Raw genomic sequence first — 54,093 nt, forward strand, 5'->3', positions numbered from 1 at the left:
GCGCAGCCAGTCGAGCGGCTCGGGAACGTCGCGGCCGACCGATTGCAGCCGGTCGGGCATGCGCCGCAAATCGGTGAGGGCGCGATAGAACCGGCCGATGGCCTCGGTCACGCCGGGATAATTTTCCGCCACCTCCAGCATTTCGTCGCGGGCAATGCCGATGTCGCGGACCAGCGCGTCGGACAGGATCTCGATCAGTTCGCTCGCCGCCCCCTGCCCGCCGCCGGCCACGAAATCGCGAATGTCGATGTCATAGGTGTTGGCGAGGCGCAGCAGCATTTGCGCGGTCAGCGGGCGCTGGTTGCGCTCGAGATGGTTGAGATAGCTGGGCGACACCCCCAGTTCTTCGGCCATGCGCGTCTGGTTGATGCCCAGTTCCCGGCGCAGCACGCGCAGGCGCGGGCCGAGATAGAGTTTGCGGTCGGTCGGATCTGCCATATGGTCATAATGTCATAAAATGACAGTCTGAACAATTTCAAACATGACTTGCGGCCACTCATCGCCCTTCCGCGCACCGGCGGCAAAGGCCATAGGGGGTGCATCAACGAATTGGAGGATGCCCCCGATGACCGACACCGGAACCATGACGCCCCAGCCCGCGCGGTCGCGCGCGGTCTTTTCCCAGGAGGATTTCAGCCTGATCCGCACCGCCATCGCCCATTATCTGCGCGAGGTGCAGGACAAGCCGGAATCGGTCAAATACGCCAATCTCTTTCACCGGCTCGGCCGCGTCGCCTGAACCGGCGAACAGGACGACAATGAAAGGGCGCTCCCCAACAAGGGGCGCCCTATTTTGCGTCAGAACAGGCGGGTGAGGCCATAGAAGAGCGCGCCGATGGCGGCGGCGGCGGGCAATGTCACCACCCAGGCGACGACGATGCTCGACGCGACGTTCCAGCGCACGGCCGACAGGCGGCGCGACGCGCCCACGCCGACGATAGCGCCGGTGATCGTATGGGTCGTAGACACCGGCACGCCCAGATGCGTCGCCAGGAACAGCGTGATCGCGCCCCCGGTTTCCGCGCAGAAACCCTGCGCCGGGGTCAGCCGGGTGATCTTTGACCCCATGGTGTGCACGATTTTCCACCCGCCCAATAAGGTGCCGATGCCCATCGCCGCCTGACAGGAAATGACGACCCAGAAGGGGACATGAAATGACCCGCCCAGCATCCTTTGCGAAAAGAGCAGCACGGCGATGATGCCCATGGTCTTTTGCGCGTCATTGCCGCCGTGGCCGAGCGAATAGAGCGAGGCTGAAACCAGTTGGAGCCGCCGGAAAATGCGGTCGGCCGACTGGGGCGTCGACCGGGCGAAAGCCCAGGAGACGACCAGCACCAGGAACAGCGCCAGCACCAGCCCGATGGCGGGCGACAATATGATGGCGGCGCTGGTCTTGAACACGCCGCTCCACACCACGGCCGACAGTCCCGCCTTGGCCGTGCCCGCGCCCAGCAGGCCGCCGATCAGCGCATGGCTGCTGGACGAGGGAATGCCCAGCGCCCAGGTGATGAGATTCCAACTGATCGCCCCCATCAGCGCGCCGAAAATCACCGCCGGGTCGATGATGTTGGCGTCGACAATCCCCTTCCCCACCGTTTCCGCGACGTGCAGCCCGAAGAAGAGAAAGGCGATGAAATTGAAGAAGGCGGCCCATGCCACCGCATATTGGGGCTTGAGCACGCGGGTTGACACGATGGTCGCGATGGAATTGGCGGCGTCGTGCAGGCCGTTGAGAAAATCAAAGGCCAGCGCGACCGCGATCAATGCGATCAGCAGCGGAAAGGCGATGGGTTCCATGGGTCAGGCGTGATCGATGACGAGGCCCGAAATCTCGTTCGCGACATCCTCGAACCGGTCGGTCACCTTTTCCAGATGCCCGTAAATGGCGTTGCCGACGACGAAATCCATGGGATTGCCCTGGCGCGCGCGCTGATAGAGCGCCTTGAGGCCCGCTTCGTGCAATATGTCGGCATGGCCCTCCAGCTTCACCAGACGTTCGGTCAGGTCATGGAGCCGCGCACCGTTGAGGCTGAGCGAGCGCAGCAGGGGCATCGCCTCCGCCGTGATCCGCGCGCATTCGACGATCAGCGCGCTCATATCCTGCATCTGGCTGTCGAACTGCGTGACTTCGAAAAGCTGGATCGCCTTGGCGGTCTGATTCATCTGGTCGATGGCGTCGTCCATCGCGCCAATCAGGCCGGTGATGGCGCTGCGGTCAAAGGGGGTGATGAAGATGCGGCGAACGTCGAGCAGCACGTCGCGGATGATGTCGTCCGCCTCATGTTCGCGGTCCGAAATCTCCCTGATGTCGGCGGCCATGTCCGGCCCGCCCTTCAGCAGCCGGGCCAGCGCGTTGGCGCCCGCGACCAGATTGTCGGCATGGTCCTCAAACTGTTCGAAGAAACGCCCCTGCTTGGGCATCAGCGCGTGAAACCAGCGCAATGGCGCAATCCTTTCGCTTCTTTTATCCTGTAACCACAGCAATATCCGGCCGAAATGCCCCGGATCGCGGGGCGGACGGCGGAAACCCGCGATCAGCCCGCGCAGGTCCGGCTCGTCGACTGCGCCAGCCGCCTCGTCGATCGAAAACCAGCGCAGTTCGCGCTGCCCCTGTTCTGGCCATTGCGCCAGTTGACCGGTTACGGCGAGCGGGAACACGTCAACCGTCGCCTCGCGCGCGCCGCCTTTCCGCCGCCTTTTGTCATAGCGATAATGGCCGAGCGGCGCGGGACAGGCGATGCCGTGAATGCCCGCCTCCTCGAACGCTTCGAGTTCAGCGGCGCGATGGCCCGACAGCCCCTTGATCCGGTTGCCCTTGGGAATGACCCAGCGCCGGGTATCGCGCGAGGTGATCAGCAGCACGCGCATCGCCCCGTCGGCATCGGTCATATAGGGAAGGGCGGCGATCTGACGCATGGCGCGCTTGTAACAAAAACGTCACAAAGCGCAATCGGCGCAGCGAGCGCCCTATTTGACGAAGGTCAGCGACAGATTTTCGGCATTTTTCGGAATGTCGATGCGGCTTTCGTTGATGCTGGCTTCCTCGCCGGGCTTGAGACGCGCCTTGTCCGCCTTCGTGGTCCAACTGAACACCAGCCGGTTCTGCCTGTCGCGCAACTGAACCAGCACCGGCGGCACCGGCAATGTCTGCTGCCCGCTGTTCATGATGCGCGCGCCGAAGGCGAAATATTCCTCGCCGGTGGGCAATTTCCGCCGCTCGGCCGGCTTGGAGAGATAGAAAAGCAGGTCCGGATCGCCTTCATCGGGCACCAGCCCCATGCTGACCGCCCAGGCCGGCGGCCCGAAATAATAGAGCGCCCCAGCCGCAGCGCCGACGACGAGGCAAAAGATGATCGCGGCATAGGTCCACAGCCGCGCCGGGTTGCGCCGTATCTTTTCGGGCGGCGCATAGGGATCGGCCAGCGCCTCCTCCCCCGGCCCGACATAGCCGGTGTCGTCCGACGCCAGATCGCTGAAATAGGCCGCGGCAGGCGCAGGCGCTTCGACCTGCGGCTCCGCCGGCTGCGCGGGAACCGCGACGGGCGCGGGCGTGGCGGTTGGCCCGGCCGGTTCCATCCGTTCAACATGCGGGGGGACCACCGGCGCCGGGTGTGGGGCGGCCTCTGGCGCAGCGACCGGCTCCGGGGCATGGGCAGCGACCATCGCCGCCTCCTGAAACCAGCTATGCTTGCAGGCGGCGCACCGCACCTGCCTGCCGGTCGGCCCCACGGCCGTATCGGGAACGATGTAGCGCGTCGCGCAATTGGGGCACACCAGGATCATGTCGCATCCTTGTCACGCCATGGACTCAAGGGCAAGAGAGCGCGCGGGCTTTACGCCTGCCCGCCCGCTGTGCCATGGCCTTGCGCAGCTTATTTCCAAGGAGCGCCGACGCCCCCGCCATGGCCACCATCGTCCAGTTCGAGAATGTCGGTCTGCGATATGGGCTGGACAGCGAAACGCTGTCCGACGTCAGCTTTTCCCTGCATGGCGGCGGCTTTTATTTCCTGACCGGCGCGTCGGGCGCGGGCAAGACGTCGCTGCTGAAATTGCTGTATCTGGCGCAGCGGCCCAGCCGGGGCGTCATCCGCCTGTTCGGCGAGGATGTGGTGACGCTTCCACGAAAGAGATTGCCCGGCTTTCGCCGCCGCATCGGCGTGGTCTTTCAGGATTTCCGGCTGGTCCCGCATCTGTCCGCCTATGACAATATCGCCCTGCCGCTGCGCCTGTCGGGCATGGCGGAGGCCGATGTCGACGCGCCGGTCAGCGAAATGCTGAACTGGGTGGGGCTGGCCGACCGGGCGCAGGCGCGGCCCGCCACCTTGTCGGGCGGGGAGCAGCAGCGCGTCGCCATCGCCCGCGCCGTGATCGCGCGGCCCGAAATACTGGTCGCCGACGAGCCCACCGGCAACGTCGACGCTGATATGGCGCAGCGGCTGATGACCCTGTTCGAGGCGCTCAATCGGCTGGGCACGACCATCGTCGTCGCCACCCACGACCTGCCGTTGATCAGCCAGGTGGCGGGCGCGCAGATGATGCGGCTGGACAAGGGACGGCTGGCCGACCCGACCGGATCGCTGCGCTATCCGCCCCGTTCGCAGGATATGGGTTGATGGCCGGGGCGGATCGCCGGGCCGCGCGGGAAGCGCGCCAGCGGTTGTTGCCGCAGGGGCGGCTGGCGGGGCCGATGCCCTGGGTCATCGCCATCATGATGTTCCTGACCGTGCTCACCGCCGCTGCGGGCCTCGCGCTCGGCGCGGCGGTGCGGTCGATGGGCGCGGACCTGGCCGGGCGGGCGACGGTGCAGATTGTCGAGGCCGACGCGGAAAAGCGCGCGGCGCTGACGCAGAAGATCGCCGCCAGCCTGCGCGCCAGTTCCGATGTGATCGCGGTGCGCCCCGTCGCTGCGGAAAAGCTGGCGGAGCAGCTTGCGCCATGGCTGGGCGCGGACGCCGCCGACGCCGACCTGCCCATCCCGGCCCTGATCGACGTGGATGTCGCGCCGGGCGATCAGGCCGCGCGGATCGCGCGCATCCGGCAGAGCCTGACCGCGCTGGACAAGGCTATACGGGTCGATGGCCATGCCGCCTATCTGGAGCCGCTGACGGCGCTGCTGGCGGGGTTGGGCTGGCTGGCGGCGGGGCTGGTCGCCTTGATGGCCATTGCGACAGCGGCGATTGTCGTGCTGGCGGCGCGCGGCGCGCATGACAGCCATCGCCCGACCATAGAGGTGCTGCACCTGATGGGCGCGACCGATGTGCAGATCGCCCGCCTGTTCCAGCGGCGCATCGCTCTCGACGCGGCCTTTGGCGGGGCGCTGGGCTTTGCTGGCGCAGCCGCCGTGCTGGCGGCGCTGGGCGGGCGGCTGATGGCGACCGGCAGCGATCTTCTGACCGCCATCGGCCTGCCCTGGGCGGCATGGCTGGCGCTGTTGGCGCTGCCGGTCGGCGGTGTCTTGCTGGCCACGCTGGCGGCGCGCTGGACAGTGCTGCGGGCACTGGGCCGGGCGTTATGATCGTCCGCGCCCTCGCCCTTTTGCTGCTCGGCTGGATGCTGGGCTTCGCCTGGTTCGCCATATTGCTGCCGCAGCCGCTGGACGGGCGGCAGACCGACGCCATCGTCGTGCTGACCGGCGGGGCGGGCCGGATCGACCGGGGGCTGGCGTTGCTGAAGGACGGCGCGGCGTGGCGGATGCTGATTTCCGGGGTCGACCGGTCGGTGCGCCCGGCCGAACTGGCGGCCGAATATGGCGCCGACATGAAGCTCTTCACCTGCTGCATCACGCTGGGTCGCGAAGCGATCGACACCAGGTCCAACGCCATCGAAACCGCGCGCTGGCTGGAAAAGCGCCACTATGCGACGGTGCGCCTGATCACCACCGATTGGCACATGCGCCGCGCCGCGCTGGAATTGCGGCAGGCCTTGCCTTCATCGACGGTCATCATCTACGACGCGGTGGCGAGCCGCCCCAGCCTGTCGGTGCTGGTGCGCGAATATAATAAATATCTGCTGCGGCGTGTCGCCGCCCTCATCGGCATCTGATCCATGATCACCTTCCTGCGCTCCCTGCTCTTCGCCATTTTCTTCTATGGACTGACGGTGCCCCTGCTTGCCTTCGGCCTGGTCGCCAGTGTTATCGGCTGGCCCCCGGTGACCAGCATTGCGGCGGCGTGGTCGCGGCTGCACCGGCTGTGCGCGCGCTGGCTGCTGGGTCAGAAAATCCGGATCGAAGGGACGTTGCCCGACGGCCCCTATCTCTACATCTTCAAGCATGAATCGATGTTCGAGACGATCGACCTGCCCACCTTGCTCAGTTCCCCCGCCATCTTCGCCAAGCGCGAACTGCTGGACATTCCGGTCTGGGGCCGACTGGGGCGGCGCTATGGCATATTGCCGGTGGAGCGCACCGCCGGGGCCAGCGCCATGCGGGCGATGCGCAGAGCCGGGCGCGAAATGGCCGCCAAGGGGCGCGGCATATGCCTGTTCGCCGAAGGGACGCGCGTGCCCCATGGATCGCGCCCGCCCTTGCAGGCGGGCTTTGCCGGGCTCTATTCGCTGCTGGGCCTGCCGGTGGTGCCGGTCGCGGTGAACAGCGGGCTTTTTTCGCCGCGCGCCAGCTTCATCAAGCGGGCGGGCACCATCACCTATCGTGTGGGCGAAACGATCCCGCCGGGGCTGGACCGCAAGGAGGCCGAGGCCCGCGTCCACGCCGCGATCAACGCGCTCAATAGCTGAGCCGCCTGAGCGTCAGTCGTGGCGGCGGCCGAAGTCCGGCGCCGGATCATCCTGCCCCTGTTCGACGATCGACCGGCGGATGGCGCGGGTGCGGGTGAAGAGGTTGAACAAGGCGTCGCCATCATTCCAGCGGATCGCCCGTTGCAGGGCGGACAAGTCCTCCGAAAAGCGTTGCAGCATTTCGAGCACGGCGTCTTTGTTCGCCAGGAACACGTCGCGCCACATGGTCGGGTCCGACGCGGCGATGCGGGTAAAGTCGCGAAAGCCGCCGGCCGAATATTTGATGACTTCCGACCGGGTGACGCCTTCCAGATCGCTGGCCGTGCCGACGATGGTGTAGGCGATGAGGTGCGGCAGGTGGCTGGTGACGGCCAGCACCAGATCATGGTGCTGCGGGTCCATCATCTCGACGTCGGCGCCCACGCGCCGCCACAGTTCCGCCACACGCTCCACCGCCGCCGGATCCGCGCCCGCTGGCGGGGTGACGATGCACCAGCGTCGGCGGAAAAGCCTGGCGAAGCCCGCTTCCGGCCCGCTATTTTCGGTGCCCGCGACCGGATGCGCCGGAATGATGCGATGGTCGGGCAGCACGGCGGTGAGCTGCGCCAGGACATCGGCCTTGCACGACCCCACATCGCTGATGACCGCCTCGTCGGGCAGGTCGACCGCGATTTCGGCGGCGGCCGCGCCCATCGCCCGCACCGGAACGCACAGCACGACCAGTTCCGCATCGGTGACGCAAGCGCCGGCCGTATCGGTCACATCGTCGCACAGGTCGATGGCGCGGGCGACGGCGCGCACGTCCGGGTCGGCGTCATAGCCGGTGACGCGCACCGTGGGCATGGCTTCGCGGATGGCGCGGGCCAGCGAGGAGCCAATGAGGCCAAGGCCGATGATGGCGACGCGCGCGAAAGGCAGCATGGCGTTCAGGCGGCTTCCGCCATGGCGCGCAGTTTCGCGGCGACGGCGCGCATCTGCGCCTCCGTCCCGATGGTGATGCGCAGGCCGTTGGGCAGCCCCTGCCCCGGCAGCCAGCGGGTGGCGAAGCCTTCGTCCCACAGGCCCTTCATCGCCGCCTCGGCGGTCAGAGCGCCGTCGAACAGAACCAGCAGGAAATTGGCCTTGCTCGGCACCGCGCGCAGGCCGTGGTTGGCAAGCGCGGCGATTTCACTCGCCAGCCATTCGCGCCACTGGCGATTATGGACGCGGCTCTGTTCCACCCATTCGCTGTCGGCCGTGGCGGCGATGGCCGCCGCCTGGCCCACGGTGGTGACGTTGAACGGCGCGCGGATGCGGTGCAGCGCGTCGATCACCTCGGCGCTGGCATAGCCCCAACCGATGCGTTCGGCGGCAAGGCCGAAAATCTTGGAGAAAGTGCGGGTCACGAGCACATTGGGCGCGCTGCGGGCAAGCTCCAGCCCGCCATCATCCTCGCCCGCATCCAGATATTCGGCATAAGCCTGATCCAGCACGAACAAAATGTCGGGGCGCAGGCCCGCATGGAGCCGGGCGATATCTTCCCGCGACGTCATCGTGCCGGTGGGATTATTGGGATTGGCGAGGAAGACGACCTTCGTCCGCTCGGTCACGCAGGCGAGCAGCGCGTCCACATCGGTCGCAAAATCGGCGTCGGGCGCGATCACCGGGGTGGCCCCCACGCGTCGCGCGGCGATGTCGTAGACGGCAAAGCCATAACGGACATAGAGAATCTCGTCCCCCGGCCCGGCATAGGCGCTCGCCGCAATGTGCAGCAATTCGTCCGACCCGGTGCCATAGATGACGCGCGCGGGATCGAGATCATGCGCGGCCGCGATCGCTTTGCGCAGGGCGGTGGCCGACGGGTCGGGATAGGTGGCGAGGTCGGCGGCCGCCGCCACGAAGGCCGCGCGCGCCAGCGGGCTGGAGCCCAGCGGATTTTCATTGGCGGACAGCTTGACGAGCGGGCGGCCGTCATCGGCGGCGGACTTGCCGGGGACATAGGGCGAAATGCCCAATATCCAATCCTTGGGAACGGGTCTGGTCATCCCCGCGCTTTAGCGGCCTCCCGCGCCGAAGGCAAAGGGCATGGCGGCGATTGACAGGGATAATACAGGAGCCTAGCGCCGCCAGCATCATGGCGAGCGTTCCGATGAGCGATGACAGCCGTTTCGGCCTCCGCCGACAGGTCCGCCTGTCCGGCCCGCTGGCGCTGGATGGCGGCGCGGCGCTGGGGCCGGTCGACATCGCCTATGAAACCTATGGCGCGATGAACGCCGACGGCTCCAACGTCATCCTGATCTGCCATGCGCTGACCGGCGACCAATATGTCGCGTCGGACCATCCGTCGACCGGCAAGCCCGGCTGGTGGTGGCGCATGGTGGGACCAGGCAAGCCGGTCGACCCGGCCGACTATTTCATCATCTGTTCCAATGTCATCGGCAGTTGCATGGGATCGAGCGGCCCGGCCAGCGTCGATCCGGCGACGGGCGAGCCCCATGCCATGCGCTTTCCGGTCATCACCATCGCCGACATGGTGCGGGCGCAGGCGTTGCTGCTCGACCATCTGGGCGTCGATCGTCTGTGCGCGGTGATCGGCGGGTCGATGGGGGGTATGCAGGCGCTGACCTGGCCCACATTGTTCCCCGACCGGGTCGAAAACTGCATCGTCATCGCGTCGACCGCGCGGCACAGCGCGCAGAACATCGCCTTTCACGAAGTCGGGCGGCAGGCGATCATGGCCGACCCGAACTGGCGCGGCGGCGATTATTATGCCGACGGGCGGGTCCCGAGCGCGGGGCTTTCCGTGGCGCGCATGGCGGCGCACATCACTTACCTGTCCGAAGCCGGGCTGACCGAGAAATTCGGCCGCCGTTTGCAGGCGCGCGCGACCAAAACCTTTGGCTTCGACGCCGATTTCCAGGTGGAAAGCTATTTGCGGCATCAGGGGCTGAGCTTTGTCGAGCGGTTCGACGCCAACTCCTATCTCTTCATCACCCGCGCCATGGACTATTACGACATCGCCGAGGATCATGGCGGATCGCTGGCCCGCGCCTTCACCGCCACGAAAGCGCGCTTCTGCCTCGTCAGCTTCGACACCGACTGGCTTTATCCCACGACCGAGTCCCGCATCATCGTCCACGCGCTGCACGCGGCGGGCGCGCCGGCGAGCTTCGTCGAACTCTCCAGCCCGTTCGGCCATGACGCCTTCCTGCTGGAATGCCCGGAGTTGAACCGCGTGGTCGACGGGTTCCTGAAGGGCGGACGGGCGTGAGCGACCTGTTGCGGCCCGACCTGGCGCTGATCGCGCGGACGGTGACGCCAGGCGCGCGGGTGCTGGACGTGGGTTGCGGCGACGGCGCGCTGATGGCGGCGCTGCGCGACGACAAGGGCGTCGACGCGCGCGGGCTGGAACTGGACGGCGCCAATGTCGCGGGCGCGGTGGGGCGTGGGCTCTCCGTGGTGCAGGGCGACGCCGACACCGACCTTGCCTATTATCCCGACGCCAGTTTCGATTATGCGATATTGAGCCAGACGTTGCAGACGACCCGGCGGCCGGACAAGGTGGTCGAGGAATTGCTGCGCATCGGCGCGCAGGCCTTCGTCAGCTTCCCCAATTTCGCCCATTGGCGCGGCCGCCTGTCGCTATTGTGGGGCGGGCGGATGCCGGTGACGCGGCTGTTGCCCGATACATGGTATGACACGCTCAACATCCACCACCTGACCATCGACGATTTCCGCGCGCTGGTGAAGGAGCGGGGCTGGCATATCGATGGCCAGTGGTTCCTGAAAGGGGACAGGGAAACTACCCATGCGAACGCCAATCTGTTCGCCGAACATGCGGTGTTTTTGTTGAGGAAATAGGGTGGGCGCGCTTATCTGAGCTGCCGCTTTTCCAGTTTCCGGGCCAATGTGCGACGGTGCATCCCCAGACGGCGGGCGGCTTCCGAAATGTTGAAATCGCATTCGGCGAGCGTTGAATGGATATATTCCCATTCCACCGTCTTGATCGAGCTTTTGCGGCTGTCGAGCGGCACATTGGGGTCGCCCCGGTCGCGGCCGAAGGCTTCCTCGATGTCGTCGCTATTGGCGGGCTTGGCGAGATAATGGGCGGCGCCCAGCTTGATCGCCTCGACCGCCGTCGCGATACTGGCGAAGCCGGTGAGCACCACGATCTTCATCGCCGGATCATGGGCATGGAGCATCTGGACGCAGGTGAGGCCCGACGCCTTGCCCAGTTTCAGGTCGACGACCGCATAATCGAAGCCCGTCTGCTGCAACAGCATCGCCAGTTCTTCGGGGCTGGCGGCATGGCGCACGGCATAGTCGCGTCGCTCGAACGACCGCTGGAGCGTGCGGGCGAAGGCGGGATCATCCTCGACAATGACGAGGGTGGGACGGGCTTCATTCATCGGCGTCGCTTTCCATCATAGGCGAGCGCGCGCATGGGGATGACCAGGCGAACGAGCGCCCCGCCCTCCAGCGGATTGCCCACCTCCACCCGGCCACCCAGTTTGCGCACGACATTGACCACCAGGAAGAGGCCCAGGCCACCGCCCGCCCGGCCCTTAGTGGAATGATAGGGGCGGCCGAAGGTTTCGAGCATGTCGGGCGAAAAGCCGGGGCCGCGATCGGTAAAGTCGAGGATGAGGTCGCCCTCCGCCACCCGCGCCACCATGCCGACGAAGCCGGGCGACACTTCCAGCCCGTTGTCGATGATGTTGCCGATCACCTGGCGCAGGGCGGGGTCGGACACGATGGGCCGGTCCTGTTCGATGAGGTTGGTCATATAGACCGCGCCGCCGCTGCGGTCGGACCATTCGCCCGCGATTGCGCCCAGAAAGCTGTTGAGATTGGTGACGGATGGATTTTCGCCCCGCGCCTCCCCCGCCGACAGCAATATGCCCGACAGGATGGCCTTGCACCGTTGCAATTCGGTCTGCATTTCATCGAGTTCGCCCGACAGGTCGCGATTGCCCGCAATGGCCGGGTGCGACCGCCAGTCGCCCAGGATGACCGACATCGTGGCCATGGGCGTGCCCAGTTCATGCGCGGCGCCCGACGCCAGCAGGCCCATGCGCACGATATGATGTTCCTCCGCCGCCTGTTGCCGCAGGGCGGCGAGCGCGGCGTCGCTGCTGCGCCGGTTGCGGTCGATGCGGATGACGAAGAAGACCAGCAGCGCCGCGATCAGCAGGAAACAGATGAGGCTGCCCCACAGATAGATGCGCATCGGCTGGCCCGCATGGTGCGGCGGCAGGCCGAGCGGTTCATAGGCGAAGGAGAGAAAGGCGACGGCCAGCGCGGCGACGGCGGCGACGATCCAGCTCCAGCTGGGCGGCAGCAGGACGGCGCCGATCACGATCTGAAGCAGGAACAGAAAGGTGAAGGGATTGGTCGTGCCGCCGCTGAAATAAAGCTGCCAGCCGAGCGCCAGCACGTCGAGCATCAGCGCGCCGAGCAATTCCATATAGGAATAGCCCTCCCGCTCGCGCCCCATGACCATGGTCGACAGGTTGATGAAGGCGAGCAGCACGGGCGCCGCGACCAGTTGCGGCAGGGGCAGCTCGACGCCCAGCCAGTGGTCCGCGATCCAGATGGTCAGCAACTGGCCGATCACCGCCGTCCAGCGCAATTGCACCAGCAACGCCATGTTGCGGGCGCTGGCGAGCGGATAGGACATCTGGGCGAGGGACGCTCTCATGGTCCCTTGCGCCATAGCACAACCATGGCCCCGACCGACAGCAGAGCAAGGGCAAACCAGGTCAGCGCATAGACGAGGTGGTTATTGGCGAAACGGATGACGGTGAGGCCGGGGACGGGGGCGTTCGCGCTGCGGGGGCTTTCTTCGCGGGCGTCGACGAAGAAGCCGTGCTGCGCCCTGACGCGGCCCTGCGCGGCGATGGCGGCGATGTCGCGGGAATACCAGCGCCCCTCCGCAGGCCGATTGGCGCGCAGCCATGCGCCGCCCGGTTCGGACAGGCGCAGCAGGCCGGTGACGCTGACCGGTCCGGTGGGCAGGGCGCGGCGCGCTTCATCCGCCTTCGATCCCACCGGCAGGAAGCCGCGATTGACATAGACGAGGCGACCGTCCGCCAGCCGCAGGGGGGCGAGCACCCAGTAACCGCTGCCCAGATCGGACGCGCCGGCGACCAGAGCGAGCCCGGCGGGATCGTAGACGCCCCGCAGTTGGACGGCGCGATATTCCAACGCCCTTGCGCTGGCCGGCGGAATGGCGGCGGCGTCGACCGGCGGCGCCTTCGTCCCCGCGTCGACCCGCGCGATCAGCGCCTCTTTCCAGGCCAGGCGGCGCACCTGCCACACGCCCAGCGCGACGAAGCCCAGAGCCAGCGCGAACAGCAGGATGATCGGCCCGAACCGACGCCCCCCGGCCGGAGGGGCGGGGGTCAAGGAACGGCGTCCATCTGATGCGATGTCGGCATCATATTGTGGTTGAGGTGGTACATGACCCACAGCGATCCCGTCAGCACGATCACCACCAGAATGATGGTGAACATCAGCGCCAGCAGGTTCCAGCCGCCCTCCGATTTCGCGTTCATGTGCAGGAAGAAGATCATGTGCACCACGATCTGCACCGCCGCGAACCCGGCGATGACCAGCGCGGTGACGTTCTTGTCGGCGATCGGCCCGGCCATCACCAGCCAGAAGGGGATGGCCGTCAGGACGACCGACAGGATGAAGCCCAGAACATAGTCGCGCATCGACCCATGGGCTTCATCATGGACGTCGTGGCCATGGCTTTCGTGCGCGGCGCTCATCGCAGCATCCCCATCAGATAGACAAAGGTGAAGACGCCGATCCACACGACGTCGAGGAAGTGCCAGAACAGGCTGAGGCACATCAGCCGGCGGCGATTGGCGGGAATAAGGCCCCGCTGCCCCACCTGCACCACCAGCACGAACAGCCAGACGAGGCCGAAAGTGACGTGCAGGCCGTGGGTGCCGACCAGGGTGAAGAAGGCCGACAGGAAGGCGCTGCGCTGGGGCGTGGCGCCTTCGTGGATCATGTGGGCGAACTCATAGAGCTCGATCGACAGGAAGGCCGCGCCGAACAGCGCCGTCACCAGCAGCCAGCCCTGAACCTGCGCCTTCGCGCCGCGCTGCATCGCCAGCATGGCGAAGCCATAGGTGATGGAGGAGAAGAGCAGCATCGAGGTGTTGAGCGCCACCAGCGGCAGGTCGAACAGATCCTTCGGTCCCGGCCCCGCCGCCAGATTGCCGCCCAGAACGCCAAAGGCGGCGAACAGCATGGCGAAGATCAGGCAATCGCTCATCAGGTAGATCCAGAAGCCCAGCATGGTGCTGCCGCCTTCGGGATGGTCATGTTCGTGAAGGTCGTAGAAGCGCCCGGTCAGGGTCGCCGCGCTGTTGGCCTCGCTCATGCGGCGGCTCCCTGAAGGCTGGCAAGCTGGCGCGTGCGCGCCGATTCGGTTTCCTCGACGGTTTCGACCGGGATGTGGAAATCGCGGCGGTAGTTGAACGTGTGGGCGATGGCGGCGACGAGCAGCGCGGCGAAGCTGGCCAGGGCGAGCCACCATATGTGCCAGATCAGCGCGAAGCCGCAGACCGTGGCGATGCCCGCCAGGATGATCCCCGCGCCGGTGTTGCGCGGCATGTGGATCGGGCAGAAGCCGTCGACCGGCCGGGGGACGCCCATCCGCTTCATGTCGGCCCAGGCGTCGAGATCGTGGACGACCGGCGTGAAGGCGAAATTATAGGCGGGCGGCGGCGAGCTGGTCGACCATTCGAGGGTGCGGCCATTCCAGGGATCGCCGCTTTCGTCGCGCAACTTGTCGCGGTTGATGATCGACACCGCATATTGGATCAGCATGGCGGCGATGCCGATGGCGATCAGGCCCGCGCCGATGGCGGCGATGACGAACCAGATTTGCAGGGACGGATCGTCGAACACGCGCATCCGGCGGGTGACGCCCATCAGGCCCATGACATAGAGCGGGGTGAAGGCCAGCCAGAAGCCGACGACCCAGCACCAGAAGCTGACCTTGCCCCAGAACGGCTCCAGACGGAAACCGAAGGCCTTGGGCCACCAGTAGTTGATCGCCGCGAACACGCCGAACACCACGCCGCCGATGATGACGTTATGGAAATGGGCGATCAGGAACAGCGAATTGTGCAGCACGAAATCGGCCGGGGGCACCGCCAGCAGCACGCCGGTCATGCCGCCGATGACGAAGGTCAGCATGAAGGCGACCGTCCACATCATCGGCAGGTCGAACCGGATGCGCGCCCGGTACATGGTGAACAGCCAGTTGAAAAGCTTGGCCCCCGTCGGGATCGAAATCACCATGGTGGTGATGCCGAAAAAGCTGTTGACGCTGGCGCCCGACCCCATGGTGAAGAAATGGTGCAGCCACACGACATAGGACAGGATGGTGATGACCACCGTCGCATAGACCATCGACGTATAGCCAAAGAGCCGCTTGCCGCAGAAGGTGGAGGTGACTTCGGAAAAGACGCCGAACACCGGCAGCACCAGGATGTAGACTTCCGGATGGCCCCAGATCCAGATCAGGTTCACATACATCATCGGCGAACCGCCGAAGTCGTTGGTGAAGAAATTGGTGCCGATATAGCGGTCGGCAGTCAGCAGCGCGAGCACGGCGGTCAGCACCGGAAAGGAGGCGACGATCAGCACGTTGGTGCACAGCGACGTCCAGGTGAAGACCGGCATCTTCATCAGGTTCATGCCCGGCGCGCGCATCTTCACGATGGTCGCGATCAGGTTGATGCCCGATAATGTCGTGCCCACGCCCGCTATCTGGAGCGCCCAGATATAGTAATCGACGCCGACGCTGGGGCTGTAGGCGATGCCCGACAGCGGCGGATAGGCGAGCCAGCCGGTCTGGGCGAATTCGCCGATGAACAGCGACGCCATGACCAGCGCGGCGCCCGACGCCGTCATCCAGAAGCTGAAATTGTTGAGGAAGGGAAAGCTGACGTCGCGCGCGCCGATCTGAAGCGGGACGACATAGTTCATCAGGCCGGTGACGAAGGGCATCGCCACGAAGAAGATCATGATCACGCCATGGGCGGTGAAAATCTGGTCATAATGGTGGGCGTTGAGATAGCCTTCCGACCCGTTGAACGCCATCGCCTGTTGCAGGCGCATCATTACCGCATCGGCAAAGCCGCGCAGGAACATGATGAGGCCGAGCACCATGTACATGATGCCGATCTTCTTGTGGTCCACGCTGGTGAACCATTCCTTCCACAAATAGCCCCAGAGCCTGAAATAAGTGAGCGCGCCGACCAGCGCGACGCCGCCCAGCATCACCGCGACAAAGGTCGCGACGACAATGGGTTCATGCAGCGGCAGCGAATCGAGCGTCAGGCGGCCGAACAGGAACGACCAGCTTTGGTCAGGGGAGGTCATGGGGCTATCGTCCGCAAATCAGGAGAGGGGAGACTTCGCCGCGCGGTCAAGGGCCGCAGGAGCGAGGCTGAGAGTATCGGTGGGGCGCGACTGGGCGGGCCGGGCGATGCCCGCGCCGCGCAGCGGCGACACGCTGGCGGGGGCCCGCCATTCCTGCGACAGGGCGGCGGTGGGGCTGTTGTCGGCGCACATCGCCTTCACCCATTTTTCGGCGGCCAGCAATGCGCCCGGCGCGACATTGGCCACATGTTCGCGGCCGAACTTGTCATAGGTGAGCGCGGCGGTGTTGAACCCGCCCGCCTTGCCCGTGCCGCCGCGCGCGTCGAGCGCCATCATCTGGCTCATGCACATCTTGCCGGGGCGCACGCACAGGTTGACGACCGCGTCGAACAGGTCGGGGGCGACGGCGGCATAATGGCGCACGGCTTCCTGCTCGCTGGGCTTTTCAAGCTCCAGATAGGCGGCGCGATCGAGCAGGCCGCTTTCAGCCCTGACGCCGGCGGCCCACTGGTCGAAACCCTGCGCCGACAAGCCCCTCATCGCGAAGCGCATGTGCGAGAAGCCGGCGCCGCTATAATTGGCGGAGAAGCCCGCATAGAGGCCTTCGCGGTTGAGGACGGCGTGCAGCTTCGTTTCCATGCCCGGCATGGCGTAGATCTGTCCCGCGAGCGCGGGCGCGTAAAAGCTGTTCATCACCGAGGAGGAGGTGATGCGGAACTTGATCGGCCGGTCGGTCGGCAGCACCAGTTCGTTGACGGTCGCGATCTTCTGCTCCGGATAGATGAACAGCCATTTCCAGTCGAGCGCGACGACATTCACCTCCAGCGGCTTTACCGTCGCCGACACAGCCTTGCCCGCGTCGATGCGGCCGATGGTGCGATAGGGATCGAGCAAATGGGTGCCCGCCCAGGTGACCGCGCCCAGCGCGATGATGATGAGCAGCGGGGCCGACCAGATCACCAGTTCCAACTGGGTCGAATGGTGCCAGTCGGGTTCGTAGCGCGCGTCCTGATTGGCGGCGCGATAATGCCAGGCGAACCAGATGGTCAGCGCCATGACGGGCACGATGATGAGCAGCATCAGCACTGTGGCGACGATCACCAGATCGGCCTGTTGCCGGGCGACATCGCCGGCCGGGTTCATCACCACCCAGTCGCAGCCGCCCAGCAGCGCCAGCGGGGAAAGGGCCAGGGCAGAGCGCAGCGCGCGCGCCGGATTCGAAAGGATCGCTACCATGCGTGCCGGTTAGAAGCGGCCGTTCGCAGTTGCGATAGGACATTTTGTCCAATCCCTTTGATCTACATCAAGGACAATAGGGCGATGCGTTGAACGTCCCCACAGCGGGGGCGACCCATATTGATTCCCGCGCAGGGACCGGAGAAGCACAACCCATGTCCGCCGCCGCCATCGACGCCCCCGAACTGGCTCATGACCATGGCCCGGTTTCGCCCGGCGAAATCGCCATCGGCGTCATCATTGGCCGCACGTCGGAATTTTTCGACTTCTTCGTCTATGCCATCGCGTCTGTGCTGGTCTTCCCCGGTTTCTTCTTTCCCTTTGTCGATCCGCTGACGGGCACGCTCTGGTCCTTCGCCATTTTCGCGCTGGCCTTCATCGCGCGGCCGGTCGGCTCCATCCTGTTCATGGCGATCGACCGCGCCTATGGCCGGGGCTTCAAGCTGACCGCCGCTCTGTTCCTGCTGGGCGGATCGACCGCCGCCATCGCCTTCCTGCCCGGTTACGAGACGCTGGGCATGGGCGCGATCTGGCTTCTGGCGCTGTTCCGCATGGGCCAGGGCGTCGCGCTGGGCGGCACATGGGATGGGCTTGCATCGCTGCTGGCGCTGAACGCCCCGCCCGAAAAGCGCGGCTGGTATGCGATGATCCCGCAACTGGGCGCGCCGCTCGGCCTGATCGTGGCGAGCCTGCTCTTCGCCTATTTCACCGCCATCCTGCCGGGCGCGGACTTTCTGGAATGGGGCTGGCGCTTTCCCTTCTTCGTCGCCTTCGCGATCAACGTCGTCGCGCTGTTCGCGCGGCTGCGCATCGTGGTGACGCCGGAGTTCCAGCATCTGTTCGAAACCCGCGACCTTCAGCCCGAACGCGCGCTGGTGACGCTGAGCACCGAATGGCGGACCATCGTCATCGGCGCCTTTGCCCCGCTGGCGAGCTTTGCCCTGTTTCACATGGTGACGGTGTTCCCATTGTCCTGGGTGTTCCTGTTCACCACCGAGGCGCCGACCACTTTCCTGCTGATCGAGGCGGCGGCCGCAGCGTTGGGCGTCATCGCCATCGTGGTTTCGGGCAAGCTCGCCGACCGGATCGGGCGGCGGCGCCTGCTCGGCTATACCGCCGCCGCCATCGCCGCGTTCAGCGGTTTCGCGCCGCAGCTCCTCGACCTGGGCGAAGGCGGCGAAATCGCCTTCATGGGTCTGGGCTTCATCCTGCTGGGCCTCGCCTTCGGCCAGTCGTCGGGCGCGGTGTCGGCCAATTTCGCCACCCGCCACCGCTATACCGGATCGGCGTTGACCAGCGATCTCGCCTGGCTGTTCGGCGCGGGCTTCGCGCCGCTGGTCGCGCTGTGGCTATCGGCCCATTATGGCCTGCTGGCGTCGGGCGCTTACCTGTTGTCGGGCGCGGTGGCGACGCTGGTGGCGCTGTGGCTGAACAGCGAACTGGGCAAGGCGCGCTGAACGGGCGTCAGCGCCGCCAGCGCGCCCAGATGGCGGTGGGCAGCAACAGGCCGCGCGATTCCTCCCGCACGACGAGCTCGCCCGCCTCGACCGTGCCGGGCAGGTCGGCGAACGCCTGTTTCAGCAATTCGCCGATGGCCAGCGCCGACATGCGCACGGCATAGACGGTCAGGAACAGGAAACGGCTGTCGGCGTCGAGCAACTGGCGGCAGTTGGCGATGAGGCCGGGCAGATCCTCCTCCAGCCGCCAGACCTCGCCATCGGGGCCACGGCCATATTTGGGCGGATCGAGCAAGATGCCGTCATAACGGCGGCCGCGCCGCACTTCACGCGCGACGAATTTGGCGGCGTCGTCGACGATCCAGCGGACGGGGCGGTCGTCCAGTCCGGATAGGGTCGCGTTGGCGCGGGCCTGCGCCACCGATTTCTTCGACGCGTCGACATGGACCATGCGCGCGCCGCCGGCCGCCATGGCGAGCGTGCCGACGCCGGTGTAGCCGAAGAGGTTCATCACGTCGGCTTCCGCCTTGTCGGCGGTGCGTTCGCGCATCCACTCCCACACCGGCACCATGTCGGGGAAGAAGCCGAGATGGCGAAAGGGGGTGCAGCTCGACTGGAAGGTCACCTCGTTCCAGGAAAGCGGCCAGCCTTCGGCCGGAACGGGACGCTCATAATACCAGCGGCCGCCGCCATCCTCATCCGATCCGGGGATGAATTCGCCGTCGGCGCGCCAGTCGCCGGTCGCAGGCGCCCACATCGCCTGCGGTTCGGGACGGATGAAGCGGAAGCGGCCATAGCGTTCGAGCTTGCGGCCATGGCCCGAATCGATGAGGCCATAATCGGCCCAGGGTTCGCCGATGAGGGTCTTGAGTTCCACTTTTCAACAACCTCCGTTCGCCCTGAGTAGCCGCTGAGCGAAGTCGAAGCGGCATATCGAAGGGTGAGTAGCGCGCTTATGCTTCGATACGGGCCTTCGACAAGCTCAGTCCCTACTCAGCACGAACGGTAAAATATATGCCGATCAGCTGCGCGGGGTCGCGCGTTCGGCGACATAGGCGGTCACCGCCTCGAACGTCGCGGGCAGCTTCGCAAAGGATTCCTCCCGCGCGAACAGGTCGCCCACGCGCGCGGGCAGCGGCGGGCGGGTGCCGGTGGCGCGTTCCACCGCGTCGCGGAACTTGGCGGCATGGGCGGTGGCGAGGGTAACCACCGGAATGGCGGGGTCCAGCGCCAGATCGCGCGCGGCGGCGAGGCCGATGGCGCTGTGCGGGTCAATCACCTGCCCGGCGGCGTCATAAGCCCAGCGCATCGCCATGGTCATGCTGTCAGGGTCGATCCGGGCGGAGGTGAAGATGTGCGCCGCGCCTTCGCGCTGGGCGTTGGTCAGGCGCATCGCCTTGCTCGCCTCGAAACCGCGCATCTGTTCCGCCAGCGCCAGTCCGTCGCGGCCGCCCGCGTCGAACAGCAGCCGTTCGAAATTGGAGCTGACCTGAATGTCCATGCTGGGCGTCGCGGTCGGCACCACCTGCCCCTGGCTGTAATCGCCCTGGGAAAGGGCGCGGTGGAGGATATCGTTGACATTGGTCGCGACCACCAGCTTCGCCACCGGCAGACCCATTTGCGCGGCGACATAGCCCGCGAACACGTCGCCGAAATTGCCGGTCGGGACCGAGAAGGCGACCGGCCGTTCGGGCGCGCCCAGACGCACGGCGGCGTAGAAATAATAGACGACCTGCGCCATCAGCCGCGCCCAGTTGATGCTGTTGACCGCCGACAGGTTGAAGCGGGCGGAAAAATCCGGGTCGTTGAACATGCGCTTCACCAGCGCCTGCGCATCGTCGAAGCTGCCGTCGATGGCGATGTTGTAGACATTGGGCGCCAGCACCGTCGTCATCTGCCGCCGCTGCACATCGGACACGCGGCCATCGGGGTGGAGCATGAAAATGTCGATCTTCTCCCGCCCCGCGACCGCGTCGATCGCCGCCGATCCGGTGTCGCCCGACGTCGCGCCGACGATGGTGAGATGATCGTCGCGGCGCGACAGGAAGCGTTCGAACAACTGCCCCAGCAATTGCAGGGCGACATCCTTGAACGCCAGCGTCGGGCCGTGGAACAGCTCCAGCAGCCAGTGGCGATGGTCGAGCTGCACCAGCGGGGTCACCGCATCATGGCTGAACCGGCCATAGGCGGCGGCGCACAGGTCGCGCAGTTCGTCTTCGCTGAGCGACCCGGCGACGAAGGGCGCCATGACGCGCACCGCCGTTTCGACATAGGACAGGCCAGCCAGAGCGCGGATCATGTCGGGCGAAAATTGCGGCCATTGGCTGGGCAGATAAAGGCCGCCGTCCGACGCCAGCCCCGCCAGCGTGACATCTTCGAAACCGAGCGCGGGCGCGCTGCCCCTGGTGCTGATATAGTCCATAGTGGGAAAGCGCGGTAACGCCGCAACGGCGCGGGAGCAAGCCAATACGCGCGGTTCAGCCTCGCGCGCGGCGGCGAAGCGCCAGAATATAGATGGTGGCGGCGATCCCGGCGAACAGGAACCATTGGACCGCATAGGCCAGGTGGTTGTTGGGCACGTCGGCCGCGCCGGGCGGGGCGACGGGTTTGAGGCCCGCGGGCGCGGCGCGCGCGACCAGCATGGGGCGCAGCGGCGGGGCCTTACCAAAGAGGCGGGTGATGAGCGCGCGATGATCGGGCTCTTCCGACAGCCATCCTTCGACGCGGCCTCCCGCCCAGTTCACGCGCTCATCGGGGCGCTGGCCGACGCCCAGCGCAATGAGCGCGCCCGGCCCCTCCGCCCCGGTCGCGCATTGGGCGATATGGCGGTAACCGACAGCGCCGTCAGCCGCGCGGCCCGCCACCACCTGCCACCCGACCACGCGCAGGCAGACGACCGAGGACGGGCGGAACAATATTTCGGGCGGCACCGGCGGCCATTTGGGGAAGGCGACGGGCGGTCGGCCGGGGTTGGCGGCGGCCATGGCGATGGCGGCGTTCTTCTCGGCGCGCCGGTCAAGCTGCCAGAAGCCGAGGCCGATCATCACCGCCATCAGCGCGGCGACGATGAGCGTGGGAATGACGGGCAGTCGCGGCATATTCAATCGCGGGGTTCGGCGATGCGGCCTTCGCGCGCCTTGTTGCGATATTCGAGGATCAGGAGCGCGCCCTTGGCGACGCGCAGGCTGCCGACGACGGCGGCGACGGTCACCGGGGTCCAGATCAGCATGTGCAGCCAGAGCGGCGGATGCGCCCTGAACTCCAGCACCAGCGCGAGGATGACGATGATCGTGCCGACGATCAGCGTCAGAAAGGCGGCCGGGCCATCCCCGACGTTGAACTGGCTGTAATCGAGGCCGCAGGCCCGGCAGCGCGCGGCGAAGCGCACCGGGCCGTCGAACAGGGTGGGCGCGCTGCAAGCGGGGCACTGGCCGCGCGCCGACGCGGCGAGCAGGGCGCCAAGCGGCGGGCGGGCGGAAGGTGACGGCTGATCCATGCCCTCCCCCATAGCCCGCGCCCGACCAAAAGAAAACGGCCGGAGCATCGCTGCCCCGGCCGCTTTGTCGGAATGGAGGGAGGATCAGCCGCCGTGAACCGGTGCGCCCCAGCCGCCCCAGACATAGATGGCGACGAACAGGAACAGCCAGACGACGTCAACGAAATGCCAGTACCAGGCCGCCGCTTCGAAACCGAAATGCTGGCGGGGGGTGAAGTGCCCCTTATAGGCGCGGACGAGATTGACGATCAGGAAGATCGTGCCGACCAGAACGTGGAAGCCGTGGAAGCCGGTCGCCATGTAGAAAGCCGAGCTGTAGGGCGATCCGCCGAAGGGAAACGGCGCATGGGCATATTCATAGGCCTGGATGCAGGAGAAGATCGCGCCCAGGATGATGGTGCACCACAGGCCCTTGATGAGGCCGTCGCGGTCGCCGTGGATCAGCGCGTGGTGCGCCCAGGTGACGGTGGTGCCCGAGCAGAGCAGGATCAGCGTGTTGAGCAGCGGCAGTTCGAACGCGCTCATCACCTCGATCCCCTTGGACGGGAACAGGCCGTCGATCGGCGGCAGAGCCGAGGGGAAGAGCGAGAAGTCGAAAAAGGCCCAGAACCAGCCGACGAAGAACATCACTTCGGACGCGATGAACAGGATCATGCCGTAGCGCAGGTGAAGCTGAACCACCGGCGTATGGTCGCCGGCATGGGCTTCCGATATGACATTGCCCCACCAGCTATACATGGTGAAGAGAACGCCCGCGAGGCCGATCAGAAACACCCAGCCGCCGGCCGGGCCGAACGCGTCAGGATGCATCCACATCACGCCGCCAAAGGCCATGACGAGCGCCGACATCGCGCCGAAGAGCGGCCAGATGCTGGGCGGAAGAATATGATAATCGTGGTTCTTGGCGCCGGCCATGGTGGTTTTCCCTGTCCCTCGGTTCGGTTTTTCGACTTTTGCCTTAGCTCGCCTTCCCATCCTGCTCAACAGGATAGAAGGTGTAGCTGAGCGTAATTTGCTGCGTATCCTTGTTATCGGGATCGTCGATGATTTTCGGATCGACATAATAGAGGACGGGCATCCGCACCTCCTGCCCCGGCTGCAAGGTCTGCTGGGTGAAGCAGAAACACTGAATCTTGGTGAAATAGGCGCCCGCCTGGGTCGGCGTGACGTTGAAGCTGGCCGTGCCCGACACCGGCTTGTCCGACATGTTCTTCGCGATGAAGATCGCCATCGACCTGGCGCCGACGGTCACCGTCTGGGTCGGCTGTTCCGGGTGGAATTGCCAGGGCATACCCGGCTGCACGTTGGAATCGAAACGGATCGACATGCTGTGGCCGGTCGCTTCGCGCACCTGGACGTCGGCGGCGGCGCGCTGGGTGGTGCCGCCGAAACCGGTCTGTTCGCAGAAGATGCGGTAGAGCGGCACCGACGCGAAGCCGAGCGCGAGCATGGCGAGGCCGACGACGAACATCGCCGCCATCGTCCGGCGGTTGCGGCGATCCCGGTCGAAGGGCGAAGGGGGCAAAGTCGCCATCATATCGCGTGGCTCGCGCCGATCTTCGCCAGGGTGATGGCGAAGAACAGGATCACCAGCGCGCCCAGCAGCAGGCCGGTGACGATGGAGCGCGATTTCTGGCGCGCGCGGATCTGTTCCAGTTCCTCCGGCGTCATGCGAACACCCAGCGGTCGACGACGACCGCGCCGAAGAGAAGGAAGAGATAGAGAATGGAATATTTGAACAGCCGCCTTTCGGGCTGCATCAGCGCGGGATCGCTTTCGCGCCGACGATAGACCTGAAAGGCGAAGACGGCGAACAACGCAGTGCCCAGCAGCGCCGCCGTGCCATAGATCGGCCCGGTCAGGCGCAGCAGCACCGGCGCCATCGCCGCGACCGCCATGATCGCGGTGTAGAACCAGATCTGGCGGCGGGTGGCGACTTCGCCCGACACGACCGGCAGCATGGGGATGCCCGCAGCGGCGTAATCGGTCTTCACGAACAGGGCGAGCGCCCAGAAATGCGGCGGCGTCCAGAAGAAGATGAGGCAGAAGAGCGCGATGGGCAGCGCGGTTATGTCGCCCGTCACCGCCGCCCAGCCGATGACCGGGGGGAAGGCCCCCGCCGCGCCGCCGATGACGATATTCTGCGCCGTCCGGGGCTTCAGCCAGATGGTGTAGACGATGACATAGAACAGGATCGAGACGGCCAGCACGGCGGCGGCGACCCAGTTGGTCGCCATGCCCATCAGGATGACCGAAAAAACGCCGAGGCCAACGCCGAAATGCAGCGCCGACTGGCGATCCATGCGCTTGTCGGGCAAGGGTCGCCGGGCGGTGCGCTTCATCAGCGCGTCGATGTCGGCTTCATACCATTGGTTGAGCGCGGCCGCAGCGCCCGCGCCCACGGCGATGCACAGGATCGCGGTGAAGGCCAGCACCGGGTGAATATGGCCCGGCGCCGCCAGCAGGCCGCACAGGCCGGTGAACACGACCAGCGACATCACGCGCGGCTTCGTCAGCGCGACGAAATCCCGCCAGTGGGCGGGCATGGTGGCGTGGTTCATGGTCACGGTCGTCATATCATTCCATCCGAAAGACAGGCGGGGGCGAGCCGACAGCCCGCCCCCGATCATCGTTCGTCAGCGCGGATCAGTGATGCGGGGCATCCTCGATCACGGGCAGGGTTTCGAACTGGTGGAAGGGCGGCGGGCTGGACAGGGTCCATTCCAGCGTGGTCGCGCCTTCGCCCCACGGGTTGCCGGCCGCCTTCCTGCCCGCAGCGAGCGACCAGAAGACGTTGATGAAGAAGATCACCATGCCGACAGCCATGATTTCATAGCCGAGGCTGGCGACGCCGTTCCACTTGGCGAAGGCTTCCGGATAATCGGGGTAGCGACGCGGCATGCCCGACAGGCCCAGGAAGTGCATCGGGAAGAACAGCAGGTTCACGCCGACGAAGAACACCCAGAAGTGGAGCTGGCCGAGGAACTCGTTGTACATCCTGCCCGACATTTTCGGGAACCAGTAGTAGAAACCGGCGAACAGCGAGAACACAGCGCCGAGGCTGAGCACATAATGGAAGTGGGCGACGACATAATAGGTGTCGTGCAGCACGTCGTCGACGCCGCCATTGGCGAGCACGACGCCGGTCACGCCGCCGACCGTAAACATGAAGATGAAGCCCAGCGCCCAGACCATCGGGGTCTTGAACGACATGGAGCCGCCCCACATGGTCGCGATCCACGAGAAGATCTTGATGCCGGTGGGCACCGCGATGACCATCGTCGCGGCGGTGAAATACATCTTCACGTTCACCGACATGCCGGTGGTGAACATGTGGTGCGCCCACACGACGAAGCCGACAACGCCGATCGCGACCATGGCGTAGGCCATGCCGAGATAGCCGAAGACGGGCTTGCGGCTGAAGGTCGACACGATCTGGCTGACGATGCCGAAGCCCGGCAGGATCATGATATACACTTCGGGATGGCCGAAGAACCAGAACAGATGCTGGTAGAGTTCCGGATCGCCGCCGCCGGCCGCATCATAGAAGGTCGTGCCGAAATTGCGGTCCGTCAGCAGCATGGTGATCGCGGCGGCCAGAACGGGCAGCGCGAGCAGCAGCAGGAAGGCGGTGACCAGCACCGACCAGACGAACAGCGGCATTTTGTGCAGGGTCATGCCCGGCGCGCGCATGTTGAAGATGGTGGTGATGAAGTTGACCGCGCCCAGGATGGAGCCGGCGCCCGCGATGTGCAGCGACAGGATGGCCATGTCGACCGCCGGACCCGCCGAACCGCTGGTCGACAGCGGCGCATAGACGGTCCAGCCGGTGCCCGCGCCATAGCCGGTGCCGCCGGGCACGAAGGCCGAGCCGAGCAGCAGCAGGAAGGCGGGGATGAGCAGCCAGAAGCTGATATTGTTCATGCGCGGGAAGGCCATGTCGGGCGCGCCGATCATGATCGGCACGAACCAGTTGCCAAAGCCGCCGATGATGGCGGGCATGACCATGAAAAACACCATGATGAGGCCGTGCGCGGTGATGAGCGCGTTCCACAGGTGATAGGCCTGGTCGAGCGAGGCCGGTTCGGCGCCCATCAGCGAATGCTGGATATTGGCCCAGCCCTGAAGATACTGGATGCCGGGCTGCGCCAGTTCGACGCGCATCAGGCCCGAAATCGCGCCGCCGACGACGCCGGCGAAGATCGCGAAGATGAGGTAAAGGGTGCCGATATCCTTGTGGTTGGTCGACATGAACCAACGCTGGAAGAAGGCGGGCTTGTGATCGGCGTCGTGATCATGGGCATGATCATGCGCGTGATCGGCGGTAATGGTGGTCATGGTTTCCCTGCCCCTACATCAAAGCTTGGCGGAGGCGGCGCCCTGCGGCGCGGCCTGGGCGGTCTTGGCGGGCGCCTTGGCGGCATCGGCCGTGGCGGCGGGCGCCGCAGTTGCGGCTGGCGCCGCTCCGGGCAGCTTGCCGCCCTGCGAAAGCACCCACTGGTCGAACTGGGCCGGGGGCAGCGCCTCGATCGCGATCGGCATGAAGCCGTGGCGCGCGCCGCACAGTTCCGAACACTGGCCGTAATAGACGCCCGGCTTCTCGATGGTGAAGCTCTTTTCATTCAGGCGGCCCGGCACGGCGTCCATCTTCACCCACAGCGAGGGGATGGCGAAGCTGTGGATCACGTCGGCGCCGGTGATGATCAGCTTGATCGGGCGACCGGCGGGCAGGACGAGGCGGTTGTCGACGGCCAGAAGGTTCGGCTCGCCATTTTCCAGCGCCTTTTCGGGGGGCAGCAGGTTCGAGACGAATTCGGGAATGCCCGCGTCCGGATATTCATAGCCCCAATACCATTGGTAACCCGTGACCTTGACGGTCAGCGCATCCTTGGGCGCGGGCTTGTACTGATCGGCGAGCAGGCCGATGGAGGGCACCGCGATCACCAGCAGGATCAGCACCGGAACGACGGTCCAGAGCACTTCGATCAGCGTGTTGTGCGCGGTCTTCGAAGGATTGGGGTTGGCGGCCCGGCGGAAGCGGATCATCACGAAGATCATCAGCAGCAGCACGAAGATCGAGATGATGGTGATGATCGGCAGCAGCAGCACGTCGTGCAGCCAGCGGGCGGTGTGGCCGGTGGGGCTGAACTGTTCCTGCAGCGTGATTTCGCCCGGGCTGGGCATGCCGACGCCTTCGGTCGGCTTCATGCGCGGCGGGGCGGCGACGGTCGCGGCCTTTGCATCCGGCGCGGCTTCTGCGGCATTGGCCGCTTCTTCGGCGGCGGGGGCCGCGGCGTTGGCCGATTCGACCGGCGCGGCGGCGGCGGCGTTATCCTGCGCCAGCGCCATGTTGTTCATCGCCATGGCTGGCGCGAAGGCCAGCAACCCGGCGAGAACGAGCGATTTCACCTTCATCATAAGCGTCTCGATACCCCGTATCCCCTAGGCGCCTCCTCGGGCGAAAGGGCGCGCTTCATGCGTCATTTCCCCCACCCGGTCGGACTGCCGCGGCTTATAGGCACAGATTTTGACAGGCCTCAAGCCATTGTGGAGCAGATTTTCTTCCCGGTTGCAACGATCCGCGCCCCCGCCTATTCCGCTGCCCGCGCACGGATGCGCCACAACAGGAAGCAATGGGCATGACCGACGAGGAAGTATTGGCGGAATTCAGGGCGGCCGGCGCGCTGCTGGAGGGGCATTTCATCCTTTCTTCCGGCCGGCGGAGCGCCAATTATCTGCAATGCGCGCGCGTGCTGATGAATCCGGAGCGCGCGGCGCGGCTGGCGCTGGCGACGGTGCAGAAAATGCCCCGCGAACTGCGGCAGGAGATTGACGTCGTCGTTTCGCCCGCCATGGGCGGCATCATCATCGGCCATGAAATCGGCCGCGCGCTGGGCAAGGACGCGCTGTTCCTGGAGCGGCCGGAGGGCGTTTTCGAACTGCGCCGGGGCTTTGCATTGCAGCCGGGGCAGAAGGTGCTGATGGTCGAGGACGTGGTGACGACCGGCCTGTCGTCGCGCCAGGCGATCGAAGCGGTGGCGGCGGCGGGCGGCGAAGTGATCGCGGAGGCCGCGCTGGTCGACCGGTCGGCGGGCGAAGTCGAGCTGGGCGTGCCCTTCTATCCGCTCGTCAGCATCAATTTCCCCGTCTATGATGCCGACAACCTGCCCCCCGCCCTGGCCGCCCTGGAACCGGAAAAGCCGGGTAGTCGTAAAAATTGAAGCAATGCAAGAATTGAGGCCATGATGCCGCCGATCCCGCTGCGCCTGGGCGTGAATATCGACCATGTGGCGACCATCCGCAACGCGCGCGGGGGCGCCCATCCCGATCCCGTCAAGGCCGCGTTGCTGGCGGTGAAGGCGGGCGCGGACGGCATCACCGCCCATCTGCGCGAGGATCGCCGGCATATTCGCGACGAGGATATCGCGACGCTGATGGCGGCGCTCAATGTGCCGCTCAACCTGGAGATGGCGGCGACCGGCGAGATGCTGGAGATCGCGCTGCGCCACCGGCCCCATGCCGCCTGCATCGTGCCCGAACGGCGCGAGGAGCGCACGACCGAAGGGGGCCTCGACGCCGCCGGGCAGATCGAGGCGCTCGGCCCCATCGTCGCGGCGCTGAACGAAAGCGGCGTTCGCGTCAGCCTGTTCATCGAGCCCGATCCGGCGCAGATCGAGGCGGCGATCCGCCTGAAAGCGCCCGTGGTCGAGTTCCACACCGGCCGTTACGCCCATGTGAGCGGCGCGGCGCGGGCGGAGGAGTTGCGCCGCATCGCCGACGCCGCCGCGCTGGCGGCCAAGAACGGGATCGAGCCCCATGCGGGCCATGGCCTGACCTATGACAATGTCGGGCCGGTCGCGGCGATTCCGCAGGTCGCCGAGCTGAACATCGGCCATTTCCTGATCGGCGAGGCGATTTTCGACGGGCTGGAGGGCGCGGTCCGCGAAATGCGGCGGCAGATGGACCTGGCGCGGTGAGCTTTGCTGAACATCCTCCCCTGCAAGGGGAGGGGGACCGCCAGCGAGGCTGGCGGTGGTGGGGTATCCCGCTATCGGGAGGGCGACACCCCTCCGTCGCCCCTTCGGGCCGCCACCTCCCCTTTCAGGGGAGGATGGTCCTTTGATCATCGGCCTGGGGTCCGACCTGTGCAATATCGAGCGGATCCAGCATTCGCTCGACCGGTTCGGGGATCGTTTCGTGCAGCGCGTGTTTACCGAGGTCGAGCAGGCCAAGGCGGCGCGGCGGCCGCTGACCCGCGCGGGGACGCTGGCGAAAAGATTTGCGGCCAAGGAGGCCTTTTCCAAGGCGGTGGGCACGGGGTTCAGGGCCGGGGTGTTCATGCGCGACATCGGCGTCGTCAACGCGCCGTCGGGCGCGCCGACGCTGGCGCTCACCGGCGGGGCGAAGGCGCGGCTGGACGCGATGACGCCGGCGGGCCATGAAGCCGTCATTCACCTGACCCTGACCGACGATCATCCCTGGGCGCAGGCCTTTGTCGTGATCGAAGCCGTCATCATCGAAGCGCGACCTTTATGACAGCAGACCATCCCGACGACGCCGCACCCGACAGCGTTGACAGCCCGGCCGAAAAGGCCCCGGCCGTCAACTGGTGGCATGAGGCGAAAAGCATCGCGCTGCTGATCCTGGCGGTGCTGGCCTTCCACAGCTTTGTCGCCAAGCCTTTCTACATCCCGTCGGAATCGATGATGCCGGTGCTGCTGAAGGGCGACCGGCTGGTGGTGAGCAAATTCCCCTATGGCTGGTCCTATGTCTCGCCCAGTTTCCATCCCCTGCCCTTCATCAAGGGGCGGGTTTTCGGGCGGTTGCCGCAGCGGGGCGACATCGTCATCGCGTCGCCCGCCAACCGGCGCGAGGATTATATCAAGCGCGTCATCGGCCTGCCCGGCGACATTATCGAGGTGCGCGGGGGGCAGGTGGTGCTGAACGGCGAGCCGATCCGGCAGAAGGCTTTGAAGCCCCTGCGCATCCCGGTCGACGCCAACAGCTCCTGCCCGCCGGAGCAGTTCCCCGGCGCGCTGGTGACCGACCGCAGCGGGCGGGAGTGGTGCGAACTGCCGGTGCGGCGGGAGATTTTGCCCAATGGCAAAACCTATCTGACCATCGACGTGGGGCCGAGCGCGTTCGACTGGTATGGGCCGGTGCGGGTGCCCGCGAACCATGTGTTCCTGATGGGCGACAATCGCGACAACAGCGCCGACAGCCGCGCGCCGCTGGACGAAGGCGGGCTGGGCGGGCCGGTGCCGTGGGAGGCGATTGGCGGGCGGGCGGAGTTCCTGACCTTCTCGCTCGACGGGACGACGGGGTGGAACCCGGTGAGCTGGTGGCGCTCGCTGCGCGGCGGCCGCGCGGGCGACAGCCTGCGCCCGGCGAGTTACGAGGAATGAGGGCGCGTTTCGCGCTCTGAAAAAGGCACGGAAAAAGGCCGCCCGGACGGTCCGGGCGGCGCGGTAACCGGCGACCCGCCCCGCGGTGTCGGTGATCCGGCTTCAGTCTGTTCTCAGCCATCCAGCCAGGCTGGGATGATGTTTTACAGTCAGTGCATGACGGAACCGGCCCGCTGTCCCACGAGGGGGACGGGAACCAGGCTCCGGCCCGGCCAGATGGCCCTTATGGGTCCGTTGTCGCCATGCCCCCGGCATCGGCGCTCCCCCGTCACGGGAAGGCGGACAAGACAAAGTGTCGCGACGCGCAGCCCCGTGCGGCGATCAACCCGTGGAGCGTGGCGAAGGGGTTACACCGGGGGCGGGGGTGTAGGACAGGGAATTTTTTTTGGGGGGTGCGCAAATGGCCATTTTGCGCCAGTTCCGGTCATGGGAGGAGATACCTCGATTATTTAAAAGCGGACATCGGTTGGGCACCATCTGTACCGACCTCCAGCGCACTCCAAGAAGATTACAAGCAAGTCAACTTGAGTGATCAAAAATACATTTCTCAAGATTTCACTTCCGCTGCAAATTTGTCAAAATTCTCTTTCTGTAAATTGGCAATGGAAGCAATAATTCCGACAAATCCAGGTACAGTTTTTTCTACAGTTTCATTGGATATGCGGTTGCGAGAAAAAGCATTCTCCAAGTGGCTGCTCAAAGGTAATATTACATCTACGATCGGATACCAAAGTTCCTCCGCCTTATCAGGGCTAATATTTTTTGAAAAGTGAAGATCCGACTTATTGGCGATAGAGCGACCCAGTACCGTTTCCATGCACTGGGCTATTACGTGAACTAGTAAAAATGATGCGCCTTTTTTTGATAAGAATTCTAAAGCAGATTTCTCGACATTTGTCATAGATTCTAAATCTGATTTTTGCTTCTGAACAAGTTCAATTTTTCTTTTGTTGATTGCATCTAGTAGAGAATAGCAAAAAACAATATGCCGAGCAGTCGTTCTATCTGTAAATATCCTGCGGTAATTTTTTTCGTTGGTCCATAGTTCAGATTTCTTGTCATACGCTGTGACTGGATCACCGTGAAATGCTGCTAAAGATTGACCAACAGTGTAAGAAGGCAATGTAAATTTACTTCTCTTAATCGCATCGCTTGCGCCTCCGCGACGGCCCCCTTCATAATCTGCATCCGGGATCGAATCAAATTCGGTCCGCAGCCTATCTTGAATTGCATCAGTGCTTCTAAAATCAGCCGCTTGCAATTTGTTTTGCGAATTGTTGTATCTAACAACATTTTCAACCAGAACTTCTTTGGACGCTTTAACGAAGCGCATCGCCACTTGGAGCGATGGGTCCATGGTTTGAGAAATGCTTGAAAGTGAGCCGGTCGTCTGAGCACCATTGACAATTGATAAGCCTGTAATAGTCAATTTTTGTCCATTTCGCCCACGCTTGCCTATTTTGTAGTCAAGAACAAGGGCGGTGATTCCATTGTTATACACGTAAAAGTTACCGGGCTCTGCAAGAGCAGTGGTTTTAATCCCATTATTTATGTTGCTGTCGCTATCTCGCGATCCAAGGTATCCTCGGAGATTTGCAGAAAACAAGTCCGTCTTATATTTGTGATATAGTTGATTAAGCCATTCACCTTTTACCGTAGTCATTATTGATGACCACTCTGATCCCGCCACTTCAACCGCAGCCGGAATCATTGTTTCGATGACATCAGTAACAATTACGGTACGTTCAGCTTGATTGTACAGCCTCTCGAGCTCAATCCGACAAACTTCCTGAGCAAAAATGGCAATATCAGAACCATAATTATAAGTGTTAAGAGCAGAACGAGCAGACTGTTCGACAGCCTGCAACTCCTTAATGACATTTTCTGAACCAGGAAGGTTATGTACGTACCAAATGTAAAACTGTTTAACTTCACCAGCACTAATTGCGGAACGAAGTTCGTCGGCACGCCCCTTTAAACCGTCAGGAAGGATATCTAGTGGTTGCGTCAATAACCATGCTATAGCCGTATTTAAATCTGAAGCTTTATTTGAAGGAGCAGAATCCTTGTATGTTCTCGCTAGGTAACATTGCGCTAAAACGGCAATCTCGCGCTCTTTGTCGACATAAATGACATCGCATTTCTTATCGTCTCCGCCCCCGGTAATTGCCTCACTTACGATTGCCCGGATATCATCCAGACCAAACCGCAAGTTTAGTGCAAAAACGCCAATACTATCGTCCGAAAGTGCATAATTTGAGCGCATTACTTCGAATGCTGCTTCCCAACCTGCTGATGCGGCGCTGGTCATGTATCCCCCTCGTTTCCAGTTTGGGGGTGTTAAAGCCGAATTACGCACTAGGCGCAACACGAAGGGGAGGCGCGGAGACGTAGGCTTTTTGTCCGGTATCGGCAGCAGCTTTCTCTAAGCTGACATTCCAGTATCGGCCCTCGTCCCCTGCTCCCGACGGCACAAACCAATGATGCGCGCAAGCTCCCCACCGCCCCCCAAACAAAAAAAGGGGCCGACTGGCGGGCCCCTTTTTCGGTTTGCGGTGGTGGCGGGATCAGTTGGCGGGTTGCGGCGCGCCCTGTTGCATCTGTTGCTGCATCTGCATCAGTTCCGCGCGCGATTTGAATTCGTGCATGGTGACGTCGAACACCAGCACCGAACCGGCGGGGATCGGGCCGGCCTGCTGGTCGCCATAGCCGAGTTCCGGCGGGATCCACAGGCGGTATTTGCCGCCCTTCTTCATCTTTTGCAGCCCTTCGGAAAAGCCGGGGACGACGCCGTCGATGGGCATCGGAACCTGCGGATTTTCGTCGAACACGGTGCCGTCGAGCAGGCTGCCCTTGTAGCCGACCAGGGCGACGTCGCTCGACGTCGGGCTGGGGCCGGTGCCTTCCTCGATCACCTGATATTGCAGGCCGCTGGGCGTCGTGATGACGCCTTCTTCCTTCGCATGGGCGGCGAGGAAGGCGGCGGGCGACGCGGCGACGCCCTGCTGCCCGGCCCAAGCGAGGCCCCCGGCGCACGCGGCGATGGCGGCGACGCCGATCCACAGGCGGGTCAGCGACCCCTTGGCGATGGGACGAAGCGGAACAGCCGTTACGGACATGGCGAGGCGCCCTTATATGGTGCGGAGGAAATCAGTCAGGGACCGGGGCGCGCGCGGGGCCGCCCCGGACGGCCGTCAGCTTACTTGACGCCGTCGCGCTCGGCGCGCTTGCGCTCCAGCTTGCGGGCGCGGCGCACGGCGGCGGCCTTTTCACGGGCGCGCTTTTCCGAGGGCTTTTCGTAGTGACGACGCAGCTTCATCTCGCGATACACGCCCTCGCGCTGCAGCTTCTTCTTGAGCGCGCGCAGGGCCTGGTCGACATTGTTGTCGCGAACGATGATTTGCATAAGCCAGTCAATCTCCAGTCAAAAACGGTAAGCCCGCCGGAAAAACCTTTCAGTTCCGACAGGCCAGCCGAAAGCATAAATCCTGATTCGGCGCGGGCGAGGCCCATGCCATGTGGGCGGCGCCCTATCAGCAGAGTCGCGCGATTTCAACCCAAAAGCCGCAAGGGTCGACATGGCGGCCGGATTGGCGGATAAGGGCGGTTATAACAGGACGATATGCAGGAGAGAAGGCCATGGCGACCGCGATCAGGGCGGCGGCGATGAGCGATGCCGAGCGCGACGCGCGGCGACAGCTTGCCGCCTGTTACCGGATATTCGACCATATGGGCTGGTCCGAACTCATCTACAACCACATCACGCTGCGCGTGCCGGGGGAGGAGAACGCCTTTCTCATCAACCCTTTCGGCCTGCATTATAGCGAGGTGACGGCGTCGAACCTGGTGAAGATCGACATTGACGGCCATGTGCTGGACGGGAGCGGCGCGGCGGTCAACCGGGCGGGGTTCGTGCAGCACAGCGTGTTTCATCGCCATGTGCCCGACGCCCATTGCATCATCCACACCCACACGACCGCGGGCATGGCGGTGAGCGCGACGAAAGAGGGGCTGACGCCCACCAATTTCTATGCGGCGGGCTTCATCGGCCGAATCGCCTATCATGATTTCGAAGGGGTGACGGTGCGGCCGGAGGAAGGCGCGCGGCTGATCGAGCATCTGGGCGACAGGCGGGTGATGATGCTGCGCAACCATGGCACGCTGGTGATGGCGGACAGCCTGCCCAAGGCGTTCCTGATGCACTGGATGCTGCAACGCGCTTGCGAGGTGCAGGTGGCGACGGGCGCGGCGGGGACGCCGGTGGCGATCCCGCCCGACGTGATCGCCGTGCACCAGCGCGACCTTTCCGCCGTGCAATTGCCGACGGGGCCGGGCGTGCCGGATTTCGAGGCGATGGTGCGGGTGATCGACCGGCGGGACCGAAGCTGGCGGGATTGAGGGGGGTTAGGGGAGCGGCATCAGTTTGTCGTCGCCGGAATCCTGTCGCCGCATGAGACCCCAGCCTGCGCTGGGGTGACGGTTGGGGGCCGGGGTGACGATTGGGGGGCTGGGGTGACGGTTGGGGGCTAGGGTGACGGTTGGGGACCTGGGGCGACGGCATCCCTTATTTCGTCATGCCGCCTCCCTCGTCATGCCAGCGAAGGCTGGCATCTGCGGCGATCATGCGCGACACAGGAGCCATGGCGCGCGGCGGCTACACCTATTGCATGACCAACAAGGCCAGAGGCGTGCTGTACATCGGCGTCACCGCCGATCTGGCCGCGCGGATCGCCCAGCACCGGGACGGCACGGGATCGGCCTTTTGCCGGAAATATGGGCTGACGCGGCTGGTTCTGGCGGAAGCGCATGAGGACATCACACTCGCGATCGCGCGCGAAAAGGCGCTGAAGGCCTGGAAGCGGGAATGGAAAATCCGGTTGATCGAGGAGAGCAATCCGGACTGGCGCGATATTTCCGACCTCGTCATTTAGCCGCATGGGGCTTGTAATGGCCTGAGACCCCAGCCTGCGCTGGGGTGACGATTGGGGGGCTGGGGTGATGAATGTGGGGGCTTGAGTGATAAATGTGAGGGCGGGGATGATGGCACCCCGCAGTCTCGCTCGTCATGCCAGCGAAGGCTGGCATCTCGGGCCGTGTTGCGCGACAAAGCTGGACCCCGGCTCAGGGCCGGGGCGACGAAGGGGGCGGGTCTAGCCCTCGCCCTCCCCCTCCGGGCGGCCCTTGAAGCCTTGGGCGACGACATACCATTCGACGCTGCCCTTGCGGCTGGCGGGCGGTTTGGCGTGTTTGACGGCGGTGAAATGTTTCTTGAGGACGGCGAGCAGGTCGGCGTCGGTGCCGCCGGCGAACACCTTGGCGACGAAGGCGCCGTTCTTGCGCAGATTTTCGACCGCGAACCAGGCGGCGGCCTCCACCAGGCCCATGGTGCGCAGATGGTCGGTCTGGGCATGGCCGACGGTGTTCGCCGCCATGTCGGAAATGACGAGGTCGGGCGCTTCGCCCAGCGCGTCGCGCAGCATGGCGGGCGCCTTGTCGTCCATGAAGTCCATTTCGAACAGGGTGACGCCGGGGATGGGATCGGTGGGCAGCAGGTCGATGCCGACCACCTGCGCCTTGGGCGCGAGCTTGCGCACCACCTGCGCCCAGCCGCCCGGCGCTACCCCCAGGTCGACGACGGCGCGCGATCCGCGCACGAAATGGAATTTCTCGTCCAGTTCGATGAGCTTGAAGGCGGCGCGGCTGCGCCACCCCTCCGCCTTCGCCTTGCGGACATAGGGGTCGTTGAGGTGGCGTTCAAGCCAGCGGGTGGACTGGGCCGTCCGCCCTTTCGCGCTCTTGACCCGGATCTTGCCGGGGCCCCCGCCCCTCATGAGCGGTCGCGATCCATCAGGCCGCGCAATATGCCTTCGCGAATGCCGCGATCAGCAACGCCCAGACGCTGGGCGGGCCAGATGTCGAGGATGGATTCGAGGATGGCGCAGCCCGCCACCACCAGATCGGCCCGCTCCGCGCCGATGCAGGGCAGTTTCTGCCGTTCGGCAAGCGGCATGGCGGCAAGGCGCGAGGAAATGTCGCGCATCGAGCCGGTGGGGACGATCAGGCCGTCAATCGCCTGCCGGTCATAACGGGGCAGGTCGAGATAGAGGCTGGCGAGCGTCGTCACCGTGCCCGACGTGCCGAGCAGGCGGATGTCGTCGAGGCCGCGCGGCAAGCGGCTGGCCAGCGGCGCAAAGGCGTCGGCCACGCGGGCGCGCATCCGGCCATAGGCGGCCAGCCGCTCCGCCGGGTCGCCATGGTCGAACAATTCGCTTTCGGTGAGCGAGACGACCCCCCACGGCGCGCTGACCCAGTCGACGATGCGCGGGGGCGCGCGGCCGTCCGCCTCCACCAGCACCAGTTCGGTCGAGCCGCCGCCAATGTCGAAGATGAGCGCGGGGCCGTTGCCCGGCTCCAGCAGCGCATGGCAGCCCAGCACGGCGAGCCGCGCCTCTTCCTGCGCGGTGATGATGTCAAGGGCGATGCCGGTTTCGCGGTAGACGCGATCAATGAAATCGGCTCCGTTGCTGGCGCGGCGGCACGCCTCCGTCGCGACCGAGCGGGCGAGGGTGACATGGCGGCGGCGCAGCTTGTCCGCGCAGATGGCGAGCGCGGCGATGGCGCGATCCACGGCCGCGTCGCTGATCCGCCCGGTCGCCGCCAGCCCTTCGCCCAGGCGCACGATGCGGGAAAAGGCGTCGACCACGACGAAGCCGTCAGCCGAAGGCTTGGCGATGAGGAGGCGGCAATTATTGGTGCCCAGATCAATCGCGGCATAGGCGCGGCGGCCGCGCGACAGGGCGGAGGCCGGGACGGAGCCCGACGTTGATAACGCCGCATTGGAGTGCGCCTTCCCCTTGTCCACGCGCCCGCGCGGCCGGGAAGCCCCCTGTTGCTGCGGCGATGGGCGGCTGTGCTGCACCATGGCCCTTTGAACTCGCTTCTTCTTCGCCAGCCCCGGTTTACGCGGCTGGAACTTGGGACCAAGTCTAGGCAGGTCGGGCGCGATACGCAAGACGGGGGGAAGGACGGGGTGGGACACGAAACCGCAGGCTGGAAAAGCTTATGGCTGTGGGGGAGCGTCGTATAGCGGCCCAACGCCCCAGGTCGGCGGAAGATCGAGATCAGCCTGATCACACCATGTAAGGCGTCCGACCTTGTAAGCATCACTCTCGACAAGTTCAAAATGGACTGCCTGCATGGCCAGCATAAGTGCCTGAAGGCCGTCTTCCCCGCACGCATAGCTGCGAACCTCTCGTTCCGGCCATCCAATGGCATAACGGCACTGAAACCAGCCTTCCGGTGCCCTCGATGGCGCGAAAAAGCAGACGATCAACTCACCGCCATCAAGCTCAAACCTGCGTTCCACGAATAGCGTTTCGGTCATCAGCCCTCCTTCATCGCGAACAAGTCTGACATAGGGCTCAGGGAGCGGCAACTTTTATGAGTTCGCGGCTTAGTAAGGCATCAGCGCGGCGGCGATCCAGCGGTCTTCGGCGCGCAGCACGCCCCAGGCGCGGGCGGCGGCGCGGCTGTCCATCACTTCGACGCCGATGTCGCGGGCCTCGAGGGCGCGGACGAGGGCGCGGGGCGGCTGGACAAGGCCAGCGCCCGTGCCGATCAGCAGAAATTCGGGCGGGCGGTCGAGCGCGAACAGGGGCGCAAGCGCCGCTTCGTCCAGCAGGGTCGCGGCGGCAGGCGCATCCCACGCCATGGCGCTTTGCGGGGTGAGCAGCAGCCCGCCGGGGAAAACATCGTCGCGGACGCGAAAGCCATGGCCGGTAAAGCCGGTGACGATGGGCCCCTGCCCGGCGTCGTCGCGGCGCAATTCCATGCCGGTGCGGCGTGGTCCGCCTTCGGACGGTCCGGTCAGGGCTTGGCTCCGTCGGTCGGCCCCATGCGTTCGGCCTGGGCGGCGATGCCCTTGCCCTTCGCCTCGCCCACCGGATGGGGCTTCAGCCCCAAAGTGATGAGCAGCGAGGAGGAGACATAGACCGACGAATAGGTGCCCACGATAATGCCCAGCATCATCGCGGCGGTGAAGCCGCGCAGCACATGGCCGCCAAAGAGCAGCAGCGCGCCCAGCGCCAGCATGATGGTGACCGAGGTCATCACCGTGCGCGGCAGGGTTTCGTTGACCGACAGGTCAATGAGCGCCTTCATGTCCATCTTGCGATATTTGCGCATATTTTCGCGGATGCGGTCGTCGATCACCATCTTGTCGTTGATCGAATAGCCGACGATGGTCAGCACCGCAGCGACGATGTTGAGGTCAAACTCCAGTTGCGTGACGGCGAAGAAGCCCAAAGTCATCAGCACGTCGTGCACGATCGCGACGAAGGTCGACACGCCGAACTGCCATTCGTAGCGGAACCAGGAGAAGACGGCGATGCCGATCACCGCCAGCATCACCGCCAGCACGCCGGTCTGGATGAGTTCGCCCGAAACCTTGCCCGACACGGTGTCGTAGCGGGAGAAGGTGACGCCGGGGAATTGCGCCTCCATGGCGTGGCGGGTCTTTTCAACGACGGCGTTGGCCGCGCCCGCGCCGCCCTGTTCGGGGAGCGGCAGGCGGATCTGAACCGTCTTGTCATCGCCGAACTGTTGCAGCGAGCTTTCGCCGACCTTCAGCGCGGCGATGGTCGAGCGCACCTTGTCGGTTTCCACCGCCTGCGGGAATTTCGCCTCGATCATCAGGCCGCCGACGAAATCGACGCCCATGTTGAGCCCGCGATAGGCGGTCGCGCCAACGGCGAGCACCGTCAGCAGCATGGTCAGCGCAAAGGCCCAGTGCCGGATCGCGACGAACCCGATATTGGTGTTGTCGGGGACGAGTTTGAGAAGTTTCATGGATCAGTCTCCCGCCCGGATCAGATAGTGATGTCGCTCGGCCGCTGCGTGCGCAGCCAGTGCGCGGCGAGCAGGCGGGTGAAGGTGACGGCGGTGTAGACGCTGGTCGCGATGCCGATCAGCAGCACGATGGCGAAGCCCTTGACCGGGCCGGAGCCCAGCGCCAGCATGATGCCGCCCGCGATGGCGTGGGTGACGTTGGCTTCGAAGATGGTGCGGCTCGCTTCCTTGTAGCCGAATTCGATGGCCTGCACGACGCCGCGCCCGCGCCGCCTTTCCTCGCGGATGCGTTCGTAGATCAGGACGTTGGCGTCGACCGCCGTGCCGATGGTCAGCACGAAACCGGCGATGCCCGGCAGGGTGAGCGTGGCGCCCAATATGCCCATGACGCCCAGGATGACGAGCACGTTGATGGCGACGGCGATGTTCGCATAGACGCCGAACCGGCCATAGCTGACGAACATGAAGGTCGCGACCGCGACCACCGCGATGATCGAGGCGAGCAGGCCCGCGCGAATCGAATCGGCGCCAAGGCCCGGCCCGACCGTGCGTTCCTCCACCACGGTCAGATCGACCGGAAGATTGCCCGATCGCAGCGCGATGGCGAGCTGGTTCGCGGTCTCCACGGTGAAGTTGCCGCTGATCTGCGCGCTGCCGCCCAGGATCGGCTCGTTGATGTTCGGGGCGGACAGCACCTTGCCATCCAGGATCATGGCGAAGGGACGGTTGACATTCTGGGTCGTGACCTGCCCGAATTTGCGGCCGCCCGCGCCATTGAAGCGGATGTTGACGACCGGGGCGTTGCTCTGCTGGTCATAGCCCTGGGTCGCGTCGGCCAGTTCCTCGCCCGACACCATGACCTGCCGCTTGACGGCGATCATCGGCACGCCCGACGGATTGTCGGGATAGGGCAGAACCTCGCTGCCCACCGGGGCGCGGCCCTGCGCCACTTCGGCCGGGTTCGCGGTCGTGTCGACCAGCTTGAATTCCAGCTTCGCGGTCTGGCGGAGCAAATCCTTCAGCGCCTTGGGGTCTTGCAGGCCGGGCACCTGCACGACGATGCGGTTGCCGCCCTGCTGCTGGATCGTGGGTTCGCGCGTGCCCATTTCGTCGATGCGCTTGCGGATCACCTCGGTCGCGACTTCCATCGCGCTCTTGACCGCATTGTCGATGCCCGCGCTGGTCGGGGTGACGACGATGGTGGAGCTGTTCACCACCTCGACATTGAAGTCGCGCTGGCCGGTGAGGCCCGCGCCCTGCGTGAGCGGGCGGATGCGCTCGACGGCGGCGTCGACCTGCGCGGGATCGCGCACCATGAAGCTCAATTTGCCGTCGCGCGCGGAAATATCGCCGATGGCGATGCGCGGATCGGCGCGGCGCAATTCGGCGCGGATCTGCTCCTCCATATTGGCGAGCCGCTGCTTCGCGACATCCTGCGTCGACGCCTCCAGCAGCAGGTGGCTGCCGCCCGACAGGTCGAGGCCGAGGTTGACGCGGGTGCGCAGCGATGCCGGCAATTGCTCCACCACCCGGTCGGGCAGGAAGCTGGGCACGGCGCACAATATGCCGATGATGAGCGGCAGCAGGATGAGGATGACGCGCCCGCGCGAAAAGGTGAGCATGGGTGGCCCCGGATCAGTCGTTGGCGGGCTTGGCGACCATCGGGTCGATGACGTCGGTCAGGGTGGACTTGACCGCCTTCACCTTCATACCCGGCGCCAGTTCGATATCGGCATAATGTTCGTCGACGCGCACGACCTTGCCCACCAGGCCGCCGCCGGTGACGACCTGATCGCCCTTCTTCACCGCCTCGATCTTGGCCTTGTGCTCCTTCATCCGCTTCTGCTGGGGGCGGATGAGCAGGAAATAGAACACGATGAAGATCAGGACCAGCGGCATCATCTGCATGATGACGCCCGCATTGGACGTCGTGGCGCCTGCGGCCTGGGCATAGGCGGGGGAAATGAGCATGGAGGAAAATCGCCTTCATTCTGACTGTGCAGAGCGCGCGCAGACGCCCCGGATCAAGGCCGCGCGGCTACCATAGTTGGGGGCGCGGTGGCAACAGCGCAACAAGCCGCATCATCGGCGCTTGCAACTTGGCCATCATCCTTCTATGAGCCGCCCTCCGGTCGGGACGTAGCGCAGCCTGGTAGCGCATCACACTGGGGGTGTGGGGGTCGGAGGTTCGAATCCTCTCGTCCCGACCAAATTATCGAATATTTGCAACGGGTTATGCGGGCAGCGAAAGCTGCCCGTTTCCGTACGTGCTGCGCTGTCTAGCGTATGTGTAGCAACGCCGCTAAACACTGCCCCCTTAGCTATTTGCGCTGAGGCCATCAGTTGCTTATTGCTGCTTCCAACGGTCCTGATGATCGGGGGAAGCAACTACATGATACTGGCAGCGCTACTCTTGGCTGAAACTCTCTCCAAGCCTGCTCCGGCATCGGACCATGTTGCGCCGTCGTCTGTAGTCACACAGAGAGCTTATGCCTCTTATATTGAGTGTTACGCCAAAGAAGCGTTCGATCGACGGCAGAACGATGGTTCCCCTGAATCTCGCATGATAGATGCCAAGGCCGCTTGCCAGGCAGAATACGACGCTGCCCTGGCTGCAATAATCAATGATGCCGATAAGAATGATGAAAGAGCACCAGTTGTAGCCCATGCTCGTGCTAGGCTGGACGAAGCCGATATCCGCATTTTAGAGATGCTGGTCCCAACCCCGCCAACCCGGTTAGCGCAGTTACCGATAAGGGGTATGGTTGGAGACTGGCGTTTAGGAGGCGGTGCGCTAGCCGTTCGTATGACGGTCCGTTACACAGACAAGCCTTCTATCGTCGGGACCCTTGAACCGAACGATACTACGATAACAACGCTGAACGCGAGCGGGCTTAGGTCTTGGGAGATCGTTCCAAACGAACGTGGAAGTGCCATTTTGCAAGCAACCTTTGCTGACGGCAGGGCGACCAAATATGCGCGCATACCATCGTCAGCAGGTGAAATGGATTTCATTAATGCCGCTGATTCTTTGGTCCAGCGATATGATATTTTGTTGGAAGATGGCGAGTTACTCATTCGGTGGGTAGAGAAAGATATGTCAGGTCAATTGCGTTTCCGTCGACAAATGCAAACCGGCTCAGAAATGGCGCCAAAATAGCCAGTTGCGCCAAGCTGCGAGCCAAGCCGGGTTGAGCGCGTCCGTCACCGCGCCATTTCCCATATCCGGTCCCGGCGCCACAGCCCCCAAACCCCTTCATCGTGCCAACGGCGGATGCAGTTCAGCACGACCGGCATGTCCCGGCTGTCAAACTGCCCCGCGTCGATGCCCGCTTGCGTGTCGGCTGCGAAGGCGTCGAACGACCCGTAAGCTGCCTCGAAGGGCGAGCGTGGGGCGATGCGTGCCTGTTCGAGCCGCTGGACGCGGGCAATGCCTGATACAGACTGGATGCAGGCAATGAGGGTGCGCGCCGTGTCTGCGTCCGACTTCCCCTCCGCCACGCCAATCAGGATTTGGTTCGCCTGCTCCGACAAGGGCCGGTCCGGGTCCAACTCGAACGCGACGCGCTCTGCCTGCGGCTTCAATGCTGGTGCGATGCGAGCAAGCGCGATGTTCGCTGCCTGCATGTCTCCCTCCAGCGCCCGGTCAGCGTTTGAAACCGCGCCATCGCTAGAACAGACACGGCTGATGGTCGCGCTCGCGCCATGCTACCATCCACGAGGGTTCGCCGTCAGCGAGCATATGCTTGCTCCCATGTCCCGTCGCGTTCCCATGCCCGCAGGGAAGCGACAACCGCCACCATATCACGCCAATCCCCACCCTACCCAAAAACCGCCGCCTTGCGTAAATGCCCATAGGCTTCGATCACGCTCTGGAGCCGGGTTTCGTGGGTGCGGTCGCCGCCATTGTGGTCGGGGTGATAGCGGCGCAGCAATTCTGTGTAGCGGGTGCGCAGCGCCTTGCGGTCGGCGTCGATGGGCAGGCCCATGATGTCGAGGGCGCGGCGGTCTTCCTTTGACAGGAATTGCCCGTCCTGCCGCATCTGGTTGTCGGCGCGCGCCTTCGCCACCCGTTCGCGGAAGCGCGCGCCGATGGCGTCGATGGGATCGGTGAAGTCCGACCATCTGGGCGGGGGGCTGGCGGCGTTGCTGGAAAAGGCGCGGGTTTCCCTTTCCCACCCGGCATAGGGGCGCTGGGCGGCGGTGATTTCCTCCGCGCTCATGCCGCTGAAGAAATTATAGCCCTGGTTGAATTCCCGCACATGGTCGAGGCAAAGCCAGCGCCAGCGCGGCCCGTCGCGTCCGCCCGTTTCGCCGTCTTGCGGCGGCGCGCGGAATTCGCCCGTTTCGGGACAGCCGGGGACGGCGCAGGGCCGGTCGCTTTCCACGCGGCCGTGGAAACGGTTGAAACGGCGGGTCGAAAAGGGGTCGCTGCTCAATTTTGCCCTGATGCATGATGACGGGGAGCCGCCTATATAGGGGCAATGACACAGCAAACCCAAGGCCCGGTGGCCACCGAAATCGAGGCGCGGCTGCGCGCGGCGCTGACCCCCGAACGCATCGCCGTGATCGACGACAGCGAAAAGCATCGCGGCCATGCGGGCCATGACGGGTCGGGGGAAAGCCATTTCACGGTCGAGATCGTGTCGGCGCGCTTTGCCGGGCAGAGCCGCGTCGCGCGGCAGCGGATGGTGAACGCGGCGCTCGCCGACCTGCTGCGCGAAAAAGTTCATGCGCTGGCCATCCGCGCCCGCGCGCCGGAGGAGGAGGCGGCATGAGCGGCCTCGACGATCTGGTCGTCCAGACGGTTGCGCCCACGACGCACAATCTGGGCGACTTTCGCGTCCATCGCACCCTGCCCGCCAAGGGGCGCACGATGGTCGGCCCGTTCATCTTCTTCGATCAGGCGGGGCCCGCCCTGCTGGAGCCGGACAAGGGCATCGACGTGCGCCCGCACCCGCACATCAACCTCGCCACCGTCACATATATGTATGAAGGCGCGTTCCTGCACCGCGATTCGCTGGGCAGCCAGCAGTTGATCGAACCGGGCGCGGTCAACCTGATGACGGCGGGCAAGGGCATCGTCCATTCCGAACGATCCCCCGCCGACGAGCGGGCGCGCAAGTCGAAACTGTCCGCCATCCAGACCTGGATCGCGCTGCCCGACGGGCGGGAGGAGATGGACCCGGCGTTCGAGCATGTGCCCGCCGAGGCGCTGCCCATCGTCGAATCGGGCGCGGCGCGGGCGCGCGTCATCATGGGGTCGCTGTGGGGGGCGAGCGCGCCGGTCACCACCTATGCCCAGACCATCTATGCCGACATCCAGTTGATGCCCGGCGGCGACATTCCCATCGATGCGGAGGCGGAAGAGCGCGCCATTTACGTGTCGGGCGGCGACGCGGCCATCGACGGGCTGATGCTGCAACCCCAGCAGCTTTATGTGCTGCGCCCCGGCGTGCGCGCCACATTGTCCAGCGTCGATGGCGGCCGGGTGGTGCTGTGCGGGGGCGAGGCCTTCGCCACCCCGCGCCATGTGTGGTGGAACTTCGTGTCCTCCTCCACCGACCGGCTGATGCAGGCGCGCGAGGATTGGGAGGCGATGCGCTTCCCGCTGATCCCCGGCGACGATCAGGAGTTTATCCCGATCCCGCAGGGGCGGCCCAAGACGATTTCCTGGCCCTGATGCGCGTCGGCCTGCTGGGCGGATCGTTCAACCCCGCCCATGGCGGGCACCGCGCCATATCGCTGTTCGCCATGCGCGCGCTGGCGCTGGACGAGGTGTGGTGGCTGGTGTCGCAGGGCAATCCGCTCAAAGCCCGCGCGGGCATGGCCCCGCTCTCCGCCCGGCTTGCCGAGGCGCAACGGGTCGCCCGCCGCGCGCCCATCCGCCCGACCGCGATCGAGGCGCGTCTGGGCACGCGCTATACGGTCGACACGCTGCGCGCGCTGACCCGGTGCTATCCGCGCAACCGCTTCATCTGGCTGATGGGATCGGACAATCTGGCCCAGTTCAGCCAGTGGCGGAACTGGCGCGGGATCGCCCGGCAAATGCCCATTGCCGTGATCGCCCGTCCGGGTTATGATAGCGACGCCCGTGGCTCATCGGCCATGAGCTGGCTGCGGCGCTTCGTCCGGCCCGCGCGCCAGAGTGCAGACTGGACGGATTGGAGACCGCCGGCGCTTGTGCTTTTGCGCTTTCGCCCTGATCCAAGATCGGCGACCCTGCTTCGGCAGGCGGACCCCCTCTGGCATCGCGAATTTAGTGAAACGCGTGTGCGCGATCCGCTCACGCGCCGGATGACTGTCTAGAATGGAGCTTTTTTGACCAGACCCCAGCCCGCCAACGACACGGCCCATGCGGCCGAATCCGTTGCCGCCCTGCACGCCCTTGTCCTTCAGTCTCTCGACGACGACCAGGCGCAGGAAACCATCACCATCCCCCTTGAAGGCAAGAGCAGCATCGCCGATCATATGGTGATCGCGAGCGGCCGTTCGTCGCGCCAGGTCGCGTCGATGGCGCAGAAGCTGGCCGAGCGGATCAAGCAGGCCACCGGCCGTTCGGCCCGGATCGAAGGGCTGCCGGTCGCCGACTGGGTGCTGATCGACGCGGGCGACGTGATCGTCCACCTGTTCCGGCCGGAAGTGCGCAGCTTCTACAATCTGGAACGCATGTGGGGCTTTGTCGACGCGCCGGTCGCCGGAACCGCCTGAACGCGGGGTCCCGCCCAGACTCGTCATGTTGAACTTGTTTCAGCATCCAGTTCGCCGCAGGCGCCCTGCTCTCGACGGCGCGATGTCGCAGGCCGGGCGCGTCAACGGCATGACCTTTGCCTCGGGCACGATGGATGCTGAAACAAGTTCAGCATGACGGATGTTTTGCCATGCTCCTCCACATCATCGCGCGCGGAAAGATCGGCCGGTCGCCCGAAGCCGATCTGGTGGACCGCTATGTGAAGCGGCTCACCATGCCCTGTCGCATCACCGAATTGCCTGACCGGGGCGGCAAGTTGCCGCCCGCCGCGCCGGGGACCGTCACCGTGATGCTGGATGAAAAGGGGCGACAGCTTTCCTCCATGGATTTCGCCCGCCGGATCGAGGGCTGGCGCGACGCGGGGACGCGCGAATGCCGTTTCCTGATCGGCGCGGCCGACGGCTTCGACGATGAACAGCGGGCCGGCGCCGACCTGCTGATCGCGTTCGGCGCGATGACATGGCCGCACATGATGGCGCGCGCGATGCTGGCCGAACAATTGTGGCGCGCCTGCTCCATCCTTGCCAACCACCCCTATCATCGCGAAGGATAGGGGCGAACCATCCGGGGACGGGGCAAACGGGGACGGGCGAGCGCGTGAGGCGGGGCATCATCATGGCGGGCATGGCGGTCGCGCTGGCGGCCGTGGCGGCGACGCGCCTGCCCGCGGCCGACGACGGCGCGATCATCCTGCCCGGCACGGCGGGCACCACCATGGCGCAGGAGCAGGCGGCGCTGAAGGAAGCCCGGCGACAGGCGCGCGAGGCGCGCGAGCGGGCCGAACGGCTGGACCAGCAGGCGGGGCTGGCCGGGCAGGAGGCCGAACGCGCCCGCCGACAGGCCGCCGCCATGGCCGCGCGCATCCAGGAATCGGAGGCCGACATTCAGGCGGCGCAGGCGCGCGTCGCCATCGTCACCCGCCTGCAACGCGCGCAGGCGGCGCGGCTGGCCGAGAGGCAGGAGCCGGTGGTGCGCCTGACCGCCGCACTGCAATCCATGGCGCGCCGTCCGCTGGCGCTGGCGCTGGCGCAGCCCGGCACGATGAGCGACGCCATCCATATGCGCGCGGTGCTGGCCAGCGTGCTGCCGGTGATCCGCGCGCGCACCGCCGGGTTGCGCGCGGAACTGGCGAAGAGCCGGGAACTGCGCGCCACCGCGCAACAGGCCGCCCGGTCCTTGACCGACAGTCGCGACGAGCTGGCGCGGCGACAGGCGGCGCTGCGCGATCTGGAGACGCGCAAGCGGGTCGCCGCCCGCGACCTTCAATCCGGGTCCGCGCTGGAGGGGGAACGCGCGCTGGCGCTGGGGGAGAAGGCGCGCGACATCACCGACCTGATGGGGCGGCTGGAGGACGCCGGGCGCATCCGCGACGCGCTCGCCGCCCTGCCCGGCCCGACGCCGCGCCCGCCGCGCCCCGACCAGGCGGCGATGCCCGCCGAGGGCCAGCCGCGCGCCGCCGCCGGGCCGCCGCCCTATCGCCTGCCCGTGGTCGGCCAACTGGTGACCGGCCTTGGCGAAATATCGGGCAGCGGGGTGCGATCGCGCGGGCTGACGCTGGCGACGCAGGGCGGGGCGCAGGTGGTGGCGCCAACCGCCGGGCGCATCGGTTTTGCCGGGCCCTATCGCGGCTATGGCCAGATCATCATCATCGACCATGGCCAAGGCTGGACGACGCTCATCACCGGGCTGCATCGGCTGTCGGTGGCGGTCGGCGACAGCGTGCGGCAGGGCGATCCCATCGCCGTCACCGGCCCCGGTCAGCCGCAGATCACCGTCGAACTGCGCCGCAACGGCAGGCCGGTGGACATCGTGCCGCTGGTGGGGATGGGGTAAGGGCGCGGGCCATGAAAATCCCGCTTTCCAACGGCGCGGCTTGGGGATAATTACAGCCGCAAATATCTCGGGCCGCATCCTCCGCAACAGCCCGGGGCAGCGGCCCCGGCATTTGGAAAGCCATGCCCCATGTCGAGAATATTTACCGGCACCGTCATCACCTCGGCTGACAATGATCATGCGATCGACAATGCGTCGGACGCCATCTTCATCGCCCGCAGCGCCATGATCGGCGCGACCGGCACCGACGCCTATGCGATCCATTCCCCATCATCGGGCATGCGCCTGACCGTCGCGGGACAGGTTTATTCCGAAACCGGCGCGATTTATTCGGGAAGCTCGACCGCCCGCATATGGGTCACGCCCGACGGCATCGTGTCGTCGCGATTTTATGCCATGCAAATCAATGGCAGCGCCGACATCAGCAACGCCGGTTATGTGTCGGGATATGACACCATATGGGTATCGACCGCCTCCCAGTTCGATACTTTCAACCTCAGCAATACCGGGACGATCGAGGGCTATTCCTTCGCCCTATCCTCTTCGGCGGCTTCCAATATCAACAATTCCGGCAGCATATTCGGATTTTATGGCATATCCCTGAGCAGCTATGCCGACACGATTTACAATAACGGCCTGATATACGGACCCATATATCTCAATAGCGGTAACGATAGCGTCGACACCCGGCTGGGCATCGTCAATGGCAGGATCAATGGCGGCAATGGCGACGATGTCATCCATGGCAGCCTGACCAATCGCAACGTCCTGGGCGGCGACAATGGCGAGGATCTGCTGGTGGGTGGCGACGCCGACGACATATTGATCGGCGGCACGGGCGCCGACGAGATGATCGGCGGCGGCGGCATCGACGCGGCGTCCTACGATATGGCGAGCAGCCCTGTGGTCGTAGACCTGCTCAGCCCCTGGCTCAGCACCGGGGACGCCATCGGCGACAGCTATGATTCGATCGAGAATCTGATCGGCTCCATTTATGGCGACACACTGTTCGGCGATAATAGCGCCAATGTGCTGAACGGCGGCAATGGCCAGGACACGCTGAACGGCCGGGGAGGTGACGACCGGATTTACGGCGGCGCGGGCAATGACGTGATGATCGGCGGTGACGGGGCTGATATTTATTACGTTACTGACGCAGGCGATACGGTGATTGAACTTCAGGGCGCGGTGGCCGGAACGGATACCGTCCGATCCAGCGTCAGCTTCAACATCGGCGCACAGTTCATCGAACTGCTGATCCTGACCGGCGGCGATGCGATCAACGGCACCGGCAATTCGCAGGCCAACACGATGGCCGGCAACAGCGCCGCCAATGTGCTGGACGGGCGTGCGGGCTCCGACAGGCTGACCGGCGGCTTCGGGTCCGACAGCTTCATGATGACGACGGCGCTCAGCGCCACCAATGTCGATACTATCACCGATTTCCAGGTCGGTTTCGACAAGATCGGCGTCGACCGCAGCTTCTTTACGCAGGTCGGCGCGGCCGGGGCGCTCGACCCCAACGCCTTTGGCGCGTTCGGCGCGGCGGACGCGAGCGACCGCATCCTCTATGACAGCGCCACCGGCACGCTTTATTATGATTCCGACGGGTCCGGGGCGGCGGCCGCCGTCGCCTTCGCCCTTGTCACGCCGGGGCTGGCGATGAGCGCCAGCGACTTCTTCGTGGTGCTTTGAACCAGCGCGCGGGGAGCCATTGTGCCGCCCGCCCGCCCGTTAACCTGACGCTCATCGACCCGTGGCACCATTGGTCGATGAGCGCTTTTGCGTCGGCGCGCAAAAGCGCCTATATTGAAGGTTGCATGTCAGGACCAAGGACACCCATGAAATCCGCTTTCCTTCAGGGCGCCGTCGCCCTTGGCGCGATTGCGCTCATCCCCGCCACCACCGCCGCCCTCGCCGATGCCGAAGGCAGCAGCTACAAGGCGCTGGATGAGTTCATGGACGTGTTCCAGAAGGTCCGCAGCGATTATGTCGAGAAGGTCGACGACGAAAAGCTGATTCGCGGCGCCATTGACGGGATGCTCGCCAGCCTCGACCCGCACAGCAATTTCCTGGACGAGCGCGCCTTCCAGAATCTGCGCACCCAGACCGAGGGCAGCTATGGCGGCCTCGGCCTGTCGGTCACGCAGGAGGATGGCGCGGTCAAGGTGATCGCGCCGACGCAGGATACCCCCGCCTGGCGCGCGGGCATCAAGGCGGGCGACTATATCACCCATCTGGACGGCCAGCTCATCTATGGCGGCACGCTGGACGAAGCGGTGGACAGGATGCGCGGCGCGCCGGGCACCGCCATCAAGCTGACCATCGTGCGCCCCGGCCGCGACAAGCCCATCGAATTGTCGCTGACCCGCGAGATCATCGAGCTGAAGCCGGTGAAGTGGGAAGTGAAGAATGGCGTCGGCGTCATCAACATCATCAGCTTTTCCGCCAATACCGGCGCCGACCTGCGCCAGGCGATCCGCAGCATCGACAAGTCGATCGGCCGCAAGCCGACCGGCTATATCCTCGACCTGCGGTCCAACCCCGGCGGCCTGCTGGACGAGGCGGTGTCGGTCAGCGACATATTCCTGGAGCGCGGCGAGATCGTGTCGCAGCGCGGCCGCCAGAAGGGCGATGTGGAGCGTTACTACGCCAAGCCCGGCGACGATGCGAAGGGCCTGCCCGTCATCGTCCTGGTCGACAGCGGTTCCGCCTCCGCTTCGGAAATCGTCGCGGGCGCGCTACAGGACCAGCATCGCGCGCTGGTGATGGGCGAGCGCAGCTTCGGCAAGGGCAGCGTGCAGACCATGTTGCCGCTGTCCAACACCACCGCGCTCAAGCTGACCACCGCGCGTTATTATACGCCTTCGGGCCGCAGCGTGCAGGAAGGGGGCATCGATCCCGACATCCGCGTGCCGCAGCTTTCCGACCCGGACTACAAGACCCGGCCCAAATTCCGCGAAAGCGACCTGCGCCGCCATCTGATCAACGAGATCAAGTCGGACAACGCCGCGCTGGAAGAGGATGTGAAGGACGATCCGCGCTTCACCATGAGCGCCGAGGAACTGAAGAAGAAGGGCATCACCGACTTCCAGCTTCATTATGCGTTGCAGACCATCGGCCGCCTGGCCCATGCACCGGGCGCGGTGGTGGCGCAGGCCGGCCCGGCCGCGCGCAAACCGGCAAGCCGCTGATCCGTTTATTGTCGGCCCGGCCCCTTTTGTCGGCATGTTCAGCATGACGAAAGGCGCCGGGGCGTCTAAACCGATTGCATGACTCCAACGTCCCTCGCCCGCGCGCTGGCGCTGCTGGTGCCCGCCGCCCTGCTCGGCGGCGCTTATGTCTCGCAATATTATGGCGGGCTGGCCCCGTGCGAAATGTGCTGGTGGCAACGATACCCGCATATGGCCGCGATCCCGCTGGCGTTGATCGCCATCCTGCTGGCCCGCGCGCCGGGCGTCAGTCGGCTCGCGACCGCGCTGGCGGCGGTCGCCATCGGCGTTTCGGGCGCGATCGGCCTGTTCCATGCGGGCGTCGAATATGGCTGGTGGGAAGGACTGACCGCCTGTTCGACCAGTGCGGGCGGGGCGAGCCCGGCGGACATGCTGAGTTCGATCATGGCCGCGCCGATCACCCGGTGCGATGTTGCGCCATGGTCGCTTTTCGGCGTGTCGCTGGCCGGTTATAACGGCATCCTCTCCACGGGCGCGGCCATCGCCATATTGGCGCTGCTCGCCAGGAAGCCCGCCAGCAAGGGAGGATGGGCATGACCGACAAGCAGGAATTCCCCCGCCCCGGCGGCAATCGTTCGACCGGCTTTGATCGCGCATCCATGCTGCGCGTCGATCAGGCGGGCGAATATGGCGCGACGCGCATCTATGCCGGGCAACTGGCGGTGATGGGCGATCGCCATCCCTATGGCCGGTTGATCGCGGGGATGGCCGCGCAGGAGGAGAGACATCGCGCCCATTTCGACCGGATGCTGGCGGACCGTGGCGTGCGCCCGACGGCGCTGCAACCCTTCTGGCATGTCGCTGGTTTCGCGCTGGGGGCGGTGACGGCGGCGATGGGCCCCAAGGCGGCGATGGCCTGCACCGCCGCCATCGAAACCGAAATCGACCGCCATTATGCCGAGCAGCTCGACGAACTGGGCACGAGCGACCCGGCGCTGTCCGGCGCGATCCGCGAATTTCAGGCCGAAGAGGTCGAGCATCGCGACACCGCCCTTGCCCATGGGGCGGCGCAGGCTCCTGCCTATCCCTTATTGTCCGGGGCCATTCGTCTGGGCTGTCGTGCCGCCATCGCGCTGTCGAAGCGCCTGTGAGGATATGAAGATGATGAAGCTGTCTTTCGCCGCCGCCACCGCCCTGATGCTGGGCGTCGCCATGCCCGCACTGGCGCAGGAACAGCCCGCCGCCGGCGATGCGGGATCGGAAAAGGTCAATCTGGTCATCGTCTATGGCGACGACCCCTGCCCGCAGGGCGCGACCGGCGATGAAATCGTGGTGTGCGCGCGCAAGGACGAAAAGGAACGCTATCGCATTCCCGAACCGTTGCGCGGCGACCCGAACAAGCCTTCCAACCAGGCGTGGGGCGAGAGGGTGCGGTCGATGGAATATATCGGCCGGACCGGCACCGAAAGCTGCTCGCCGGTCGGCGGCGGCGGCGCGACCGGTTGTTTCGCGCAGCTCGCCCGGCTGGCCAAGGCGGAACGACAGGCCGCCAACAACGCAAGCTGGAAGGATCTGGTCGAGGCGGAGCGCAATCGCCGACTGTCGACGATCGACGCCGATTCCGAGGCCATCGAACAGCGCGTCGTCGCCGAAGAGAAGGCGAAGGCGGCGGAGCAACAGGGCGCAACCGCGCCGCAGGATTGACGGACGCGGGTGTTCCGCGCCGTCTTTGCAATAAGGGGCTGCCGCGAAATATGCCGGGCGGCCTGATGTCAGGACAAAAGACGATGCGGAGCCTTGCCCTCGCCGCCCTGCTGCCGGTGCTGATCGCCGCCCCGGCGGCGTGGGCGCAGCCCCCCGAGCGGATCACCAACCTGCTCGTCTATGGCGACGATCCCTGTCCGCAGGGCGAAGGCGACGAAATCGTCGTGTGCGCCCGCCGCCCGGAATCCGAACGCTATCGCATCCCCAAGAAATTGCGGGAAAAACCCGAACCCGCCGGCGGCCCCGGCTGGGGCAGCCAGGTCGCGACGATGGAACAGGTGCAGCGCCAGACGTTGCCGGGCAGTTGCTCCGCCATCGGCAGCAACGGCTTTACCGGCTGCACCGCCAAGATGCTGGAACAATGGTTTGCCGAGCGGCGGATGCAGGAGTCGCGCGGCGAACCCTGATTTTCCAGGCTTCCTCGCCCATTTTTCCGCGAATCCGGGGTTGATCGCCTCGCCGCTTCGTGAAATTATTTCTGCATAGAAATGGCGGGGGAGAACAGGCATGGCATCGGTCTTTGGAAACGGCATGGGCGATGGGCGCAGTTCCGGTTTCGCCAAACGGGTGAGCAGCCAGTTGGCCGCCGCGCTCGTGACCTTTGCCCTTCTCCAGATTTTCGTCGTGGCCCGGATGGGCGGTTCCCTGATCCTGCATCTGGGCATCATCGTCGCGATCGGCGGCTTCGCTCTGGCCGCGCGCACGCTGGAACATCGCTGGGCGATGCTGGACGGCGGCACGCTGTCGCACTCCGGCCTTGCCCTGCGTTTTCGCCGCGACATGCTGACCCTGTGGTCGGCCAGCCTGCTCGGCCCGATGCTGTGGATCCCGGTCGCGCTGGTCATGCGCGCCCTGTTCGGCTGACGTCAAACCAGTCCTAGACGCGCAAGCTCGTTGAGCATGACGGTCGGCATCGTCGCGCCGGCATCGCCGCCGTCCAGATCGGCGGGCGCGTCGTCGTCCTCCAGATAGCGCCAGCCCTGATGCGCGCGGCGCGGCATCGGCT

Annotated in this window: 64 protein-coding genes and 1 tRNA gene (2 of these 65 cut by a window edge); 29 read left to right on the forward strand and 36 right to left on the reverse strand. The window is 65.1% G+C overall.

From position 1 onward, the window contains the following. A protein-coding gene (locus GGR44_RS08420) for a helix-turn-helix domain-containing protein (RefSeq protein ID WP_183955117.1) crosses the window boundary here: on the reverse strand, positions 1-438 show its start. The gene continues 972 nt to the left of window position 1, outside the view; 438 of the gene's 1,410 nt are visible here — the first part of the coding sequence; it begins with the start codon at positions 436-438; the stop codon falls past the left edge of the window. 127 nt (positions 439-565) lie between these two features. Between GGR44_RS08420 and GGR44_RS08425 the strand changes: the two genes are divergently transcribed. Beyond that, complete coding sequence (locus GGR44_RS08425; RefSeq protein WP_183955118.1) at positions 566-739, forward strand: hypothetical protein; 174 nt, start codon at positions 566-568, stop codon at positions 737-739. A gap of 59 nt (positions 740-798) precedes the next feature. Here GGR44_RS08425 and GGR44_RS08430 read toward each other — a convergent pair whose 3' ends face one another. The 3 genes from GGR44_RS08430 to GGR44_RS08440 are packed head-to-tail and all read right to left on the reverse strand — an operon-like array spanning position 799 to position 3,783. Continuing rightward, positions 799-1,797, reverse strand: coding sequence for an inorganic phosphate transporter (locus GGR44_RS08430; protein ID WP_183955119.1), 999 nt, complete (start codon positions 1,795-1,797; stop codon positions 799-801). 3 nt (positions 1,798-1,800) lie between these two features. Beyond that, a complete protein-coding gene (locus GGR44_RS08435) occupies positions 1,801-2,916 on the reverse strand; it encodes a DUF47 family protein (RefSeq protein WP_183955120.1) in 1,116 nt (371 codons plus the stop codon). 51 nt (positions 2,917-2,967) lie between these two features. After that, positions 2,968-3,783, reverse strand: coding sequence for a zinc-ribbon domain-containing protein (locus GGR44_RS08440; protein ID WP_183955121.1), 816 nt, complete (start codon positions 3,781-3,783; stop codon positions 2,968-2,970). A gap of 119 nt (positions 3,784-3,902) precedes the next feature. On the opposite strand from GGR44_RS08440, the gene ftsE reads away from it, so the two are divergent. Genes ftsE through GGR44_RS08460 form a run of 4 tightly spaced genes read left to right on the forward strand, consistent with a single transcriptional unit; the run spans position 3,903 to position 6,735 of the window. Beyond that, a complete protein-coding gene (gene ftsE / locus GGR44_RS08445; protein ID WP_183955122.1) occupies positions 3,903-4,613 on the forward strand; it encodes a cell division ATP-binding protein FtsE in 711 nt (236 codons plus the stop codon). Further along, a complete protein-coding gene (locus GGR44_RS08450; protein WP_183955123.1) occupies positions 4,613-5,515 on the forward strand; it encodes a cell division protein FtsX in 903 nt (300 codons plus the stop codon). Before ftsE ends, GGR44_RS08450 begins: the two co-directional genes overlap by 1 nt. Continuing rightward, positions 5,512-6,042 carry a YdcF family protein gene (locus GGR44_RS08455; protein WP_183955124.1) on the forward strand — a complete coding sequence of 177 codons (531 nt, stop codon included), beginning with the start codon at positions 5,512-5,514 and terminating at the stop codon, positions 6,040-6,042. The genes GGR44_RS08450 and GGR44_RS08455 overlap by 4 nt, the downstream gene beginning before the upstream one ends. 3 nt (positions 6,043-6,045) lie before the next feature. Next, positions 6,046-6,735 carry a lysophospholipid acyltransferase family protein gene (locus tag GGR44_RS08460; RefSeq protein ID WP_183955125.1) on the forward strand — a complete coding sequence of 230 codons (690 nt, stop codon included), beginning with the start codon at positions 6,046-6,048 and terminating at the stop codon, positions 6,733-6,735. 12 nt (positions 6,736-6,747) lie between these two features. Here the strand turns inward: GGR44_RS08460 and GGR44_RS08465 are convergent, their stop codons facing one another. After that, positions 6,748-7,656, reverse strand: coding sequence for a prephenate/arogenate dehydrogenase family protein (locus GGR44_RS08465; protein ID WP_183955126.1), 909 nt, complete (start codon positions 7,654-7,656; stop codon positions 6,748-6,750). 5 nt (positions 7,657-7,661) lie between these two features. Beyond that, positions 7,662-8,759 carry a histidinol-phosphate transaminase gene (gene hisC / locus GGR44_RS08470; protein ID WP_183955127.1) on the reverse strand — a complete coding sequence of 366 codons (1,098 nt, stop codon included), beginning with the start codon at positions 8,757-8,759 and terminating at the stop codon, positions 7,662-7,664. 89 nt (positions 8,760-8,848) lie between these two features. Between hisC and metX the strand changes: the two genes are divergently transcribed. Both metX and metW read left to right on the forward strand, forming a co-directional pair. Next, positions 8,849-9,985 (forward strand): homoserine O-acetyltransferase MetX, encoded by a 1,137-nt coding sequence (metX, locus tag GGR44_RS08475; protein WP_183955128.1) that lies wholly within the window; start codon positions 8,849-8,851, stop codon positions 9,983-9,985. Then, positions 9,982-10,575: a methionine biosynthesis protein MetW gene (metW, locus tag GGR44_RS08480; RefSeq protein ID WP_183955129.1), complete on the forward strand. Its 594-nt coding sequence runs from the start codon at positions 9,982-9,984 to the stop codon at positions 10,573-10,575. The genes metX and metW overlap by 4 nt, the downstream gene beginning before the upstream one ends. Before the next feature lie 11 nt (positions 10,576-10,586). Here the strand turns inward: metW and GGR44_RS08485 are convergent, their stop codons facing one another. The 7 genes from GGR44_RS08485 to cyoA are packed head-to-tail and all read right to left on the reverse strand — an operon-like array spanning position 10,587 to position 17,361. After that, positions 10,587-11,123: a response regulator transcription factor gene (locus GGR44_RS08485; protein WP_183955130.1), complete on the reverse strand. Its 537-nt coding sequence runs from the start codon at positions 11,121-11,123 to the stop codon at positions 10,587-10,589. Continuing rightward, positions 11,120-12,415 carry an ATP-binding protein gene (locus GGR44_RS08490; RefSeq protein WP_246344422.1) on the reverse strand — a complete coding sequence of 432 codons (1,296 nt, stop codon included), beginning with the start codon at positions 12,413-12,415 and terminating at the stop codon, positions 11,120-11,122. The genes GGR44_RS08485 and GGR44_RS08490 overlap by 4 nt, the downstream gene beginning before the upstream one ends. Then, positions 12,412-13,122 carry an SURF1 family protein gene (locus tag GGR44_RS08495; RefSeq protein ID WP_246344425.1) on the reverse strand — a complete coding sequence of 237 codons (711 nt, stop codon included), beginning with the start codon at positions 13,120-13,122 and terminating at the stop codon, positions 12,412-12,414. The genes GGR44_RS08490 and GGR44_RS08495 overlap by 4 nt, the downstream gene beginning before the upstream one ends. Then, on the reverse strand, positions 13,119-13,490 hold the full coding sequence (gene cyoD, locus GGR44_RS08500) for a cytochrome o ubiquinol oxidase subunit IV (protein WP_183955131.1): 372 nt from the start codon (positions 13,488-13,490) through the stop codon (positions 13,119-13,121). Before cyoD ends, GGR44_RS08495 begins: the two co-directional genes overlap by 4 nt. Then, entirely contained in the window at positions 13,487-14,113 is a 627-nt protein-coding gene (gene cyoC, locus GGR44_RS08505) for a cytochrome o ubiquinol oxidase subunit III (protein ID WP_183955132.1), read from the reverse strand. The genes cyoD and cyoC overlap by 4 nt, the downstream gene beginning before the upstream one ends. Then, entirely contained in the window at positions 14,110-16,125 is a 2,016-nt protein-coding gene (gene cyoB / locus GGR44_RS08510; RefSeq protein WP_183955133.1) for a cytochrome o ubiquinol oxidase subunit I, read from the reverse strand. The genes cyoC and cyoB overlap by 4 nt, the downstream gene beginning before the upstream one ends. A gap of 18 nt (positions 16,126-16,143) precedes the next feature. Next, positions 16,144-17,361, reverse strand: coding sequence for a ubiquinol oxidase subunit II (gene cyoA / locus GGR44_RS08515; protein ID WP_183955134.1), 1,218 nt, complete (start codon positions 17,359-17,361; stop codon positions 16,144-16,146). Positions 17,362-17,516: 155 nt separating this feature from the next. Between cyoA and GGR44_RS08520 the strand changes: the two genes are divergently transcribed. Beyond that, the gene (locus tag GGR44_RS08520; protein ID WP_183955135.1) at positions 17,517-18,818 is read left to right on the forward strand and encodes an MFS transporter; all 1,302 of its coding nucleotides are present in this window, start codon (positions 17,517-17,519) and stop codon (positions 18,816-18,818) included. A 7-nt stretch (positions 18,819-18,825) separates the two neighbouring features. Here GGR44_RS08520 and GGR44_RS08525 read toward each other — a convergent pair whose 3' ends face one another. The 10 genes from GGR44_RS08525 to coxB form a co-directional block, all read right to left on the reverse strand. Then, entirely contained in the window at positions 18,826-19,695 is an 870-nt protein-coding gene (locus GGR44_RS08525; RefSeq protein WP_183955136.1) for a class I SAM-dependent methyltransferase, read from the reverse strand. Between the two features lie 144 nt (positions 19,696-19,839). After that, positions 19,840-21,240, reverse strand: a complete 1,401-nt coding sequence (thrC, locus tag GGR44_RS08530; protein WP_183955137.1) for a threonine synthase — start codon at positions 21,238-21,240, stop codon at positions 19,840-19,842. A gap of 55 nt (positions 21,241-21,295) precedes the next feature. Continuing rightward, positions 21,296-21,916, reverse strand: a complete 621-nt coding sequence (locus GGR44_RS08535) for an SURF1 family cytochrome oxidase biogenesis protein (RefSeq protein ID WP_183955138.1) — start codon at positions 21,914-21,916, stop codon at positions 21,296-21,298. A 2-nt stretch (positions 21,917-21,918) separates the two neighbouring features. Further along, a complete protein-coding gene (locus tag GGR44_RS08540) occupies positions 21,919-22,314 on the reverse strand; it encodes a DUF983 domain-containing protein (RefSeq protein ID WP_183955139.1) in 396 nt (131 codons plus the stop codon). An 84-nt stretch (positions 22,315-22,398) separates the two neighbouring features. Beyond that, positions 22,399-23,229 carry a cytochrome c oxidase subunit 3 gene (locus tag GGR44_RS08545; protein WP_183955140.1) on the reverse strand — a complete coding sequence of 277 codons (831 nt, stop codon included), beginning with the start codon at positions 23,227-23,229 and terminating at the stop codon, positions 22,399-22,401. Between the two features lie 43 nt (positions 23,230-23,272). Further along, entirely contained in the window at positions 23,273-23,848 is a 576-nt protein-coding gene (locus tag GGR44_RS08550) for a cytochrome c oxidase assembly protein (protein ID WP_183955279.1), read from the reverse strand. After that, complete coding sequence (locus tag GGR44_RS08555) at positions 23,848-23,985, reverse strand: hypothetical protein (RefSeq protein ID WP_183955141.1); 138 nt, start codon at positions 23,983-23,985, stop codon at positions 23,848-23,850. Before GGR44_RS08555 ends, GGR44_RS08550 begins: the two co-directional genes overlap by 1 nt. Beyond that, the gene (locus GGR44_RS08560; RefSeq protein WP_183955142.1) at positions 23,982-24,890 is read right to left on the reverse strand and encodes a heme o synthase; all 909 of its coding nucleotides are present in this window, start codon (positions 24,888-24,890) and stop codon (positions 23,982-23,984) included. The genes GGR44_RS08555 and GGR44_RS08560 overlap by 4 nt, the downstream gene beginning before the upstream one ends. A gap of 70 nt (positions 24,891-24,960) precedes the next feature. Beyond that, positions 24,961-26,652 carry a cytochrome c oxidase subunit I gene (gene ctaD / locus GGR44_RS08565; RefSeq protein ID WP_183955143.1) on the reverse strand — a complete coding sequence of 564 codons (1,692 nt, stop codon included), beginning with the start codon at positions 26,650-26,652 and terminating at the stop codon, positions 24,961-24,963. An 18-nt stretch (positions 26,653-26,670) separates the two neighbouring features. Further along, positions 26,671-27,732: a cytochrome c oxidase subunit II gene (gene coxB / locus GGR44_RS08570; RefSeq protein WP_183955144.1), complete on the reverse strand. Its 1,062-nt coding sequence runs from the start codon at positions 27,730-27,732 to the stop codon at positions 26,671-26,673. Between the two features lie 221 nt (positions 27,733-27,953). Between coxB and pyrE the strand changes: the two genes are divergently transcribed. The 4 genes from pyrE (at position 27,954) to lepB (ending at position 30,719) form a co-directional block, all read left to right on the forward strand. Further along, positions 27,954-28,535 carry an orotate phosphoribosyltransferase gene (gene pyrE, locus GGR44_RS08575; RefSeq protein WP_183955145.1) on the forward strand — a complete coding sequence of 194 codons (582 nt, stop codon included), beginning with the start codon at positions 27,954-27,956 and terminating at the stop codon, positions 28,533-28,535. 24 nt (positions 28,536-28,559) lie between these two features. Further along, a complete protein-coding gene (locus GGR44_RS08580; RefSeq protein ID WP_183955280.1) occupies positions 28,560-29,291 on the forward strand; it encodes a pyridoxine 5'-phosphate synthase in 732 nt (243 codons plus the stop codon). A gap of 142 nt (positions 29,292-29,433) precedes the next feature. Continuing rightward, positions 29,434-29,850 carry a holo-ACP synthase gene (acpS, locus tag GGR44_RS08585; RefSeq protein ID WP_183955146.1) on the forward strand — a complete coding sequence of 139 codons (417 nt, stop codon included), beginning with the start codon at positions 29,434-29,436 and terminating at the stop codon, positions 29,848-29,850. Then, complete coding sequence (lepB, locus tag GGR44_RS08590; RefSeq protein WP_183955147.1) at positions 29,847-30,719, forward strand: signal peptidase I; 873 nt, start codon at positions 29,847-29,849, stop codon at positions 30,717-30,719. The genes acpS and lepB overlap by 4 nt, the downstream gene beginning before the upstream one ends. Before the next feature lie 547 nt (positions 30,720-31,266). Here the strand turns inward: lepB and GGR44_RS08595 are convergent. The 3 genes from GGR44_RS08595 to rpsU form a co-directional block, all read right to left on the reverse strand. Further along, complete coding sequence (locus GGR44_RS08595; RefSeq protein ID WP_183955148.1) at positions 31,267-33,030, reverse strand: AIPR family protein; 1,764 nt, start codon at positions 33,028-33,030, stop codon at positions 31,267-31,269. Between the two features lie 256 nt (positions 33,031-33,286). Further along, positions 33,287-33,838, reverse strand: coding sequence for an FKBP-type peptidyl-prolyl cis-trans isomerase (locus GGR44_RS08600; protein ID WP_183955149.1), 552 nt, complete (start codon positions 33,836-33,838; stop codon positions 33,287-33,289). 80 nt (positions 33,839-33,918) lie between these two features. Then, positions 33,919-34,125, reverse strand: coding sequence for a 30S ribosomal protein S21 (rpsU, locus tag GGR44_RS08605; RefSeq protein ID WP_183955150.1), 207 nt, complete (start codon positions 34,123-34,125; stop codon positions 33,919-33,921). Positions 34,126-34,358: 233 nt separating this feature from the next. On the opposite strand from rpsU, the gene GGR44_RS08610 reads away from it, so the two are divergent. After that, positions 34,359-35,117, forward strand: coding sequence for a class II aldolase/adducin family protein (locus GGR44_RS08610; RefSeq protein ID WP_183955151.1), 759 nt, complete (start codon positions 34,359-34,361; stop codon positions 35,115-35,117). A gap of 242 nt (positions 35,118-35,359) precedes the next feature. After that, complete coding sequence (locus GGR44_RS08615; protein ID WP_183955281.1) at positions 35,360-35,650, forward strand: GIY-YIG nuclease family protein; 291 nt, start codon at positions 35,360-35,362, stop codon at positions 35,648-35,650. A gap of 219 nt (positions 35,651-35,869) precedes the next feature. On the opposite strand, the gene GGR44_RS08620 is transcribed toward GGR44_RS08615, so the two are convergent. The 7 genes from GGR44_RS08620 to yajC form a co-directional block, all read right to left on the reverse strand. After that, positions 35,870-36,550 carry an RlmE family RNA methyltransferase gene (locus GGR44_RS08620; RefSeq protein ID WP_183955152.1) on the reverse strand — a complete coding sequence of 227 codons (681 nt, stop codon included), beginning with the start codon at positions 36,548-36,550 and terminating at the stop codon, positions 35,870-35,872. Continuing rightward, complete coding sequence (locus tag GGR44_RS08625; protein ID WP_425511307.1) at positions 36,547-37,581, reverse strand: Ppx/GppA phosphatase family protein; 1,035 nt, start codon at positions 37,579-37,581, stop codon at positions 36,547-36,549. Before GGR44_RS08625 ends, GGR44_RS08620 begins: the two co-directional genes overlap by 4 nt. Before the next feature lie 198 nt (positions 37,582-37,779). After that, positions 37,780-38,103: a DUF6968 family protein gene (locus tag GGR44_RS08630; protein WP_183955154.1), complete on the reverse strand. Its 324-nt coding sequence runs from the start codon at positions 38,101-38,103 to the stop codon at positions 37,780-37,782. Between the two features lie 69 nt (positions 38,104-38,172). Beyond that, positions 38,173-38,550 (reverse strand): Mth938-like domain-containing protein, encoded by a 378-nt coding sequence (locus GGR44_RS08635; RefSeq protein WP_183955155.1) that lies wholly within the window; start codon positions 38,548-38,550, stop codon positions 38,173-38,175. Between the two features lie 35 nt (positions 38,551-38,585). Further along, positions 38,586-39,566 carry a protein translocase subunit SecF gene (secF, locus tag GGR44_RS08640; RefSeq protein WP_183955156.1) on the reverse strand — a complete coding sequence of 327 codons (981 nt, stop codon included), beginning with the start codon at positions 39,564-39,566 and terminating at the stop codon, positions 38,586-38,588. 20 nt (positions 39,567-39,586) lie between these two features. Beyond that, entirely contained in the window at positions 39,587-41,188 is a 1,602-nt protein-coding gene (gene secD / locus GGR44_RS08645) for a protein translocase subunit SecD (RefSeq protein WP_183955157.1), read from the reverse strand. Positions 41,189-41,201: 13 nt separating this feature from the next. Beyond that, positions 41,202-41,537: a preprotein translocase subunit YajC gene (gene yajC / locus GGR44_RS08650; protein ID WP_183955158.1), complete on the reverse strand. Its 336-nt coding sequence runs from the start codon at positions 41,535-41,537 to the stop codon at positions 41,202-41,204. A 162-nt stretch (positions 41,538-41,699) separates the two neighbouring features. On the opposite strand from yajC, the gene GGR44_RS08655 reads away from it, so the two are divergent. Together GGR44_RS08655 and GGR44_RS08660 are read left to right on the forward strand one after the other, a co-directional pair. Continuing rightward, positions 41,700-41,776: transfer RNA gene (locus tag GGR44_RS08655), tRNA-Pro, on the forward strand. 353 nt (positions 41,777-42,129) lie between these two features. Further along, on the forward strand, positions 42,130-42,726 hold the full coding sequence (locus GGR44_RS08660) for a hypothetical protein (RefSeq protein ID WP_183955159.1): 597 nt from the start codon (positions 42,130-42,132) through the stop codon (positions 42,724-42,726). 44 nt (positions 42,727-42,770) lie between these two features. Here the strand turns inward: GGR44_RS08660 and GGR44_RS08665 are convergent, their stop codons facing one another. Together GGR44_RS08665 and GGR44_RS08670 are read right to left on the reverse strand one after the other, a co-directional pair. Beyond that, positions 42,771-43,193 (reverse strand): hypothetical protein, encoded by a 423-nt coding sequence (locus tag GGR44_RS08665; protein ID WP_183955160.1) that lies wholly within the window; start codon positions 43,191-43,193, stop codon positions 42,771-42,773. A gap of 194 nt (positions 43,194-43,387) precedes the next feature. Continuing rightward, complete coding sequence (locus GGR44_RS08670; RefSeq protein ID WP_183955161.1) at positions 43,388-44,005, reverse strand: J domain-containing protein; 618 nt, start codon at positions 44,003-44,005, stop codon at positions 43,388-43,390. Between the two features lie 45 nt (positions 44,006-44,050). Here GGR44_RS08670 and GGR44_RS08675 point away from each other — a divergent pair, with 45 nt between their 5' ends. The 13 genes from GGR44_RS08675 to GGR44_RS08735 all read left to right on the forward strand — a co-directional run bounded on the left by GGR44_RS08675 (position 44,051) and on the right by GGR44_RS08735 (position 53,951). Further along, on the forward strand, positions 44,051-44,344 hold the full coding sequence (locus GGR44_RS08675; protein WP_183955162.1) for a BolA family protein: 294 nt from the start codon (positions 44,051-44,053) through the stop codon (positions 44,342-44,344). Beyond that, positions 44,341-45,249, forward strand: coding sequence for a pirin family protein (locus GGR44_RS08680; RefSeq protein WP_183955163.1), 909 nt, complete (start codon positions 44,341-44,343; stop codon positions 45,247-45,249). Before GGR44_RS08675 ends, GGR44_RS08680 begins: the two co-directional genes overlap by 4 nt. Then, on the forward strand, positions 45,246-45,875 hold the full coding sequence (locus tag GGR44_RS08685; RefSeq protein WP_183955282.1) for a nicotinate-nucleotide adenylyltransferase: 630 nt from the start codon (positions 45,246-45,248) through the stop codon (positions 45,873-45,875). Before GGR44_RS08680 ends, GGR44_RS08685 begins: the two co-directional genes overlap by 4 nt. A gap of 12 nt (positions 45,876-45,887) precedes the next feature. Then, entirely contained in the window at positions 45,888-46,277 is a 390-nt protein-coding gene (rsfS, locus tag GGR44_RS08690) for a ribosome silencing factor (RefSeq protein ID WP_183955164.1), read from the forward strand. Positions 46,278-46,447: 170 nt separating this feature from the next. Next, a complete protein-coding gene (locus GGR44_RS08695) occupies positions 46,448-46,870 on the forward strand; it encodes a 23S rRNA (pseudouridine(1915)-N(3))-methyltransferase RlmH (protein WP_183955283.1) in 423 nt (140 codons plus the stop codon). Between the two features lie 44 nt (positions 46,871-46,914). Continuing rightward, on the forward strand, positions 46,915-48,150 hold the full coding sequence (locus GGR44_RS08700; protein WP_343052315.1) for a murein hydrolase activator EnvC family protein: 1,236 nt from the start codon (positions 46,915-46,917) through the stop codon (positions 48,148-48,150). Positions 48,151-48,279: 129 nt separating this feature from the next. After that, on the forward strand, positions 48,280-49,845 hold the full coding sequence (locus GGR44_RS08705) for a calcium-binding protein (protein ID WP_183955165.1): 1,566 nt from the start codon (positions 48,280-48,282) through the stop codon (positions 49,843-49,845). Between the two features lie 146 nt (positions 49,846-49,991). Next, on the forward strand, positions 49,992-51,344 hold the full coding sequence (locus GGR44_RS08710) for a S41 family peptidase (RefSeq protein WP_183955166.1): 1,353 nt from the start codon (positions 49,992-49,994) through the stop codon (positions 51,342-51,344). Between the two features lie 78 nt (positions 51,345-51,422). After that, complete coding sequence (locus GGR44_RS08715; RefSeq protein WP_183955167.1) at positions 51,423-51,920, forward strand: disulfide bond formation protein B; 498 nt, start codon at positions 51,423-51,425, stop codon at positions 51,918-51,920. After that, positions 51,917-52,474 (forward strand): demethoxyubiquinone hydroxylase family protein, encoded by a 558-nt coding sequence (locus GGR44_RS08720; RefSeq protein ID WP_183955168.1) that lies wholly within the window; start codon positions 51,917-51,919, stop codon positions 52,472-52,474. The genes GGR44_RS08715 and GGR44_RS08720 overlap by 4 nt, the downstream gene beginning before the upstream one ends. Positions 52,475-52,484: 10 nt before the next feature. Continuing rightward, complete coding sequence (locus GGR44_RS08725) at positions 52,485-53,027, forward strand: hypothetical protein (protein ID WP_183955169.1); 543 nt, start codon at positions 52,485-52,487, stop codon at positions 53,025-53,027. Between the two features lie 65 nt (positions 53,028-53,092). Beyond that, positions 53,093-53,494 (forward strand): hypothetical protein, encoded by a 402-nt coding sequence (locus GGR44_RS08730; protein WP_425511308.1) that lies wholly within the window; start codon positions 53,093-53,095, stop codon positions 53,492-53,494. A gap of 100 nt (positions 53,495-53,594) precedes the next feature. After that, on the forward strand, positions 53,595-53,951 hold the full coding sequence (locus GGR44_RS08735; protein WP_183955171.1) for a hypothetical protein: 357 nt from the start codon (positions 53,595-53,597) through the stop codon (positions 53,949-53,951). A 2-nt stretch (positions 53,952-53,953) separates the two neighbouring features. On the opposite strand, the gene GGR44_RS08740 is transcribed toward GGR44_RS08735, so the two are convergent. Continuing rightward, positions 53,954-54,093: the final stretch of a DUF1489 family protein gene (locus tag GGR44_RS08740; RefSeq protein WP_183955172.1), read on the reverse strand. The gene runs 259 nt beyond the window's last position; only the last 140 of its 399 coding nucleotides appear in the window; its start codon lies off the right edge, out of view — the gene reads right to left on this strand; the stop codon is at positions 53,954-53,956.

It is taken from the genome of Sphingobium fontiphilum, assembly GCF_014196635.1.
Taxonomy (GTDB): Bacteria; Pseudomonadota; Alphaproteobacteria; order Sphingomonadales; family Sphingomonadaceae; genus Sphingobium; species Sphingobium fontiphilum.

Coding starts and splice junctions, on each gene's coding strand:
- GGR44_RS08425 (WP_183955118.1), top strand. CDS start 566: ATGACCGACACCGGAACCATGACGCCCCAGCCCGCGCGGTCGCGCGCG.
- GGR44_RS08430 (WP_183955119.1), bottom strand. CDS start 1,797: ATGGAACCCATCGCCTTTCCGCTGCTGATCGCATTGATCGCGGTCGCG.
- GGR44_RS08435 (WP_183955120.1), bottom strand. CDS start 2,916: ATGCGTCAGATCGCCGCCCTTCCCTATATGACCGATGCCGACGGGGCG.
- GGR44_RS08440 (WP_183955121.1), bottom strand. CDS start 3,783: ATGATCCTGGTGTGCCCCAATTGCGCGACGCGCTACATCGTTCCCGAT.
- ftsE (WP_183955122.1), top strand. CDS start 3,903: ATGGCCACCATCGTCCAGTTCGAGAATGTCGGTCTGCGATATGGGCTG.
- GGR44_RS08450 (WP_183955123.1), top strand. CDS start 4,613: ATGGCCGGGGCGGATCGCCGGGCCGCGCGGGAAGCGCGCCAGCGGTTG.
- GGR44_RS08455 (WP_183955124.1), top strand. CDS start 5,512: ATGATCGTCCGCGCCCTCGCCCTTTTGCTGCTCGGCTGGATGCTGGGC.
- GGR44_RS08460 (WP_183955125.1), top strand. CDS start 6,046: ATGATCACCTTCCTGCGCTCCCTGCTCTTCGCCATTTTCTTCTATGGA.
- GGR44_RS08465 (WP_183955126.1), bottom strand. CDS start 7,656: ATGCTGCCTTTCGCGCGCGTCGCCATCATCGGCCTTGGCCTCATTGGC.
- hisC (WP_183955127.1), bottom strand. CDS start 8,759: ATGACCAGACCCGTTCCCAAGGATTGGATATTGGGCATTTCGCCCTAT.
- metX (WP_183955128.1), top strand. CDS start 8,849: ATGGCGAGCGTTCCGATGAGCGATGACAGCCGTTTCGGCCTCCGCCGA.
- GGR44_RS08485 (WP_183955130.1), bottom strand. CDS start 11,123: ATGAATGAAGCCCGTCCCACCCTCGTCATTGTCGAGGATGATCCCGCC.
- GGR44_RS08490 (WP_246344422.1), bottom strand. CDS start 12,415: ATGAGAGCGTCCCTCGCCCAGATGTCCTATCCGCTCGCCAGCGCCCGC.
- cyoD (WP_183955131.1), bottom strand. CDS start 13,490: ATGAGCGCCGCGCACGAAAGCCATGGCCACGACGTCCATGATGAAGCC.
- cyoC (WP_183955132.1), bottom strand. CDS start 14,113: ATGAGCGAGGCCAACAGCGCGGCGACCCTGACCGGGCGCTTCTACGAC.
- cyoB (WP_183955133.1), bottom strand. CDS start 16,125: ATGACCTCCCCTGACCAAAGCTGGTCGTTCCTGTTCGGCCGCCTGACG.
- cyoA (WP_183955134.1), bottom strand. CDS start 17,361: ATGGTAGCGATCCTTTCGAATCCGGCGCGCGCGCTGCGCTCTGCCCTG.
- GGR44_RS08520 (WP_183955135.1), top strand. CDS start 17,517: ATGTCCGCCGCCGCCATCGACGCCCCCGAACTGGCTCATGACCATGGC.
- thrC (WP_183955137.1), bottom strand. CDS start 21,240: ATGGACTATATCAGCACCAGGGGCAGCGCGCCCGCGCTCGGTTTCGAA.
- GGR44_RS08535 (WP_183955138.1), bottom strand. CDS start 21,916: ATGCCGCGACTGCCCGTCATTCCCACGCTCATCGTCGCCGCGCTGATG.
- GGR44_RS08540 (WP_183955139.1), bottom strand. CDS start 22,314: ATGGATCAGCCGTCACCTTCCGCCCGCCCGCCGCTTGGCGCCCTGCTC.
- GGR44_RS08545 (WP_183955140.1), bottom strand. CDS start 23,229: ATGGCCGGCGCCAAGAACCACGATTATCATATTCTTCCGCCCAGCATC.
- GGR44_RS08550 (WP_183955279.1), bottom strand. CDS start 23,848: ATGGCGACTTTGCCCCCTTCGCCCTTCGACCGGGATCGCCGCAACCGC.
- GGR44_RS08555 (WP_183955141.1), bottom strand. CDS start 23,985: ATGACGCCGGAGGAACTGGAACAGATCCGCGCGCGCCAGAAATCGCGC.
- GGR44_RS08560 (WP_183955142.1), bottom strand. CDS start 24,890: ATGACGACCGTGACCATGAACCACGCCACCATGCCCGCCCACTGGCGG.
- ctaD (WP_183955143.1), bottom strand. CDS start 26,652: ATGACCACCATTACCGCCGATCACGCGCATGATCATGCCCATGATCAC.
- coxB (WP_183955144.1), bottom strand. CDS start 27,732: ATGATGAAGGTGAAATCGCTCGTTCTCGCCGGGTTGCTGGCCTTCGCG.
- pyrE (WP_183955145.1), top strand. CDS start 27,954: ATGACCGACGAGGAAGTATTGGCGGAATTCAGGGCGGCCGGCGCGCTG.
- GGR44_RS08580 (WP_183955280.1), top strand. CDS start 28,560: ATGCCGCCGATCCCGCTGCGCCTGGGCGTGAATATCGACCATGTGGCG.
- lepB (WP_183955147.1), top strand. CDS start 29,847: ATGACAGCAGACCATCCCGACGACGCCGCACCCGACAGCGTTGACAGC.
- GGR44_RS08595 (WP_183955148.1), bottom strand. CDS start 33,030: ATGACCAGCGCCGCATCAGCAGGTTGGGAAGCAGCATTCGAAGTAATG.
- GGR44_RS08600 (WP_183955149.1), bottom strand. CDS start 33,838: ATGTCCGTAACGGCTGTTCCGCTTCGTCCCATCGCCAAGGGGTCGCTG.
- rpsU (WP_183955150.1), bottom strand. CDS start 34,125: ATGCAAATCATCGTTCGCGACAACAATGTCGACCAGGCCCTGCGCGCG.
- GGR44_RS08610 (WP_183955151.1), top strand. CDS start 34,359: ATGGCGACCGCGATCAGGGCGGCGGCGATGAGCGATGCCGAGCGCGAC.
- GGR44_RS08615 (WP_183955281.1), top strand. CDS start 35,360: ATGGCGCGCGGCGGCTACACCTATTGCATGACCAACAAGGCCAGAGGC.
- GGR44_RS08620 (WP_183955152.1), bottom strand. CDS start 36,550: ATGAGGGGCGGGGGCCCCGGCAAGATCCGGGTCAAGAGCGCGAAAGGG.
- GGR44_RS08630 (WP_183955154.1), bottom strand. CDS start 38,103: ATGACCGAAACGCTATTCGTGGAACGCAGGTTTGAGCTTGATGGCGGT.
- GGR44_RS08635 (WP_183955155.1), bottom strand. CDS start 38,550: ATGGAATTGCGCCGCGACGACGCCGGGCAGGGGCCCATCGTCACCGGC.
- secF (WP_183955156.1), bottom strand. CDS start 39,566: ATGAAACTTCTCAAACTCGTCCCCGACAACACCAATATCGGGTTCGTC.
- secD (WP_183955157.1), bottom strand. CDS start 41,188: ATGCTCACCTTTTCGCGCGGGCGCGTCATCCTCATCCTGCTGCCGCTC.
- yajC (WP_183955158.1), bottom strand. CDS start 41,537: ATGCTCATTTCCCCCGCCTATGCCCAGGCCGCAGGCGCCACGACGTCC.
- GGR44_RS08660 (WP_183955159.1), top strand. CDS start 42,130: ATGATAGATGCCAAGGCCGCTTGCCAGGCAGAATACGACGCTGCCCTG.
- GGR44_RS08665 (WP_183955160.1), bottom strand. CDS start 43,193: ATGCAGGCAGCGAACATCGCGCTTGCTCGCATCGCACCAGCATTGAAG.
- GGR44_RS08675 (WP_183955162.1), top strand. CDS start 44,051: ATGACACAGCAAACCCAAGGCCCGGTGGCCACCGAAATCGAGGCGCGG.
- GGR44_RS08680 (WP_183955163.1), top strand. CDS start 44,341: ATGAGCGGCCTCGACGATCTGGTCGTCCAGACGGTTGCGCCCACGACG.
- GGR44_RS08695 (WP_183955283.1), top strand. CDS start 46,448: ATGCTCCTCCACATCATCGCGCGCGGAAAGATCGGCCGGTCGCCCGAA.
- GGR44_RS08705 (WP_183955165.1), top strand. CDS start 48,280: ATGTCGAGAATATTTACCGGCACCGTCATCACCTCGGCTGACAATGAT.
- GGR44_RS08710 (WP_183955166.1), top strand. CDS start 49,992: ATGAAATCCGCTTTCCTTCAGGGCGCCGTCGCCCTTGGCGCGATTGCG.
- GGR44_RS08715 (WP_183955167.1), top strand. CDS start 51,423: ATGACTCCAACGTCCCTCGCCCGCGCGCTGGCGCTGCTGGTGCCCGCC.
- GGR44_RS08720 (WP_183955168.1), top strand. CDS start 51,917: ATGACCGACAAGCAGGAATTCCCCCGCCCCGGCGGCAATCGTTCGACC.
- GGR44_RS08725 (WP_183955169.1), top strand. CDS start 52,485: ATGATGAAGCTGTCTTTCGCCGCCGCCACCGCCCTGATGCTGGGCGTC.
- GGR44_RS08730 (WP_425511308.1), top strand. CDS start 53,093: ATGTCAGGACAAAAGACGATGCGGAGCCTTGCCCTCGCCGCCCTGCTG.
- GGR44_RS08735 (WP_183955171.1), top strand. CDS start 53,595: ATGGCATCGGTCTTTGGAAACGGCATGGGCGATGGGCGCAGTTCCGGT.